This window comes from Haematobacter sp., from assembly GCF_032102465.1.
Lineage (GTDB): Bacteria > Pseudomonadota > Alphaproteobacteria > Rhodobacterales > Rhodobacteraceae > Haematobacter.
The window spans coordinates 37,623-94,082 of sequence record NZ_DAMDHB010000014.1 but is presented as its reverse complement, the minus strand read 5'-3'; the positions used below and the strand labels follow the sequence as shown (position 1 = coordinate 94,082).

The 56,460-nt window shown below is 67.9% G+C and carries 50 protein-coding genes (1 of these 50 cut by a window edge); 33 read left to right on the top strand and 17 right to left on the bottom strand.

Features of this window, described 5'->3' with window-relative positions; all coding sequences use genetic code 11:
- From RT513_RS10970 to RT513_RS10945, 6 genes are all read right to left on the bottom strand, one after another.
- Positions 1-966, bottom strand: partial view of a hydantoinase B/oxoprolinase family protein gene (locus RT513_RS10970; RefSeq protein ID WP_290687155.1) — the 5' portion only. 711 nt of this gene lie to the left of the window's left edge; only the first 966 of its 1,677 coding nucleotides appear in the window; it begins with the start codon at positions 964-966; its stop codon lies beyond the left edge, outside the window.
- Positions 967-1,063: 97 nt separating this feature from the next.
- Positions 1,064-3,148, bottom strand: a complete 2,085-nt coding sequence (locus RT513_RS10965; protein ID WP_290687034.1) for a hydantoinase/oxoprolinase family protein — start codon at positions 3,146-3,148, stop codon at positions 1,064-1,066.
- A gap of 143 nt (positions 3,149-3,291) precedes the next feature.
- A complete protein-coding gene (locus RT513_RS10960) occupies positions 3,292-4,653 on the bottom strand; it encodes an FAD/NAD(P)-binding protein (RefSeq protein WP_290687036.1) in 1,362 nt (453 codons plus the stop codon).
- 31 nt (positions 4,654-4,684) lie between these two features.
- Positions 4,685-5,158, bottom strand: a complete 474-nt coding sequence (locus tag RT513_RS10955; RefSeq protein ID WP_290687038.1) for an RrF2 family transcriptional regulator — start codon at positions 5,156-5,158, stop codon at positions 4,685-4,687.
- Between the two features lie 259 nt (positions 5,159-5,417).
- Positions 5,418-6,275, bottom strand: a complete 858-nt coding sequence (locus tag RT513_RS10950) for a bestrophin family protein (protein WP_290687040.1) — start codon at positions 6,273-6,275, stop codon at positions 5,418-5,420.
- 120 nt (positions 6,276-6,395) lie between these two features.
- The gene (locus RT513_RS10945; protein ID WP_313534025.1) at positions 6,396-7,442 is read right to left on the bottom strand and encodes a glycerophosphodiester phosphodiesterase family protein; all 1,047 of its coding nucleotides are present in this window, start codon (positions 7,440-7,442) and stop codon (positions 6,396-6,398) included.
- A gap of 214 nt (positions 7,443-7,656) precedes the next feature.
- On the opposite strand from RT513_RS10945, the gene RT513_RS10940 reads away from it, so the two are divergent.
- The 3 genes from RT513_RS10940 to RT513_RS10930 all read left to right on the top strand — a co-directional run bounded on the left by RT513_RS10940 (position 7,657) and on the right by RT513_RS10930 (position 11,795).
- Positions 7,657-8,829, top strand: a complete 1,173-nt coding sequence (locus tag RT513_RS10940; RefSeq protein WP_290687044.1) for an NAD(P)/FAD-dependent oxidoreductase — start codon at positions 7,657-7,659, stop codon at positions 8,827-8,829.
- Positions 8,830-10,111: 1,282 nt separating this feature from the next.
- Positions 10,112-11,173 carry a histidinol-phosphate transaminase gene (gene hisC, locus RT513_RS10935; protein ID WP_290687046.1) on the top strand — a complete coding sequence of 354 codons (1,062 nt, stop codon included), beginning with the start codon at positions 10,112-10,114 and terminating at the stop codon, positions 11,171-11,173.
- Between the two features lie 85 nt (positions 11,174-11,258).
- Positions 11,259-11,795, top strand: a complete 537-nt coding sequence (locus tag RT513_RS10930; RefSeq protein WP_290687048.1) for a hypothetical protein — start codon at positions 11,259-11,261, stop codon at positions 11,793-11,795.
- Positions 11,796-12,207: 412 nt separating this feature from the next.
- Here the strand turns inward: RT513_RS10930 and RT513_RS10925 are convergent, their stop codons facing one another.
- Positions 12,208-13,794: an ABC transporter substrate-binding protein gene (locus RT513_RS10925; protein WP_290687050.1), complete on the bottom strand. Its 1,587-nt coding sequence runs from the start codon at positions 13,792-13,794 to the stop codon at positions 12,208-12,210.
- Between the two features lie 306 nt (positions 13,795-14,100).
- On the opposite strand from RT513_RS10925, the gene RT513_RS10920 reads away from it, so the two are divergent.
- The 6 genes from RT513_RS10920 (at position 14,101) to RT513_RS10895 (ending at position 20,093) form a co-directional block, all read left to right on the top strand.
- Positions 14,101-14,565 carry a MaoC family dehydratase gene (locus tag RT513_RS10920; protein ID WP_256947350.1) on the top strand — a complete coding sequence of 155 codons (465 nt, stop codon included), beginning with the start codon at positions 14,101-14,103 and terminating at the stop codon, positions 14,563-14,565.
- Complete coding sequence (locus RT513_RS10915) at positions 14,565-15,566, top strand: NAD(P)H-dependent flavin oxidoreductase (RefSeq protein WP_088216051.1); 1,002 nt, start codon at positions 14,565-14,567, stop codon at positions 15,564-15,566. Before RT513_RS10920 ends, RT513_RS10915 begins: the two co-directional genes overlap by 1 nt.
- Before the next feature lies 1 nt (position 15,567).
- Complete coding sequence (locus tag RT513_RS10910) at positions 15,568-16,233, top strand: histidine phosphatase family protein (protein ID WP_290687054.1); 666 nt, start codon at positions 15,568-15,570, stop codon at positions 16,231-16,233.
- A 12-nt stretch (positions 16,234-16,245) separates the two neighbouring features.
- Complete coding sequence (locus tag RT513_RS10905; protein WP_088216049.1) at positions 16,246-16,665, top strand: PaaI family thioesterase; 420 nt, start codon at positions 16,246-16,248, stop codon at positions 16,663-16,665.
- 199 nt (positions 16,666-16,864) lie between these two features.
- On the top strand, positions 16,865-18,433 hold the full coding sequence (locus tag RT513_RS10900) for a class I adenylate-forming enzyme family protein (protein WP_290687057.1): 1,569 nt from the start codon (positions 16,865-16,867) through the stop codon (positions 18,431-18,433).
- Complete coding sequence (locus RT513_RS10895; protein ID WP_290687058.1) at positions 18,426-20,093, top strand: long-chain-fatty-acid--CoA ligase; 1,668 nt, start codon at positions 18,426-18,428, stop codon at positions 20,091-20,093. The genes RT513_RS10900 and RT513_RS10895 overlap by 8 nt, the downstream gene beginning before the upstream one ends.
- Before the next feature lie 350 nt (positions 20,094-20,443).
- On the opposite strand, the gene RT513_RS10890 is transcribed toward RT513_RS10895, so the two are convergent.
- Positions 20,444-21,238 carry an enoyl-CoA hydratase gene (locus RT513_RS10890; RefSeq protein ID WP_088216047.1) on the bottom strand — a complete coding sequence of 265 codons (795 nt, stop codon included), beginning with the start codon at positions 21,236-21,238 and terminating at the stop codon, positions 20,444-20,446.
- A gap of 170 nt (positions 21,239-21,408) precedes the next feature.
- Here RT513_RS10890 and RT513_RS10885 point away from each other — a divergent pair, with 170 nt between their 5' ends.
- On the top strand, positions 21,409-22,125 hold the full coding sequence (locus tag RT513_RS10885) for a TetR/AcrR family transcriptional regulator (RefSeq protein WP_088216046.1): 717 nt from the start codon (positions 21,409-21,411) through the stop codon (positions 22,123-22,125).
- Positions 22,126-22,165: 40 nt separating this feature from the next.
- On the opposite strand, the gene RT513_RS10880 is transcribed toward RT513_RS10885, so the two are convergent.
- Positions 22,166-23,317 (bottom strand): phosphotransferase family protein, encoded by a 1,152-nt coding sequence (locus RT513_RS10880; protein ID WP_256947349.1) that lies wholly within the window; start codon positions 23,315-23,317, stop codon positions 22,166-22,168.
- A 456-nt stretch (positions 23,318-23,773) separates the two neighbouring features.
- Here RT513_RS10880 and RT513_RS10875 point away from each other — a divergent pair, with 456 nt between their 5' ends.
- From RT513_RS10875 to RT513_RS10830, 10 genes are all read left to right on the top strand, one after another.
- Positions 23,774-25,459 carry a class I adenylate-forming enzyme family protein gene (locus RT513_RS10875; RefSeq protein WP_290687062.1) on the top strand — a complete coding sequence of 562 codons (1,686 nt, stop codon included), beginning with the start codon at positions 23,774-23,776 and terminating at the stop codon, positions 25,457-25,459.
- A gap of 13 nt (positions 25,460-25,472) precedes the next feature.
- Positions 25,473-26,777, top strand: a complete 1,305-nt coding sequence (locus tag RT513_RS10870) for a 3-hydroxyacyl-CoA dehydrogenase (RefSeq protein ID WP_290687064.1) — start codon at positions 25,473-25,475, stop codon at positions 26,775-26,777.
- Positions 26,777-27,553: an enoyl-CoA hydratase-related protein gene (locus RT513_RS10865; RefSeq protein ID WP_088216043.1), complete on the top strand. Its 777-nt coding sequence runs from the start codon at positions 26,777-26,779 to the stop codon at positions 27,551-27,553. Before RT513_RS10870 ends, RT513_RS10865 begins: the two co-directional genes overlap by 1 nt.
- Before the next feature lie 65 nt (positions 27,554-27,618).
- Positions 27,619-28,887: an acyl-CoA dehydrogenase family protein gene (locus RT513_RS10860; protein ID WP_290687157.1), complete on the top strand. Its 1,269-nt coding sequence runs from the start codon at positions 27,619-27,621 to the stop codon at positions 28,885-28,887.
- Between the two features lies 1 nt (position 28,888).
- Positions 28,889-29,680: an SDR family NAD(P)-dependent oxidoreductase gene (locus RT513_RS10855; protein ID WP_290687067.1), complete on the top strand. Its 792-nt coding sequence runs from the start codon at positions 28,889-28,891 to the stop codon at positions 29,678-29,680.
- 2 nt (positions 29,681-29,682) lie between these two features.
- The gene (locus tag RT513_RS10850; protein WP_290687069.1) at positions 29,683-30,462 is read left to right on the top strand and encodes an SDR family oxidoreductase; all 780 of its coding nucleotides are present in this window, start codon (positions 29,683-29,685) and stop codon (positions 30,460-30,462) included.
- Between the two features lie 29 nt (positions 30,463-30,491).
- Positions 30,492-31,694, top strand: coding sequence for an acetyl-CoA C-acyltransferase (locus tag RT513_RS10845; RefSeq protein WP_290687072.1), 1,203 nt, complete (start codon positions 30,492-30,494; stop codon positions 31,692-31,694).
- Between the two features lie 12 nt (positions 31,695-31,706).
- Positions 31,707-32,894 (top strand): acyl-CoA dehydrogenase family protein, encoded by a 1,188-nt coding sequence (locus RT513_RS10840; protein ID WP_290687074.1) that lies wholly within the window; start codon positions 31,707-31,709, stop codon positions 32,892-32,894.
- A gap of 3 nt (positions 32,895-32,897) precedes the next feature.
- On the top strand, positions 32,898-33,968 hold the full coding sequence (locus RT513_RS10835; protein WP_290687077.1) for an acyl-CoA dehydrogenase family protein: 1,071 nt from the start codon (positions 32,898-32,900) through the stop codon (positions 33,966-33,968).
- Positions 33,969-33,993: 25 nt separating this feature from the next.
- On the top strand, positions 33,994-35,442 hold the full coding sequence (locus RT513_RS10830; RefSeq protein ID WP_290687079.1) for a hypothetical protein: 1,449 nt from the start codon (positions 33,994-33,996) through the stop codon (positions 35,440-35,442).
- A gap of 125 nt (positions 35,443-35,567) precedes the next feature.
- On the opposite strand, the gene RT513_RS10825 is transcribed toward RT513_RS10830, so the two are convergent.
- From RT513_RS10825 to RT513_RS10815, 3 genes are all read right to left on the bottom strand, one after another.
- Entirely contained in the window at positions 35,568-36,263 is a 696-nt protein-coding gene (locus tag RT513_RS10825) for a nitroreductase (RefSeq protein WP_290687083.1), read from the bottom strand.
- Between the two features lie 58 nt (positions 36,264-36,321).
- Positions 36,322-36,450 carry a hypothetical protein gene (locus RT513_RS10820; protein WP_256947348.1) on the bottom strand — a complete coding sequence of 43 codons (129 nt, stop codon included), beginning with the start codon at positions 36,448-36,450 and terminating at the stop codon, positions 36,322-36,324.
- A 136-nt stretch (positions 36,451-36,586) separates the two neighbouring features.
- Entirely contained in the window at positions 36,587-37,444 is an 858-nt protein-coding gene (locus RT513_RS10815) for a hypothetical protein (RefSeq protein WP_290687085.1), read from the bottom strand.
- A gap of 117 nt (positions 37,445-37,561) precedes the next feature.
- Here RT513_RS10815 and RT513_RS10810 point away from each other — a divergent pair, with 117 nt between their 5' ends.
- A complete protein-coding gene (locus tag RT513_RS10810) occupies positions 37,562-38,845 on the top strand; it encodes a solute carrier family 23 protein (protein ID WP_088216035.1) in 1,284 nt (427 codons plus the stop codon).
- Here RT513_RS10810 and RT513_RS10805 read toward each other — a convergent pair.
- A complete protein-coding gene (locus tag RT513_RS10805) occupies positions 38,836-39,333 on the bottom strand; it encodes an RES family NAD+ phosphorylase (RefSeq protein WP_290687088.1) in 498 nt (165 codons plus the stop codon). The two genes, RT513_RS10810 and RT513_RS10805, sit on opposite strands and share 10 nt — an antisense overlap.
- Positions 39,330-39,800: an antitoxin Xre/MbcA/ParS toxin-binding domain-containing protein gene (locus RT513_RS10800; RefSeq protein ID WP_088216033.1), complete on the bottom strand. Its 471-nt coding sequence runs from the start codon at positions 39,798-39,800 to the stop codon at positions 39,330-39,332. Before RT513_RS10800 ends, RT513_RS10805 begins: the two co-directional genes overlap by 4 nt.
- A gap of 102 nt (positions 39,801-39,902) precedes the next feature.
- Between RT513_RS10800 and RT513_RS10795 the strand changes: the two genes are divergently transcribed.
- From RT513_RS10795 to RT513_RS10780, 4 genes are read left to right on the top strand one after another with little or no spacing between them, the layout of a single operon-like run.
- Positions 39,903-40,610 (top strand): GntR family transcriptional regulator, encoded by a 708-nt coding sequence (locus RT513_RS10795; protein WP_088216102.1) that lies wholly within the window; start codon positions 39,903-39,905, stop codon positions 40,608-40,610.
- 30 nt (positions 40,611-40,640) lie between these two features.
- Entirely contained in the window at positions 40,641-41,360 is a 720-nt protein-coding gene (locus tag RT513_RS10790) for an SDR family NAD(P)-dependent oxidoreductase (RefSeq protein ID WP_290687159.1), read from the top strand.
- The gene (locus RT513_RS10785; RefSeq protein WP_290687096.1) at positions 41,353-42,423 is read left to right on the top strand and encodes a phosphotransferase; all 1,071 of its coding nucleotides are present in this window, start codon (positions 41,353-41,355) and stop codon (positions 42,421-42,423) included. Before RT513_RS10790 ends, RT513_RS10785 begins: the two co-directional genes overlap by 8 nt.
- Positions 42,420-43,700 carry an aspartate aminotransferase family protein gene (locus tag RT513_RS10780; protein WP_290687098.1) on the top strand — a complete coding sequence of 427 codons (1,281 nt, stop codon included), beginning with the start codon at positions 42,420-42,422 and terminating at the stop codon, positions 43,698-43,700. Before RT513_RS10785 ends, RT513_RS10780 begins: the two co-directional genes overlap by 4 nt.
- Positions 43,701-43,768: 68 nt before the next feature.
- On the opposite strand, the gene RT513_RS10775 is transcribed toward RT513_RS10780, so the two are convergent.
- Together RT513_RS10775 and RT513_RS10770 are read right to left on the bottom strand one after the other, a co-directional pair.
- Positions 43,769-44,698: a LysR family transcriptional regulator gene (locus RT513_RS10775; RefSeq protein WP_290687100.1), complete on the bottom strand. Its 930-nt coding sequence runs from the start codon at positions 44,696-44,698 to the stop codon at positions 43,769-43,771.
- Positions 44,699-44,744: 46 nt separating this feature from the next.
- Entirely contained in the window at positions 44,745-45,980 is a 1,236-nt protein-coding gene (locus tag RT513_RS10770) for a flavin-containing monooxygenase (protein ID WP_290687102.1), read from the bottom strand.
- A 417-nt stretch (positions 45,981-46,397) separates the two neighbouring features.
- Between RT513_RS10770 and RT513_RS10765 the strand changes: the two genes are divergently transcribed.
- The 4 genes from RT513_RS10765 to RT513_RS10750 are packed head-to-tail and all read left to right on the top strand — an operon-like array spanning position 46,398 to position 50,099.
- Positions 46,398-47,339 carry a sulfonate ABC transporter substrate-binding protein gene (locus RT513_RS10765; RefSeq protein WP_290687104.1) on the top strand — a complete coding sequence of 314 codons (942 nt, stop codon included), beginning with the start codon at positions 46,398-46,400 and terminating at the stop codon, positions 47,337-47,339.
- A gap of 21 nt (positions 47,340-47,360) precedes the next feature.
- Positions 47,361-48,539 (top strand): FMNH2-dependent alkanesulfonate monooxygenase, encoded by a 1,179-nt coding sequence (ssuD, locus tag RT513_RS10760; RefSeq protein WP_088216027.1) that lies wholly within the window; start codon positions 47,361-47,363, stop codon positions 48,537-48,539.
- Positions 48,536-49,357 (top strand): ABC transporter permease subunit, encoded by an 822-nt coding sequence (locus tag RT513_RS10755; protein WP_290687107.1) that lies wholly within the window; start codon positions 48,536-48,538, stop codon positions 49,355-49,357. Before ssuD ends, RT513_RS10755 begins: the two co-directional genes overlap by 4 nt.
- Before the next feature lie 13 nt (positions 49,358-49,370).
- Positions 49,371-50,099: an ATP-binding cassette domain-containing protein gene (locus RT513_RS10750; RefSeq protein WP_313534020.1), complete on the top strand. Its 729-nt coding sequence runs from the start codon at positions 49,371-49,373 to the stop codon at positions 50,097-50,099.
- 342 nt (positions 50,100-50,441) lie between these two features.
- On the opposite strand, the gene phoA is transcribed toward RT513_RS10750, so the two are convergent.
- Complete coding sequence (gene phoA, locus RT513_RS10745) at positions 50,442-51,887, bottom strand: alkaline phosphatase (RefSeq protein ID WP_290687110.1); 1,446 nt, start codon at positions 51,885-51,887, stop codon at positions 50,442-50,444.
- A gap of 316 nt (positions 51,888-52,203) precedes the next feature.
- Between phoA and efeU the strand changes: the two genes are divergently transcribed.
- The 4 genes from efeU to efeO (RT513_RS10725) all read left to right on the top strand — a co-directional run bounded on the left by efeU (position 52,204) and on the right by efeO (RT513_RS10725) (position 56,380).
- Positions 52,204-53,040, top strand: coding sequence for an iron uptake transporter permease EfeU (efeU, locus tag RT513_RS10740; protein ID WP_088216024.1), 837 nt, complete (start codon positions 52,204-52,206; stop codon positions 53,038-53,040).
- A gap of 1 nt (position 53,041) precedes the next feature.
- Entirely contained in the window at positions 53,042-54,253 is a 1,212-nt protein-coding gene (gene efeO, locus RT513_RS10735; RefSeq protein WP_290687113.1) for an iron uptake system protein EfeO, read from the top strand.
- A gap of 4 nt (positions 54,254-54,257) precedes the next feature.
- Positions 54,258-55,511 (top strand): Dyp-type peroxidase, encoded by a 1,254-nt coding sequence (locus RT513_RS10730; RefSeq protein WP_290687115.1) that lies wholly within the window; start codon positions 54,258-54,260, stop codon positions 55,509-55,511.
- Between the two features lie 65 nt (positions 55,512-55,576).
- The gene (gene efeO / locus RT513_RS10725; RefSeq protein WP_290687117.1) at positions 55,577-56,380 is read left to right on the top strand and encodes an iron uptake system protein EfeO; all 804 of its coding nucleotides are present in this window, start codon (positions 55,577-55,579) and stop codon (positions 56,378-56,380) included.
- Positions 56,381-56,460: the final 80 nt, after the last annotated feature.

The following is a 56,460-nucleotide window of genomic DNA, read 5'->3' as shown; positions in this document are numbered from 1 at the left end:
CTCGGCGTTCAGGATCGACCCGGCAGGCGCCTCGATGGTGAACAGCGCGAGCGAGGCGGAGTTGTTCGGGATATCGGGCGCCACCACGCATTTCAGCGCGTAGCAGGCATAGGCCTTCGTATAGATGACCGGCACGTTGATGCCCCAGCGGCTGACCGGATCGGTGCCGGCGAAATCCACATGCACCCGGTTGTCGCCGATCGTCACCTCGCAGGCCAGCTTCACCGGTTCGTCGTAGCCATCCGTCACCAGCACGTTGGACCATGATCCCTTGGGCAAAGCGCGGATCCGCTCCAGCGTCGCCGCATGGGTGCGGGAGAAGATGAACTCGCCCAGCCGGTCCAGCGTGTCGATCCCCACCTCGCGCATCATGTCCACCAGCCGCCGGTGGCCGACTTCATTGCAGGCGGACAGCGAGTAGAAATCCCCCACCACCTGATTGGGCTCCCGCACGTTGGCGCGCAGCAGGCGGATCAGGTCGCGGTTGACCTCGCCGCGCTCCGCGAACTTCATGATCGGGATCTGGATGCCTTCCTCATAGACGGATTTCCCGTCCGCGCCGAAGCCGCGCCCGCCCACATCGACCACATGCGCGGTGCAGGCGAAGAAGCCGACCAGCCGCCCGTCAAGGAACGATGGCGAGACCATGGTGATGTCATGCAGGTGCCCCGTGCCCAGCCAGGGGTCGTTGGTCACATAGGTATCGCCCTCATACATCTCCTCCTGCGGGATCTCCGCGAGGAAGTTCAGCACCGCCTCCGCCATGGTGTTCACATGGCCGGGCGTGCCGGTGACGGCCTGCGCCAGCATCCGCCCCTCCGGGTCGAACACCCCCGCCGAGAGGTCTCCGGCCTCCCGCACGGAGGTGGAGAAGGCGGTGCGGATCAGCGTCAGCGCCTGTTCCTCCACCACGGAGATCAGCCGGTTCCACATCACCTGCATGCGGATTTCGTCAACGCCCGTCATCTCGTTCATCGGATCGTCTCCTGCGGGGTGGTCAGGGGTGCGGCTGGTGCGGCTGCCGGAGAAGGGGAGAGAGCGGCCAGGGTGAGGACGGGCCGCATCACGCCACGTCCTTGCGGGTGAGGAGGAGGGAGCCGTCGTCCTGCATCGTGACATCGAAGGGGGAGGTCACGACAGTCGATGTCTCCCGTTCTACGATGATCGCGGGCCCCGCGACGCGTGCGCCGGGGGTCAGCGCGCCGCGGTCCACGATGGCGGTCGGCAGGTGCCGCCCGGAGGCCGGATCGAACACCTCGCGCTTGGGACCGCTCACGGTCTCCGTTCCCGCGCGGATCGTCCGCGTCTCGGGCAGGGGGCGCTCGTCCTCCACCCGGACGGACCAGGTGACGATCTCAACCTCCAGCCCGCCCAGCCCGTCAATGGCCCGTCCGAAGAAACGGGCGTAGGCGGTGCGGAACGCCTCGCGCAAGGCTTGGGCATCGCCCGGCGCGAAGGGGCGGTCGGCGAGCGGCACGGGGATCTCCCAGCCCTGTCCGGCATAGCGCATGAAGGCGGTGATCTCGCGCCGGATCGGCCCCGTCGCCCCCTCCCGCACGAAATGCTCCGCCGTCTCCTTCAACTCATCCAGCATGGCGTTCACCGCCGCCACGTCGAAATCCGACAGCCGCGTCAGCTTGGAGGCCAGCGCCTCATAGCCGAAGGGCGCGCGCAGGAACCCGATGGCGGAGCCGACGCCCGCGCCCTCCGGGATCAGGCAGCGGTCCACGCCCAGCTTCTCGCACAGCCGGGCCGCGTGCAGGGGTGCCGCGCCGCCGAAGGCGATCATCACGTTCTCTCCGATGACCTTGCCATTCTCCACCGCGTGGACGCGGGCGGCATTGGCCATGTTCTCGTCCACCACCTCGGCGATGCCAAAGGCCGCGTCGAGCGGCGTGAGGTTCAGCCGCGCCGCCACTTCCCGCTCCACCGCCCGCCGGGAGGCGCCCGCATCCAGCACGATGGCGCCGCCCGCGAAATTGTCGGGGTCGATCTTGCCCAGCAGCACATCGGCATCGGTGATGGCCGGACGCTCGCCCCCGCGCCCGTAGCAGGCGGGGCCGGGTTCGGAACCCGCGCTTTCTGGGCCGGTCTGGATGCGGCCCATCGCATCCACCCAGGCCAGCGAGCCACCGCCCGCGCCGATCTCGATCATCTCGATCACCGGGATGGAGATCGGCATCCCCGATCCCTTGGCGAAGCGGGTGGTGCGGGCCACCTCAAACGTGCGGGCGGTCTTGGGCTGAAAACCCTCGATCAGGCAGATCTTCGCCGTGGTCCCGCCCATGTCATAGCTCACCACCTTTTCCAGCCCGAAACGGCGGGCGATGTCGGCGGCAAAGATCGCGCCCCCTGCGGGGCCGGACTCCACCAGCCGCACCGGGAACTCCGCCGCCGTCTCCACCGAGATCAGGCCGCCGCCCGAATGGATCATGAAGACGGGGCAATCCGCGCCCATCTCCCGCAACCGGACCTGCAGCCGGGCGAGGTAGCTGGCCATCTGCGGGCGGACATAGGCATTGGCGGCGACGGTGTTGAACCGCTCGTATTCCCGCATCTGCGGGGAGACCTCGCTGGAGAGCGAGATCGGCACATCGAGCCGCGCTGACAGGATCTCCCGCGCGCGGCGTTCATGCGCGGGGTTCATGTAGGAATGGATGAACCCCACCGCGACGGCGCCGAACCCGTCCTCCGCCAGCCGTTCCGCCAGCGCCTCCAGCGCCGGCTCGTCCAGCGATTCGAGTTCGCAGCCGTCCGCCCCGAGCCGCCCGCGAACCGGGAAGCGGTGATCGCGCGGGATGAGCGGCTGCGGCAAGCGGATGTTGAGGTCATACTGGTCGAAGCGGCTTTCCGTCCGCATCTCGATCACGTCGCGGAACCCCTCCGTGGTGATCAGCGCGGTTTTCGCCCCCCGCCGTTCGATCAGCGCGTTGGTGGCAAGCGTGGTGCCGTGGATCACCAGATCCAGATCGGCGGGCGACAGCGCCGCCTCCTTCAGAACGACGGCTATTCCGTCCAGAATCGCCTGTTCCGGTGCGGTATAGTTGGTCAGAACCTTGGTGGAGAAGATGCGCCCGTCGCGTTCCAGCGCGATGTCGGTGAAGGTGCCGCCGATATCGGCGCCAAGGCGGACGGGCGTTCGGGTCATGCTGTCTCCTGAAGGCGGCATCGGCGCGGAGCGCCGTTTTGCCTGTCAGGTTGCGCCCGCGCCCCTCTTCGCACAAGCAAGAAACGCTGTGATGAGACAAGAAATACTTGTCTCCACGATGCATGGAATCTGGGCAGCCCGCGTCAGCCGCAGGGGCGGCGGCGGGCCTGCGCACCCGTTGTATCGTCCGCAGTCAGCCGGGGCACCAGCAAGGCGGCCTGTGCCCGGATATCGACGATGGCCAGCCCCTCCCAGCTTGCCGCCCGCGCGGCGGGGCCGATGGCGTGAAGCGGCGCGGCGGCCGTTCCGGGGCGGGGAAGAACATGCCCGTCGGCCGTTACCTCCAGCCCGATGCGGAGCGCGTCGATCCGCGCCATGCCACTGTCCACGAGCGACCGGACGAGCGGTGTCGCATGGTCTTCCGGGTCGCGAAGCAGACCGCGCCCGTCGGTGATCTGCGTCACCTCCACCGTCTCCAGCTCTCCCCCTCGATGGCGCAGCGTGACGGTGTGGCGCCCCCCGCGTTCGGCGGCGGAGAGCAGCGTGCCGGTCACCAGCCGCACCTGCCCGGCAAGGCGCGCGGTATCCAGCCGCGCGGCCACGGGTGCGGGAATCCGGTGGCGATGGATCTCCCAGAACCGGCGGGCGTGGCGCAGGAAGCGACCGCGCGTTTCGGGCGGCACGCTCTGCCACCAGAGCGCGAGATGCCCGCGCGCGCCGTCCACGATGTCGCGCCAGTCGCCGCCGCGCCCCTCGTGCCAGCGCACCTGCGTGCGCAGCCAGCGGAGCGCATAGCCTGCCCCTGCACCGAGCGGCAGGTCCGCCCTGTCCAGCTCGATGGGTCGGCTCGGCCCGTTGACCCGCGGCAGCAGCCCCCGGCGGGACAGGATCACGATTTCCCCCCGGTGTCCGGCCTCCAGCAGCCGCATCACCCGGTCCACCATCGTCAGCCCGGTGCCGACGATCAGGACGCGCGCCTCCGCATCGTCGGGCAGGGGGGCGTGCCATGGGTCGAACTCGGCGCGTTCCAACATGTCCGCGCCCGCCTGAAGCAGCGGATGCCCCGTTGCCAGCACCGCCCTGTCGGCGAGGATCGTCCGCCCGTCGGCCAGATGGGCGGCGATGCGCCCGCTGCTCCCGTGGGTCAGCGCCACGCATTCCTCCTGCTCCCGGCGCAGGCGGGGCGCAGGGGAGACGAGGCCTTCCAGATAGGCGGCGTAGAGATGACGGGGCACGAAGGCATCCCGGTCGGCGGGGGTTCCCTGCCCGGCCAGCCAGTCGTGGAAATGGTCGGGCCAGTCGGCAAAGGCGCTCATCGCGCCGACGCGGGTGTTGAGCAGATGGGCGGCATGCGGCGTGTCATAGGCGATGCCCCGTCCCAGCCGCTCCCGCGGCTCGACGAGTGTGAGCCGCAGGCCGGGCGGCCCGTTGCGGAGCAGATGCGCGGCAAGGATCGTCCCGCTCGCTCCGCCGCCGATGATGAGGATGTGGCGCGGCCCGCTCATGTCACGCTCCCGGCCACGCTCCCGGCGCGCGTCAGGCCAGCGCGACCCTGAGGGCGGTGTCGTCCTCTTCCTCCGCTGGGAGAGACAGCCCTCCCATGGCCCGCAGATCGGCGATGGACTTGCTGTCCAGCACACCGACGATCGCCTCCCGCACCTCCAGCATGGTCAGCCGCACGGCGCAGCGCGTCTCGTCCGGGCAGTCGTTGCAGCGCACATAGGCCGTCCGGCTCGCGCAGGGGATGGGGGAGAGGGGGCCTTCCAGCACGCGCAGCACATGCCCGGCCATCAACTGCTCCGCCGGGCGGGCCAGCATGTAGCCGCCGTTCCGTCCCTTGCGCGTGGCGACGAAGCCCGCGTTGCGCAGCTCGCCCAGGATGGTGTCCAGGAACTTCTTGGAGACCCCCTCGGCCTCCGCGATCTCCACAGACTGCGCCAGCTCCCCCTTGGGCCGACCCGCGAGGTTGATGAGCGCCTTCAGCCCGTACTTGCCCTTCATCGTCAGCATGGGACCCCCCCGAAAGGCGGTATTCCGCCGCGTTCGTCCATAGCATTTCTATACGGAGGCCGCGCCGAAGGCGAGACGGAAACGGACGCTGCGGCGAACGACGGGTCATGCCATGCTCCCAGGGCTGCGGATGGCGCGCAGTCTAGCGCGGGCGGCCCCTCGGGCGAATTCCAAGGTTTTGCGCCCCGCAGCGATGGCGTTCTCTTTCCCGGCCGTGCGCCAGTGAAAATTCTCTGCCGGTCTCGGCGCCGCTCAGCCGTCAGGTGAGCACGTAGCCATCTGGGCGGGGGGCGGGGGGCAGTTCAGTCTCTCCCAGTTCGCGGCGGAGCGTGATCTCGATCCCCGTGGCGTAGGAGGCGATGGGCAGATCGTTGGGCATCAGGCCGAACGGTTCCTCCAGCTCATCCGCCAGCGCGTCCAGCCCGAAGAACGTATAGGCCATGAGCGCCACCGCCAGCGGCGTGGCCCAGCCAAGGCTGTCAGCGAAACCGAAGGGCAGCAGGAAGCAGAAGATATAGGCTGTCCGATGGAGGAGCAGCGCATAGGCGAAGGGCAGCGGCGTGTTGGCCAGCCGCTCGCAGCCGACCATGCCCTGCGACAACCGCCCGAGGCTTTCGTTGAGCGCGAGCGCCTCCACCGGCTCCAGCGCCCCCGCCCGGAGCAGGCCCGCCACGGTGAGCGAGGCGCGTGTCAGCAGCGCGTCCGCCGAGGGGTCGGGCGTCTCGCCCCGCAGGCCGCGCGCGCCGGCATGGGCGAAGCCGATGACCGCGTGCAGAATGTCCCTCCGCGCCTCCGGGGCGGTTTCGGTCAGGATCGCGGTCTGGCGGGCGATGTCGCGCGCCGTCTGGATGATCTGGCCCCAGAGCTTGCGGGCCTCCCACCAGCGGTCATAGCTCGCCCCGTTGCGGAAGCCGAGGAAGATGGACAGCGCGATCCCGATCAGCGCAAAGGGTGCGGGGTTCATCCCCGGCACCCAGCCTGGCAGCCATCGGTGCGCCGCGACGATGAAGGCGGAAAGCAGCGCCACGCTGAGAAGCTGCGGCCAGATACGCTGAACGATGGAGCCTTTCATCACGAAGAACAGGCGGAGCGCGCTGGGTCTGTCTCGGACGATCATCGGGCCATCGACTTTCGGCCCGCGGGGCGCGCGGGCGGCATGGGAAGGCCCCGGAGCGACTCGCCGCCGGGGCCGTCAGTGTCCTGCGCCGCCCTGCGATCCGCAAGGCGGCTTTACGGGTCAGGCCCGCTTGCGGCGTGCAACCAGCCCGAGGGCGCCGATCCCGGCCAGTACCAGCGGCAGGGCGGCCGGCAGCGGCACGGGGGCGACCTCATAGCTCGCCACAACGGCCACGGCATAGTCGGGATTGTCGGTGATGATGCCGTCGATCCCCCATTCGATGAACTGCGCCATCTGGGCAAAGGCCGCGTTCAGATCGGCGGGGCGGAACGTCCAGGCATAGACCGGCAGGCCAAGGTCATGGGCGGCGGCGATCAACTCCTCCGTGATGCTGCCGGAGGTCAGCGACAGGGCATCGGCATAGGTGGCAAGCCCGGCGAGAGTGATCTTGCCGTCGATGTAGAACTGCCCGTCCAGCCCCAGCGCCGCGCCGCCAAGCTGCGAGACCGGCAGCGTCAGGCCCATCTCCGCCAGCTTGCCCGCGGCATCGTGGACATTCTCATGGCTGAAGGATTGCAGGATCGCCTTGTCCGGCGTGTCGTAGCCATGGGCGATCAGCGTGTCGATCGCCTTCTGGTTCGACACCGGATCATAGCCGTATTTCAGCTCCGCCACGATGCCGACATTCGTGCCATAGGTGGCGTTGTATTCGGTCAGCGCGTCGAGCTGCTCTGCAAAGGTCGGCACGCGGAAGGGGTTTTCGCTGGACGGCGTGAAGCCGGGATAGTCGTGGCTCTGGGAATCCACCGTCAGCGTGCGGATTTCCTCCAGCGTGAAGTCGGCGACATTGTAGCCGCCGTTCCGGGGCGCGAACAGCGTCTCCACATTGGTGGTCCGCTCCAGCGTGCCGTCATGCATGACGACGAGGACGCCATCCTTGGTAGGCTGCACGTCGTTCTCGATCCAGTCGGCGCCCTGGCGGACGGAAAGCTCCGTTCCGGCCAGCGTGTTTTCGGAAAGATAGGCGGGTGCGCCCCGGTGGGCGATCACCGCGGGCGCGGCCCCGGTCAGCGTGTCGAACCGGGCGTCGAAGGTTGCGGCCTCGGCGGAAAGCGGCAGGGCGAACGCGAAGGTCACGCCAAGGACGGCATGGGAGAGTTTCATCATATACCTCTGGAGTTGTGCGCGCCGCGGCGTTTCCACCACGGCAGTCAACGCGGGCAAGATCACAACCGTTTGAAACGACATGGTTTACGGATGATGACGGTTCGGGGACAATTCCGGCGTGTGCCCTGTGCATCGTCATTGGCGCGCCATGACCGCCCGTGCAGGCAGCGGGAGCGCGATTGCCAGCCGCCGCCGCCGGAGATACAGGCGGGGCATGGCGGGACAGGACACCATCATCCTCGGCGCGGGCGCGGCGGGACTCTTCTCGGCGATCGAGGAGGCGCGGCGCGGGCGGCGGGTGCTGCTGATCGACCATGCCCACCGGGCGGGAGAGAAGATCCGCATCTCCGGCGGCGGGCGGTGCAATTTCACCAATCTCGGCATCGCGCCGGAACGGTTCCTGTCCAAAAACCCGCGCTTCGCGCTGTCGGCCCTCAAACGCTATACCCAGTGGGATTTCATCGACCGCATGGCGGGCTGGGGTATCCCGTGGCACGAAAAGACGCTGGGGCAGCTTTTCTGCGACGGCTCGGCCAAGGATCTCGTCGCCGCGCTGCTCCGCGATCTGGAGCAGGCGGGGGGTGACCTGTGGCTCGATACGGCAGTGGAAGGGGTCACGCCCCGCGGGCAGGACTTTGCAGTCGCCACCTCTCGCGGGGTGCTGACGGCGGGCAAGGTCGTGGTGGCGACGGGCGGCAAGTCCATCCCGAAGATGGGCGCGACCGGCATCGGCTACCGCATCGCGGAGAGCTTCGGCCTCCCGCTGGTGGAGACGCGGCCCGGCCTTGTGCCGCTGACCCTTTTGCCCCCGGATCTGGAGCGCTTCGCCCCGCTCTCCGGTACCGCCGTTCAGGGCAGCGCGCGCCACGGGCGCACCGCGTTCGACGAGGCGATCCTGTTCACCCACCGCGGCCTGTCCGGCCCTGCGATCCTCCAGATCAGCTCCTACTGGCGGGAGGGGGAGGAGCTCCGGCTCGATCTCGCCCGCGGTCAGGATGCCGGCGCACTGCTGCGGGAGGCCCGCGCCACCGCCGGGCGCATCGCGCTCCGCACGGCGCTGTCGCGGCTGATGCCGGAGAAGCTCGCGCGGCATGTGGAGGCGGTCAGCGGCCTGTCGGGCAACCTCGCCGATCAGCCGAACGCGGCGCTCGACCGGCTGGCCGCTTTGGTGCACGACTATCCGCTCCGTCCGGCCGGATCGGAAGGCTACCGCACGGCGGAGGTGACGCTGGGCGGGGTGGACACCGATGCCCTTGATGCCCGCACGATGGAGGCGAAGGCGGTCCCCGGCCTGCATTTCATCGGCGAGGTGGTGGATGTGACGGGCTGGCTTGGCGGTTATAATTTCCAATGGGCCTGGTCCTCGGGCTGGGCAGCGGCCGCATAGCCGCACGGCACCGGATCGTGCCCGCCATCCGGCGCGCCACGGGCGGGCGTTCGGCGCGGGGCTGGCGCTATGGCGTGGAAGTCTCGCGGGGAAGTCGTGCGGGGAAGTCGGCCGCCGCCTGCCATCCGGGCGCGACACTTCCGGGATGGCAGGTGACCGGCCTGCGCGGCACCCGGGCTCCGCCGCCGGTTACACGGTCTCCCGGACTGGCGCGCGTGCGGGGGGCCTCGACACGCGGCTCGAACAGGGTTTGCAGCAGGCATTGCGTGGGCCACCCGCATGCTCGCGATTCGATGGCGATGTCCGCTTGGCAGCCTGTCGAGAAACCGGGGCAGGTCACCGCTGACGCATCCCGGCCCGCGCGGACAAGGGCTTAACAGGCTGCTGAAAAGGTCCCCAGCGTCATGTTTCTATGTGCTGCAAATCGGGAAATTGGCCCACGACACGAAACGGATGGATTTCCGGCGGAGTTTCGTCAGATTTCGAACGCTTTCCGCTTTCCGCTTTCCGCTTTCCGCTTCAGCGCAGGCGTGAGCGCCTTTTTCACTAGGCTGCCCTGCCAACAGGTTGCTGAAAAGCCCGGAAGGCTCCTGCCTCTGCTCTGGAAATCGGCCCCGGTACGATCCGAAATGGCCGGATTTCGTCGGATTGCGGATGATTTCCACTCCAACACGAACCCAGAAGCCCTTTTCAGCCGTCTGCTAAAGGCCGAGGGTGTGTCAAAACACGGTTCCGACGCCGCGCAGGGGAATGATGCTCTTCACGATGACACATGTATACGTGTTGATGTGCGCAAGTGGCCCGAGGTCGGCTTGAGGGGAATTCCGTTCTATGTCCTTGTCACAAAGGCGAGTTCTGATACCCCCTCGGCCGGGGTGTCGATGCGCAGGGGTAGAAACGGCTCCGGCTCTTCTCCACCGGGGCGATCACCCTCCCGGTCGCGCCCCGGTATTTCCGCCGGGTGCTGCGCCAGAACCCCGGCCTGCCACGGGGTGCCTCTTGGCATTATAAGGGATGAAGGAGACGCATCCCGGCCGACGCGGGAGAAGGCCTGAACACCGGCCCGGGCGAGCACCCGGACAAGCACCTTGAGCGGACGCGGTCGGCCTGCGCACGGGCCTCCGGGGGGGGGCCTCCGCGTGGGCCAGGGTGTGATACCATGACCGGCGATCTTATCCACCTGCGCATCCCGGCCCGCGCGTTAGAGACCCTTTGGCCGTTCCCTGTGGCCTCTGCCCGGCGCAGGCGATAGTCTCCCGCCGATGAAATGGTGAGGATACCCGTGAGCAGGTTGTGGAGCCCCTTCGTCCAGCATCTCGTCCCCTATGTCCCCGGCGAGCAGCCAAAGGGGGAGCGGGTGGTGAAGCTGAACACCAACGAGAACCCCTACGGCCCCTCGCCTCTGGCGCTGGCGGCGATCCGGGCGGCGACGGACGATGGCCTGCGGCTCTATCCCGATCCGACGGCCTCCGCCCTCGCAGCGGCGATCGCGGAGCCGCTGGGCCTTGCGCCCGATCAGGTGTTTCTCGGCAACGGCTCGGACGAGGTGCTGGCCCATGCCTTCAACGCCTTCTTCCGGGACAAGGGGCCGGTGCTGTTTCCCGATGTGACCTACAGCTTCTATCCCACGTATTGCGGCCTGTACGACCTGCCGTTCCGGCGGCTGCCTCTGGATGCGGATTTCCGGCTGGATGCGGCCCGGTATCACGGGCCCTGCGGCGGCATCGTCATCGCCAACCCCAATGCCCCGACGGGGATCGCGGTGGGGCTGGACGTGCTGGCGGATATCCTGCGGCGGAACCCCGACGTGGTGGTTCTGGTCGATGAGGCCTATGTCGATTTCGGGGCGGAAAGTGCCGCGCACCTGATCGGGGAGCATGACAACCTTCTGGTGGTGCAGACATTCTCCAAGTCGCGAAGCCTTGCCGGGCTGCGGGTGGGCTTCGCGCTTGGCCAGCAACCGCTGATAGAGGCGCTGCGGCGGGTCCGGGACAGCTTCAATTCCTATCCGCTGGACAGGCTGGCGCTCGCCGGGGCAGAGGCCGCATGGCGCGACCGTGGCTGGTTCGACCAGACGCGCGCCCGCGTGATGGCGGACCGGGAGCGGATGACGGCGGGGCTCACGGCGCAGGGCTTCGACGTGCTGCCCTCGCAGGCGAATTTCGTCTTTGCCCGCCATCGGGATTTGTCTGGAGAGGCCGCGCTGGCGGGGTTGCGCGCGCAGGGCGTTCTTGTCCGCCGCTTCGGCCAGGAGCGGATCGCGGACTGGCTCCGCATCTCCATCGGCACGGCGGAGGAATGCGATCTGCTGCTCTCCGCAACCGCTGGGGTCCTCTCCCGCTGAAAGGCGGGAGATCGAAACAAAGACGAATGCGAATGTCGTGCTACATTCTCTTGCGCATGATTCCGATGCGTAAGGGAGAATACCCATGACTGGACTCGATGCCTTCGATCCCGCCGACCGGGACCGTATAGCCGCAATGCCGATGTTTGCGGGCATGGCGGTGACCGCCGCCGATCCGAGTGGCCTGTTCGGGGCCATCAAGGAGAGCGCGGCCATGGCGCAAGCGCTCAACAAGGCGCGCGACTCGAAGGACAATCCGTTGATCACCGCGGCGGTGGAAAGCTTTTCCTCCCCCGAGGGACGTTCCGCAGTGACCACCCTGCTCAAGGACGGGGTGAAGGGGAAGGATCCGAAAGGCATCGTGGACAGCCTGATCGGTGAGATCAGCCGGCTTTCCGGCGTCATTGCGGAGAAGGCGCCGGATGCCGCGCCGGGCTTCAACAGCTGGCTCGTCGACATTGCGCAGAGCGTGGCGGAGGCGTCGAAGGAGGGCGGGTTTCTTGGCTTCGGCGGTGTGAAGGTCAGCCCGGAGGAGACCGCGACGATCGAGCGGCTGAAAACCGCCCTGTCCGGCACCGCTACCCCCGCCGCGACGACCCAGACCCCGCCGCCGGTGGCCTGACCCGCTGGTCTGGACTGCCAGTCTGGATCGCCGGTCTGGCCTCGGGCGTGAACCGCCGATCCGCACCGTTGGTGGCGGCCCGCGTCCGAAAGAGGAGCCCGTGCTTTGCGGCGCGGGCGTCCCCTTGTGGCCCTGCAGAGGGAGCGTTGGGCGGGGGTTTGTCCTCGCCCATCTCCCGGATTTGCGACCTCCTGTTGGTTGGTGCCTGATGTAGTCTGGCGGAAGCCGTTTCAGCCGGAGGGCCTGCGGGGCATGATCCCGATGCAGGCTTTCGGGCCTTCATCGGGGTTCGACACGGTTTGGGACGAATTATCTGCCCCGGATTGTCTGTCAGCAGATCGTCTGACCCCGGATTGTCTGTCCGCGATGTGCCGGGGCGTTCCGGCCCCCGCCATCGGGGGCCGATACATATTCAGCCGCCGTTGCCGAGCAGGGTCACGTCCTGAAACTTCGGCTTGCCCAGCAGGTTCGGCGCGAAATTCGCGACCTGCTTCGTCGCGGCGTCCGTCTCGTAGCGGAAGGAGATCGGTGCGGTGAGCGCGTTCTGCATGGCCAGCTTCTGCACCTTGGCGAGAGCGGTTGCACGGGCGGCCTGATCGTCCGTGGCGCGGCTTTCGGCGATGGCTTCGTTGAAGCCCGGCAACGGCGCGACGCGGCCCGGATTGTAGTAGGACTTCTCGTCATAAAGCGTGACGTAGGTCACCGTCGGATCGGCACGCCCCGTCCATGCGGAGAGATACACGTCCCCCTCGCCCCCGCCGAAGACGCGGCTGTCGGCCTCCGCGATGGGCGCGTTCAGGAAACGCCCCCGGATCCCCACCTTGGAAAGCTGGTTGAGGATCACCTCCTGCCGCTGCACCGCCGCCTGATCGGGATAGCTGCGGAAGTCGAGCTGCAACCCGTCGGCATGGCCCGCCTCCGCCAGCAGGCGCCGGGCAAGATCGGGATCGTAGCGGGTGTATTCCTCGGCCTCAGGCGCGTAGGCCCAGTGGGATTTGGGCAGGTTCATCGCCGCGGCTTCCCCCAGCCCCTGCTGCACGGCCTGAATGAAGGAGTTCCGGTCGATGGCGTGGTTGATCGCCTGCCGCACCCGCACATCGGCCAGCGGACCTTTGGACCCGTTGAGGTAGAGCTGGTAGATATAGGCGGTGGGCCGGGTGATGCCCGTGAGCTTGGGGTTGCGTTCCACCACCGGCATGAAGCGTTCGGAGACCAGATAGGCGATGTCCACCTGCCCGGACTGCACCGCGCGAAGCCGCGTCGCCGCGTCGGGGATGATGAAGAACTCGATCTCCGCCGCACCGGGGCGATCCTGCCGCCAGTAGGCGGGGTTGGCTTCCCCGATCAGCCGCTCCGCATCGGTCCAGCTCACGTATTTCCACGCGCCGGTGCCCACCGGACTGCGGTCGATCCGGCCCTGCTCGCTGGCCTTCAGCGCGGTGGGCGAGACGACCATGCCCGGCCGGTCCGCGAGGATGAGCGGCATGGCGCTGTCCGGCACCTTGAGGCGCAGTGTCACCTGAAGCGGGCCGGTGATCTCGACCGTGTCGATCGTGGACATCTCGGCCTTGTGGTTGGACAGGGGCGAGCCGCGCATCCGGTCGAGGTTGAACTTGACCGCCTCCGCATCCATCGGCGTGCCGTCGTGGAAGGTGACGCCCTCCCGAAGGTCGAGCACGAGCGTCTGCGGATCGCTGAAGCCATAGCTTTTCGCAAGGCCGGGGCGGGGGGCGAGCGTGTCGGGATCCCAGTCCACCAGCGTATCGTAGAAATTGAACAGATAGACGTGGTCGGACCCGGACCCGCTCGTCGCCGGATCAAGGCTGGACGGATTGGCGATGCCCGCGATCCGCAGCCGACCCGTCGCCCCCGCAAAGGCGCGAATCGGCAGGCCGAGGCTTGCCACCGCGCCTGCCGTTGTCATGCCGATCAGCAGCTTCCTGCGGCTGAGAGCGGGAAAAAATCCGCGCGAAGCGGAGCCGTGGTCACCAAAGTTCACTCTGTTCCTCCCTGTCATGTCCGGTCGCCCTGCGCCGCTGGGCGGCAAGGCCCCGTCTGGTCTGTACAACCCCTCCTCCTCCGAAGGGGATCCGCCCTGACGACAGCATTCGCCGACCCGCGTGTCAACGGATTCCTTACAAATGTCAGGATACCTGACCGGCCCCGTTCCACTCTGCGAAACCCCAAGGGAACAAGGCGATCCGTCAAAACGGGCGCAAGAGAATTATCGGCGTTGTCTGTCGCAGGATTTGGATCTACGGTCGCCTTACATTTGTCAGGAAACAGGGAGGCAGGTGGGATGGAGATGTCGCCAGCAGAGCTTGCGGAGCGCGTGGGGGAGGAGATCGGCCTGTCCGATTGGAAGGTCATCGACCAGCCGCTGATCGACGCTTTCGCCAAAGTCACGGACGACTATCAGTTCATCCACGTCGATCCGGGCCGCGCCGCCGCCGAAGGGCCATATGGCACGACGGTCGCGCATGGGCTGCTCACGCTTTCGCTCCTGCCCGCTCTGGCGAAAAGCGCGCTGCCGAAGCTCACCAATGTGCGCTCCAGCGTGAACTATGGCTTCGACCGGGTGCGCTTCGTGGCGCCGGTCCCGGTCGGCGCACGCATCCGGGGGCGGTTCCGGCTGACCCGGGCTGACTGGAGGTCACCCGACGCTCTGCTTGCCGTCTGGGGGGTGACTGTGGAAATTGAGGGGGCCGACCGGCCCGCGCTCCTCGCTGACTGGCTCGGACTGCGCTATGTTGGAAAGGAGGCCGCGTGATGCGGACACTCAAGGATCTTCCCGCCCCGTTCCGCAGGCTCCGCCTGCCGCTCGTCGCATCGCCCATGTTCATCCTCTCCGGCCCCGATCTGGTCATCGCCCAGTGCAAGGCGGGGATCGTCGGCAGCTTCCCCGCGCTCAACGCGCGTGAGGGAGCGGGCGAGCCGCCGCTTCTGGAGGCATGGCTCCGCCGCATCACGGAGGAGCTGGACCGCCACAACCAGGCCAACCCCGACCGGCCCGCCGCGCCGTTTGCCGTGAACCAGATCGTCCACCGCTCCAACGCGCGGCTGGACCGGGACGTGGAGATTTGCGCCCGCTGGAAGGTGCCGATCTGGATCACCTCGCTCGGCGCGCGGCCGGAAGTGAACGCGGTGGCCCATGAGTCGGGCGCGATCGTGCTGCACGATGTCATCAACAACACCTTCGCCCGCAAGGCGGTGGAGAAGGGCGCGGACGGGCTGATCGCCGTGGCCGCCGGTGCGGGCGGCCATGCCGGGATGCAGTCGCCCTTTGCTCTGGTGCAGGAAATCCGGTCGTGGTTCTCCGGCCCGCTGCTGCTGTCGGGAAGCCTCGCCACCGGGCAGGCGCTGCTGGCGGCGCAGGTGATGGGCGCGGACATGGGCTATATGGGATCCGCCTTCATCGCCACGAAGGAAGCGCAGGCCCCCGCGGAATACAAGGATATGATCGTGGGTTCCGGGGCGGAGGATATCGTCACCTCTTCGCTTTTCACGGGTGTCTCGGGCAACTACCTCAAGCCGTCGATCCGCCGCGCGGGTCTGGACCCGGACGCGCTGCCGCAGGGCGACGTCGCCACGATGAACTTCAAGGACGGCGCCTCCAAACCCAAGGCCTGGAAGGAAATCTGGGGCGCGGGTCAGGGGATCGGCGCGGTGAAGGGCGTGGTGTCTGCCGCCGATCTGGTCGCGCGGCTGGAGCGGGAATACCGGCACGCCGTGGAGGGTGTCGTGGCGCTCGACGAACGCGTGCCTGGCTGAGATGGTGGAGATCACCCTCGTCCGTCACGGGCAGGCGTCCTTCGGGGCGGCGGATTACGACCGTCTCTCGCCGCTCGGCCACGAACAGGCCCGCCTGCTGGGGGAAAGCCTGGCCCTGCGGGGCGGGGCGCGTCCGTCACGGGTGTTCCTGGGGAACATGCGCCGCCATCGGGAGACGCTGGAGGGGCTGGCCCCCGCGCTCGGACTGGATCCCGATGCCGCCGTCGTTCACGAGGGCCTGAACGAGTTCGACGGTGGCGCGCTGCTTGCCTGCCGGTTCGGCGGCGCGCTGCCCGAGGATGTGCGGCGTGACAGGCGGCTCTACTTCCGCACCCTGCGGGAGACGGTGCTCGCCTGGCAGCGGGACGAGGTGGAAGCCCCGCCCGAACGCTGGCGCGACTTCTCCGCCCGCGTGTCCGACGCGCTGGCGGCGATGCGTGCGGCGGGGGGCGATGTGCTCGCGGTCAGCTCCGGGGGGGCGATCAGCCGGATGCTGGTGGAAGTGCTGGGCGCGCCGCCCGCGCAGATGATCCTGCTCCAGCTTCAGATGAAGAACTGCGCCGTGTCGCGTCTTGTCGGCGGGGGGCAGGGGCTGTTCCTGCATGCGTTCAACGAAGCGCCACACCTGCGGACGGAAGCGGACGACCGGCTGCTGACCTATGCCTGAAGGAGACTACCGATGGATCAACCCGTGTCCGGCACGTTCCTGACCGAAGACCCCTATCCGTTTCAGAAGCTGCTGGGCTTCCGCATGCTCGACTGGGCCCAGGACCGCGCCCGGTTCGAACTGCCGCTCGGGGAGCATCTCCAGAACCGCTACGGCATTCCGCATGGCGGGGTCTATGCGGCCCTGCTGGACACGGTGATGGGCTACAGCGGCAGCTATACCGGCGATGCCGAGAACCGCCGCAAGGCGATGACGCTGTCGCTGACCACCAATTTCCTCTCGCGGCCCGCGGGCACGGTGATCGTGGCGGAGGGCTGGCGCGTCGGCGGCGGGCAGAAGACCTTCTTCGCCGAGGGCCGGATCACCGATGCCGAGGGGACGATCGTGGCCACCGGCAGCGGCGCCTTCCGCTACACCGGCGCGGGCAAGTGACCGCGCTGGCATGACGCGACCGCGCCCGGATGTGGGCGCGGGCACAGGGCGCGGCATCTGGCACGGATGCCGCAAGACAACCGGCACGGCGCGGGAGAGGAGACACCCGCGCTGCACTGCACGAGAGGGAGGAGAGAATGGCTGAGATCGCCCTGATGTCCGGCATGGCCGGATCGCAGATGCCGCACGGGTGGCGGACATGACCGCGGCGGAAATGCGCCTCTGGCCCATCCCGGTGGAGGAGGAGGTGCTGGACATTCCGCACCGAATCCGCGCCGCCGCCGCAAAGCGGCCGGAGCATATCGCCCTGATCGACGGCGCGGGGGAGATCACGGCAGCCGCACTGGTGGACCGGATGGACAGGGTGGCTGCGGCGCTGGCCGCGCTCGGTCTGGCCGAGGGCGACGTGATCGCCACGGTGGGCGGGCTGACCTCCGACCACCTCACGCTTTATCTGGGTGCCGCGGCGCTTGGCGTCTGCGTGGCGCCGCTGCCGACCTCCGGCCATCCCGAGGCGCTGGCCCGGATGCGGGAGAATGCGGGCGCCGCGCAGGTCTTTGCCGATGCCGCCGCGCCGGAGACGCCCGGCGCCCGGGATCTGGAGCGTTTCGTGGCGGAGGCTCAGGCGCTCGCCCCCCTGCCGCCCCGCCGCATCCAGCCCGATACCCTGTTCGACATCATCTACAGTTCCGGCACCACCGGCGCGCCCAAGGGGATCGAGCACGACGTCCGGTTCCGGGACAATCAGGTGGACCGGTTCCGCCGCTTCGGGTTGAGCGAGGATTCGACGGTCCTGTTCTCGACACCCCTCTATTCCAACACCACGCTCGCGACACTGATCCCGGTGCTGGCGATGGGCGGGCGGGTGATCCTGATGCGCAAGTTCGACGCGCGGGGGTTCCTCGCGCTCGCGGAGGCGCATCGCGTCACCCACAGCATGATGGTCCCGGTGCAGATCCGGCGGGTCATCGAGCACCCCGAGTTCGACCGGTTCGACCTGTCCTCCTATCAGGCGAAACTCTCCACCAGCGCGCCGTTGAACCCCGCGGTGGTGGAGCAGGTGCTGGCCCGCTGGCCGGGGCGGATGATCAACATCTACGGCATGACGGAGGGCGGGGTGAGCGCGGTGCTCGACTGTTCCGCCTGGCCCGGCAAGCTCCACACCGTCGGCAGGCCGGGAGCGGGGGCGGAAGTCCTGATCCTCGACGAAGCCGGCCGTCCCCTGCCGCAGGGTGAGACAGGGGAGGTGGTGGGCCGCTCCACCACGATGATGCGCGGCTATCGCAATGCGCCCGAAGCCACGCGCGACCTGACATGGATCAGCCCGGAGGGCGTGCCCTATATCCGGTCGGGCGACATGGGGCGGCTGGACGAGGATGGCTTCCTGACGCTGCTCGACCGGCGGAAGGACATGATCATCTCCGGCGGCTTCAACATTTTCGCCGCGGATATCGAGGCGGTCCTCTCCACCCATCCCGATGTGACGGACTGCGCCGTGATCGGTGTGCCCAGCCCCGAGTGGGGGGAGACGCCGGTGGCCTGCGTCGTGCTCGCCCCCGGTGGGGAGGCAGAGGCGGTGCGCGAGTGGACCAACGCCCGGGTCGGCCGGTTCCAGCGGCTCGCCGGGGTCGCCGTTCTGCCCGAACTGCCCCGCAGCGTGATCGGCAAGGTGCTGAAGCGGGAGCTGCGGGACCGCTGGCCCGAACTTTCCGCCCGGCCTGATCCTTCCCGGGCCGATCCGTCCCGGAAGGAGGGTGCCGATGTCTGATCCTGTCCGCCCCTGGCCTGCGGGGGTTCCCGAACGGCTCGACGCCCCCCGGCACAACGTGGCCGAGAACCTGCGCCTGTCGGCGGAGCGGGTGCCGGAGGCGGTCGCGCTCATCTATCACGGGACGGAGATCACCTATGCCGGGCTTCAGGCGCGGGTGATGCGGCTCGCGGGCTGGCTTCAGGAGCGCGCGGGCGTGCGCCGGGGCGACAGGGTCGTTCTCTACATGCAGAACAGCCCGCAATTCGTCATCGCTTTCCATGCCATCCTGCGGGCGAATGCGGTCGTCGTACCGGTGAACCCGATGAACCGGCTGCGCGAGGTGGAACATGTCGTCACCGACAGCGGCGCGCGCGTGGCCATCGTGGGGCAGGAGCTTTTGGGCTACATCGCGCCGCTGATCGGCACGTCGGTGGCGCATGTGCTGGCCGCGGCCTATGCCGACATGGCCGATCCGGCATGCGACATCCCCCTTCCGCCGGGGCTCGAAGCCGGGGAGCGGGATGACTATCCGGCGGGCGTCACCGGCTGGCGCGCGATGGAGGCCGCGGGTCTGACCCCCGGCCCCGTCACCACGGGCGGCGATGATTTCGCGGCGATCCCCTATACCTCCGGGACGACGGGCCGGCAGAAGGGCTGCATGCACAGCCACGCGACGCTTCAGACGACACTCGTCGGCAGCGTGGTGTGGAACCCGCTGGGGGAGGGGGGCGCCACGCTTTCCGTCCTGCCGCTGTTCCATGTCACGGGGATGCAGAACTCCATGAACGGGCCGATCTATGCGGGGGAGACCATCGTGCTCATGTCCCGCTGGGACCGGCGCGTGGCGGTGGAACTGATCCGCCGCTACCGCATCGCCCGATGGCGCAGCATCTCCACCATGATCGTCGATCTGGTGAGCGACCCCGATATCCGGGCCGAGGATCTGGCGAGCCTCCAGACGCTGGGCGGCGGCGGTGCGGCCATGCCCGCGGCCATCGCCGCACGGCTTAAGGCGCTGACAGGGCTCGACTATCTCGAAGGCTACGGTATGACGGAGACGATTGCGGGCGTCCTCATCAACCCGCATGACGCGCCCCGCCCGCAATGTCTCGGTATCCCGGTGTTCGACGTGGACGCGCGGATCATCGACCCGGATACGGGCCGGGAACTCGGCCCCGAGGAGCCGGGGGAGATCATCATCAGCGCGCCGCAGGTGTTCCATGGCTACTGGAACAACGAGGAGGCGACCCGCGCCGCCTTTCTGGAACGGGACGGCAAGCGGTTCCTGCGCACGGGTGACATCGCGCGGTATGACCGGGACGGATATTTCCACATCGTCGACCGGGTGAAGCGGATGGTCAACGCCTCCGGCTTCAAGGTGTGGCCGACGGAGGTGGAGGCGTTGATGCATGCCCATCCCGGCATCGTGGAGGCCTGTATCGTCGGCTATCCCGATCCGCGCCGGGGCGAGTCGGTGCTGGCCTATGTCGTGCCCAAGGGCGAACTGCCGGAGGCCGAGCTGATCGCCTGGTGCCGGGAACAGATGGCCGCCTACAAGGTGCCGCGCCGCGTGGTCTATGTGGAGGCGCTGCCCCGCTCCGGCAGCGGCAAGGTCCAGTGGCTGGAGTTGCAGGAGCGCGCGGCACGCGACTTCGGGCAGGTGTCTGCCGCCGAATGAGGGGGCGGCGCTCCCGCAGCGCCCCCGTTTCACGGCCCTGCTTGTTCGCTCGCGCGGTTTGACGGCGCGATCCTTTGCCCCATGGGACAGGCTGCGGAAGCGTCAGGACCACGCAGGCCGACCGATCAGCAATGAGGAGGGCCTGCCCGGTGTTGATCCGAGGGTTGGCCCGATCGCAAGCACAGCAGGGGGCCGGGTATCACCCCCAAGGCGGTCGCGAAGTGGTGGCACCGACTGACGGTCGGTGAAGGCGGGGCCGACGCAGCCCCGCTCGACGGTTCCGACCGGGGCAGAAGGCGCGATGGTCGCTTCCTTCCGAACCCGGTCCGACGGATGCCGGGAGTGACCGCCTAGGCGCCCGCGAAGGCTGCCTTGCGCTTCTCCACAAAGGCTGCGGCTGCCTCCCGGTGATCTGCGGTCAGCATGGAAAGCGTGTGGTTCCGCGCCTCCTGATCCAGACAGTCCGCAAGGCTGCCCCCCGTGGCCGCGAGTGTCAGGTTCTGCTTCATCCGCCCATAGGTGAGCGTCGGCCCGGCGGCGAGATCGGCGGCAAGGCCGCGCGCCGTTTCCATGACGGCCCCCGCCGGGAGCGCGCGGGTGACAAGGCCGATCTCCGCAGCCTCCGCCCCCGACAGCAGCGGTGACAGCAGGTAAAGCTCCCGCGCCTTCGCCCCGCCAAGGATGTGGGTGAGGAAGTAGCTGCCGCCGAAATCCCCCGACAACGCCACCTTGGCGAAAGCGGTGGTGAGTTTCGCGTCTTCCGCGCAGATCCGCAGGTCGCAGGCCATCGCCAGCGACAGGCCCGCTCCGGCAGCGGAGCCTTCGATGGCGGCAATGGTCGGCTTCGGCATGGTGTGGAGGTAGAAGGCCGCGCTCATCCGGTCGCGGAGCGTGTGGAGACGCTGGCCCACCGGCCTGTCCGCGCCCGCGCCTTCGTTCATCGCCTTCACGTCGCCGCCCACGCAGAAATGCCCGCCCGCCCCTGTCAGCAGGACCGCACGGACCGCGTCATCCTCCGCCGCGGCGGCGAGCGCCTCGGTCAGTGCCGCAGTCATCGCGGGCGTCATGGCGTTGCGCCGCTCGGGCCGGTTCAAGGTGATCGTCAGCAGTCCGTCCTGCCGGTTCAGAAGAACTTGATCGGTCATGGCTTCTCCCCCTATATGGAATCCTGACAATCGTCAGTCTATTCAGGTTAGCGGTGCCGCATGCCCGAGGCAACACGGGCCTTCGACGGAGGTGCGGTTTCCGCGCGGACGGTTGAGGCGCCGCACGCCACCGCATAGATTGGCACCACCCTGAGTGACGGAGCCGTAGCGTGACATCGACCCCCCCGACTGGAAAACCGCAAAAGCCCAAGACCGGCTTCCTTGACGAAGCTGATGTGGATGTCGTGCGCAACGAGGATCTCGTCCGGCGGCGGCGGGAGCAGATCTGTGACGCCGCGCTCGACCTGTTTCTTGAGAAGGGGTTCGCCTCCACCACGATCCGCGACATCTGCGCGCGCTCCGGTGTCAATCACGCCAGCATCTATGACTATGTGGCCAACAAGAACGACGCGCTCCGGCGGCTGCTGAACCAGCTCTGGTTCCGCACCGACGTGCCGCTGCTGACGGACCTTCTGTCGCAGGAGGGCCGGTCGCTGGAGGATGCTCTGGCGGAATATCTGCGGGAGACATGGGACAAGAAGCGCAAGGGCACGCTGCTCATCTACCGCTCCATCCCGCATATGCTGCCCGAGGACCGGGCCGCCATGCGGGAGCGGGAGGAGAAGCTGATGGCCGAAGGGGGGGCGCTGCTGTCGCGCCGGGCCGGGCTGTCGCCCGATGATCCGCGCGGGATCACGGCGGCGAACCTGCTGGTGTTCCTGTCCGCTTTCGCGCCGATGCGGGACTGGCTGCAACCACGCGCAACCCGGGGTGACCCTCTGGTGGCCGCAGTGGCGCGTGGCTCGGCGGTGATGGTGACGGCCATTCTGGAAGGGCCGGAGATGATCCTGGACGAGCCGGAGGTCACCGAGGATCCCGCCGGTTGAGCTGGGGGGGCGCGGGCGACAGCCGGCGCCCGCGCTACGGTCAGGCCTTGCCTGCCTCATAAGCCCGCGCGATTTCCGCGCCGCGCTCGGCCACCAGGCGGGCACGCTCGCCATCCCTGACCGGATCGGCACTGGCGCTGCTGGCGGTGCCCTGCGCCGCCCGCGCCGCCACACCCTGCACGATGGCCGCATAGCGGAAGCAGTTGAAGGCAAGGAACACCGGCCAGTCGGGAATGTCCTTCCGCCCCGTCCGCTCGACATAGCGGGCGAGCATCTCCGCCTCCTGCGGCAAGCCCGCTGCGGGCAGATCGGGCGCCCCCGCCAGCGCGCCCGTCAACCGGTAGGGCAGGCAGAGATAGGCCAGATCGGAAAGCGGATGGCCGATGGTAGAAAGCTCCCAGTCCAGAACAGCCACCACCTGCGGTTTCTCCGGATGCAGGATCGTGTTGCCCACGCGGAAGTCGCCATGCGTGATCGCGCTTTCCTCCTGCACGGAGGAATGGGCGAGCAGCCAGTCCCGCAGCCAGTCCATGCCCTTATAGTCGAAATCCGCGGGCAGCGCCGATTTGGACGCCTCATATTGCCCCGACCACCGCGCCGTCTGCCGCGCGAGATAGCCCTCCGGGCGGCCGTAGCCTTGAAGCCCGCAGGCCTGCCAGTCGAGCTTGTGCAGTTCCGCCAGCGTATCGACCAGCGAAAATGCCACCCGCCGCCTGTCTTCCCGCGCGACCGGCGCCATGGCCGGATCGGAGATGATGCGCCCCTCCACGAATTCCATCAGGAAGAATTCCACCCCGATCACCGAAGCGTCGTCGCAATAGGCGATCATCTGGGGCGTGGGGACGGCTGTCGGGCCGAGCGCGTGCATGATCCGGTATTCCCGGTCCACCGCGTGCGCCTTCGGCAGCAGGTCTCCCGGCGGCTTCTTGCGCAGGACGAATCGCCGCCCGTCCGCCAGCCGGACGAGGAAGGTCGGGTTGGACATGCCGCCCTGGAACTGCAGCAGCCGGATGGGTCTCTCCGGTTCGTTCAGCGCCTGCGCGATCCATGCCGAAAGTGCCGCTTCGTCAAAACGATGCTTCGCGAGCGGCTCGATGAGCATGATGTCCGAGGGCTGTGGCGTCTGGGCCGCGAGCCGATCCGTGGTGCCGCGCAATGGCGTCGCGCGTGCTGTGCTGTCCTGCGCCGTCATGTCCTGTGCCTCTGATGGCAGGCCCGCCGTCGGGCCTGTGAGTGGGAGTCAGATCGCCTTGCGGGCGGTATGCGTGAAAGGTCCGGTCGTCATGCCCTATGCCTTGATGTGGCCGGGGTCGAAAGCCCGCGCCGCAGCTTTGCGCGCTGTCGGTGACATGTTGCTTCCTCCCCTTCGCCGCGCATTGTATGCGGCGGCCTCGCGCCTGTTCCGGCGGCCCCTGCGTGACTGACAAATGTCAGGAAGTACTGTAGGGGAGCAGTTGACAGCCGTCAATCCGCTTCTCGCAACAGGTCAATTTTGCCGAAATCACGGTGAGGCAAAGTTTTCTCTTGTCCGGTACGGGGTGGCTGTCGTAACCCTGACATGTGTCAGGAACTTGTCCCGCATCCATGCGCTCCGGGGAGGGAGCGGATGCCGGATCAGGTTCCTGGGCCACTGCCCTGGGAGGATGAGATGACCGAAGCCTTGCCGAGCCATGCCTCTGTCGCCGCCCGTCTGATCCGCGAGGACAGCCGTTTCGCGGTGGAGCGGAAACAGATCAATGGCACGGATTACACGGTCTTTGCCAATGCTCCCCCGAATGTCCGCGCGCTGTTCGAACAGGCGGAGGATGCCTATGCGGGGCGCGAGATGCTGGTCGCGGGCAACCGCCGCTGGACCTATGGAGAAGTCCGCCGCGATGTCGCAGCTCTCGCCCATGCTCTGATCAGCCACCACGGGATAGGGTCGGGCGACCGGGTTGCCATCGGTTCGCGCAACCATGCGGAGATGATTCTGCTGGTCCTTGCGATTACCGCGACGGGGGCCAGCGTCGTGCCGCTGAATGCGTGGGGCAGCGGGGCGGAACTGCTCCGCGCCCTCAACGACTGCGGAGCGCGGCTTGTCTTTGCGGATGCCGACCGCTTCGCGCGGCTTGCCCCGGTGCTTCCCGAGGGGCTGACGCTCATCGGTATCCACGATGCGCCCGACACCTCCCGCTATGAACAGATGCGTGCCTGCGATCCGGTCTGGCCGGAGGTGGAGATCGCGCCGGAGGCGGAGTTCGCGGTGATGTATTCCTCCGGCTCCTCTGGTGTGCCGAAGGGCGTGATCCAGACGCATCGCAACGTCATCTCGGCCATCTGGAGCTGGTATCTGCTTCGGGTCATGGCGCCGGAGCTTGCCGTTCCCGCCCGTGCCCCGGCGATGCCCGCCTGGCTCATCATCTCGCCGCTGTTCCATGTCACCGCGCTTTACGCGAACTTTTTTCAGGGGTTGCAGATGGGGGCGAAGATCGTGCTCATGCCCCGCTGGAATGCCGATGAGGCCGTGGAGCTGATCCGGGCCGAGGGCATCACCCGCATCAGCGGCGTGCCCACGCAATCCGCCGATCTGGCCGAGACCGTGGAGCGGCGCGGGCTGACGCTGCCGTCGCTCGAGAACATCACCGGCGGGGGGGACAAGCGGCCTGCCGCGCAGGTGGAGGATCTGCACCGCGTCTTTCCGGCGACGACCATCGCCATCGGCTGGGGCATGACGGAAACCTGCGCGCTGGGGATCAACCTTTCCGGTCCGGAATATCTCGAATACCCGGATGCGGCGGGGAGGCTGGCCCCCCCCGTTCAGGAGATGCGGATCGTCGATGACGCCGGACAGGACGTGGCCCCGGGCGAGATGGGAGAGCTGCTGATCCGCAGCCCCGCCGTGACCCCCGGCTATCTGAACGATGCCGCTGCCACGGCGGCCGCGCTCCGCGACGGCTGGCTGCTCACCGGAGATCTCGCGCGCGTGGGGCCGGAGGGGTTCATCCAGTTCTGTGGCCGCAAGAAGAACATGATCGTGCGGGGCGGCGAGAATATCGCCTGCGCCGAGGTGGAAAACGCGATCTACGAACACCCCGCGGTGGAGGATGCCTGCGTCTTTGCCGTCCCCCATCCCAGGCTGGGAGAGACGGTGGGCGCAGCGGTGCATCTGCTGCCCGGCACCACGCTGACGGTGGAGGAGCTGGCCGGGTTTCTCGGCCCGCTCGTCGCACGGTTCAAACAGCCCGAACGGCTCTGGGTGCTGGATGCGCCCCTGCCGCGCGGCGCCACGGAAAAGATCGATCGCAAGGTAATCCAGCGCCACTGCCTGTCGTTGCAGGCCGACGGCGCTCGCTGAGAAAGGCAGGACAATGGACAGACCCACCCTGACGGATGTCGAAAGCTACGTGGCCCGCGCCACCCGCGAGGCAGCGGTGGTCGAAGGGCTGGACCCGGCAACCCCCCTCCGGCCGATCCGCCGCGTGGGTATCATCGGGGCGGGCACGATGGGCGGCGGCATCGCGATGAACTTCGCCACCGCCGGCATCCCCGTCACCATCGTGGAAACGGCGCAGGAGGCGCTGGACCGGGGCATCGCGCTGGTCCGCAAGAACTACCAGAACAGCGCCGACAAGGGCCGCTTCCCGCAAGCGGAAGTCGAGGCGCGGATGGCGCGCATCACCCCGGCGCTGGACCTTGAGGCGCTGGCCGACTGCGACCTCATCATCGAGGCCGTGTTCGAGAACATGGACCTGAAGAAGCAGATCTTCGCCCGTCTGGATGCCATTGCCAGGCCGGGCGCGATTCTCGCCACCAATACCTCCGCGCTGGATGTCGATGAGATCGCCTCCGCCACGTCCCGGCCCCGGGATGTGATCGGGCTGCACTTCTTCTCCCCCGCCAACGTCATGAAACTGCTGGAGATCGTCAGGGCGGATCAGACGGCGGACGATGTTGTCGCGACCTCCATGGATCTGGCGGGCCGTATCGGCAAGGTGCCGGTGCTTGTCGGCGTGTGCTACGGCTTCGTGGGGAACCGGATGCTGGCGGCGCGGCGGGAGCAGGCCAACAAGCTGCTCTACCGGGGCCTGATGCCTTGGGACATCGACGCGGCCATCACCGGCTTCGGCTTCAAGATGGGGCCCTACCAGATGTCGGACCTTGCCGGGCTGGACATCGGCTGGTCCAAGGGCGCCAAGACCGCGAACCCCATCCGCGACGCGCTGTGCGAAAAGGGGCGGCGCGGGCAGAAGACGGGCGGCGGCTTCTACGATTATGACGCCGCGCGCAACGGGAGCCCGTCGGAGGAGGCCGCGGCCATCATCCACGAGATCACCGGCGCCGCGCCGGCCACGCTTCCGCCGGAGGAGATCGTGGAGATGCTGATGGCTCCGATGGTCAACGAGGCGGTGAAGATTCTTGAGGAAAACAAGGCGCAACGTCCGTCCGACGTCGATGTGGTCTGGCTGAACGGCTACGGCTTCCCGGCGTCGAAGGGCGGGCCGATGTACTGGGCCGATCAGGTGGGCGCGGCGCGGATCCTCGCCCGGATGGAGGCACTGGGCGCCGACGATCCGGCCTTTGCCCCGGCGGAATCGCTGCGGCGGCTGGCGGCGGAGGGCGGGCGTTTCCTGGACCTCGACCTCGGCGGTCTCAAAACGGGGGGGAGGGGCTGATGGACCTCGAATTCACGACAACACGGCGGGAAGGGAATATTCTCGTCGTCACGATGAACCGGCCGGACGTGTACAACGCCGTCCATGCGCCGATGCACCATGAGATGTCGCGCATCTGGGATGCGTTCGAGGCGGACCCGGAGCTTTGGGTCGCCGTGCTGACCGGGGCGGGCGACAAGGCCTTCTGCGCGGGCAATGACCTGAAATACACCGCGCAGGGCGGCAACATGAAGGGGCCGGAGACCGGTTTCTCGGGCCTCTCCTCCCGCATCGACCGGCTGAAACCCATCGTCGCGGCGGTAAACGGCTTTGCCATGGGCGGCGGGTTCGAAACGGCGCTGGCCTGCGATGTGATCATCGCGTCCGAGAAGGCCCGTTTCGCGCTGCCGGAGGTGAAGGTGGGCTTCTTCGCCGCCGCGGGCGGCATCCAGCGGCTGAGCCGCGAGATCCCGCGCAAGCAGGCGGTGGAGATGTTCCTGACCGGCCGTCAGGTCGGTGCCGAAGAAGGCGCGCGCATGGGCTTCGTCAACGAGGTCGTGGCCCCCGAACGCCTGATGGATCGCGCGATGGAAGTGGCGGGAGAGATCGCCGCCGTTTCCCCCTCGTCCATCCGGGCCTCGCTCCGCGTGCTCCGGGCGATGGACGACATGGACAACCTTCAGACCAGCCTCCGTTACAGCCGTCAGGTGATGTCCGACCTGCGCGAAACCGAAGACTTCCGTGAAGGCGTCACCGCCTTCGTCGAGAAACGCAAACCGAATTGGGTGAACAGATGAACGCGATCGACACGAAGAAAAAGGCTGCCGGCGCTGCATCGGAAGACATGCTGAACAACCTCGGCATGTCGGAAGGCGCGCGCCCCCTGCTGGCCCGCGTGGTGGAGCATATCCGCACCAACTGCGATCCGGCCTATGAGGAATACGAGCGTCTGGGCCGGACCCGCGCGGAGCGGTTCTCCTACGCGCCGGGGCAGCTCGAGATCCTCGCCGATCTGAAGGCGAAGGCGAAGACGGCGGGCCTGTGGAACTTCTTCCTGCCGGATGCCGAGACGGGCGAGGGCCTGTCGAACCTCGACTACGCCTATATCGCCTTCGAACTGGGCAAGAACCCGCTCGCCTCCCAGTCGCTGAACTGCTCGGCGCCCGATACCGGCAACATGGAGGTGCTGGAGCGTGTAGGCACGCCCGCGCAGAAGGAACGCTGGCTGAAGCCGCTTCTGGCCGGCGAGATCCGCTCCGCCTTTGCCATGACCGAGCCCGATGTCGCCTCGTCGGACGCCCGCAACGTGTCCATGCGCGCCGTGCTGGAAAACGGCGAATGGGTGATGAACGGCGAGAAATACTATATCTCCGGCGCCGGCGATCCGCGGTGCAAGATCATGATCGTCATGGTCAAGACCTCTCCCGGCGCCGAAACCTTCCGCCAGCAGAGCCAGATCCTCGTTCCCATGGACACGCCCGGCGTGGAAATCCTCGGGCCGATGAATGTCTTTGGTCACGATGACGCGCCGCATGGCCACATGCATCTGCGCTTCACCGATGTGCGGGTGCCGGAGGAGAACATCCTCTGGGGCGAGGGGCGCGGCTTCGAGATCAGCCAGCTTCGCCTCGGGCCGGGCCGTATCCACCACTGCATGCGCTCCATCGGTGCCGCGGAAAAGGCGCTCGACCTGATGATCGCGCGCGGCCTCTCGCGGGAGGCGTTCGGCAAGCGGATCATCGACCTCGGCAAGAACATGGAAACGATCAGCCGCTCCCGCATCGAAATCGAGGCCATGCGGCTCATGGTGCTGAAGGCGGCCCGCGCGATGGATGTGCTGGGCAACAAGGAGGCGCGCATCTGGGTCTCCATGGCCAAGGCGATGGTGCCGGAACGCTGCTGCAAGATCATCGACGATGCGATGCAGGTTCATGGCGCGACCGGCGTGAGCCAGTGGACCGACCTGCCGGAGATGTACATGAAGCAGCGCACGCTCCGCCTCGCGGATGGGCCGGACGAGGTGCACCATGCCGTCGTCGCCCGCGCCGAGCGCAAGGCGTTCGAGGAGTCCAATGCGCGCCGCGCCGCCGCTGCCAGCCGCCGCGCCGGTGGCATGTTCGAAGGGCCGTGAGATGAAGGACCAGCAGATGGAACGGGGCCTGTTCGACCTGACCGGCAAGGTGGCGCTGCTGACCGGCGCCTCCCGCGGGATGGGGCGGCAGATGGCGGAGGCGCTGGCGCGGCAGGGGGCGACGGTCGTCATCTCCGCCCGCAAGCAGGAGCAACTGGATGAGGCGGCGGCGGAGATCAACGCCGCCATCGGCGAGACGCGGGTTTACGCCGTGGCCGCCAATGCCGGGCGCAAGGAGGATCTGGAGCGGCTGGTGGAGGAAACCCACCGGCTCGCCGGACCGATCGACATCGTGATCGGCAATGCCGGGGTGAACCCGCATTACGGCCCGATCGGAGAAATCCCCGACGAGGCCTACAACAAGATCATGCAGACCAACGTCCAGTCGAACCTGTGGCTGGCGCGGCTCGTGGCGCCCGATATGGCCGCCAAGGGGTCCGGCTCCATGATCTTCACGGCCAGCGTGGGAGCGTTGAAGCCATCGCCGACCCTTGGCACCTACGGGATGTCCAAGCTGGCGCTGATCGGGCTGGTGCGGAACCTCGCGCTCGAATACGGGCCGCAGGGCATCCGCGCGAACGCGATCTGTCCCGGCGTGGTCAAGACGGAGTTCGCCCGCGCCCTCTGGGACAGCGAGGCGGGGGAGGAGCGCGCACGCACGCAGGTGCCGCTCCGCCGCTTCGGCCAGCCGGAAGATTTCGCGGGGGTGGCGGTGTTCCTCGCCTCCGACGCCAGCAGCTACATGACCGGGCAGGCGCTGACGCTCTGCGGCGGCACCAACATGTGGAGTTGAGCATGGACGTTCAGGGTAAGGTCGTCGTCGTCACCGGCGCGGCGGGGGGGATCGGCCGGGCGCTGGCCCTCGCGCTGGCCGAGGCCGGGGCAACCCATGTCGTCTGCGCCGATATCGACGCGGAGGGCGCGCGCCAGACGGCGCAGGCCATCGGCGGAACCGCGATGACGGTGGACATGGCCAGCGATGCCGATATCCGCCGCCTCGTCACGGAGACGGAGCGCGACATCGGCCCCATCGCGCTGTTCTGCGGCAATGCAGGCATCATGGCGCGCGGCGGCGAGGAGCTGCCCGACGAGGTCTGGCAGCGCATGTGGGACGTGAACGTCATGGCCCATGTCCGCACGGCCCGCGTTCTCCTGCCGCTGATGCGGGCGCGGGGGGCGGGACATTTCCTCATCACCGCTTCCGCCGCGGGGCTGCTCAACCAGGTGGGCTCGATGCCCTACGGGGTGACGAAACACGCGGCGGTCGGCCTCGCCGAGTGGCTGGCGCTCACCTATGGCGACGACGGGATCGGCGTCACCATCCTGTGCCCGCAGGCCGTTCGCACGGCGATGACGGCGGGGCGGGAAATGGGCGTGGCCAGCATCGACGGCATGCTGGAGCCCGCGGAGGCTGCCGCAGTCGCGCTCAAGGCCGTGGCGGAGGGGCATTTCCTCGCCCTGCCGCACCCGGAGGTGCTGGGCTACATGCGCAGCAAGACCGAAGATTACGACCGCTGGATCGGCGGTATGCGCAAACTCAACCGTCAGTTCAGTCCGCGCGCGAAAAGCGCCTGACGGCATCACAGGATACAGGGGAGAAGACAATGCGCGAGGCGCTCATCGTTTCCACGGCACGCACGCCGATCGGCAAGGCCTTCCGGGGCGCGTTCAACAACACCCAGGCGCAGGAGCTGATCGGCCATGCGGTGAAGAACGCGGTTTCTCGCGCGGGGCTGGAAGGCGGCGAGATTCAGGACAGCGTGATCGGCTGCGCCATCCAGCAGGGCTCCACCGGCGGCAACATCGGCCGTCAGGCGGTGATCCGCGCAGGGCTTCCGACCTCCATCGCGGGGATGTCGATGGACCGGCAATGCGCGAGCGGCATGATGGCCATCGCCACCGCCGCCAAGCAGGTCGTCCATGACGGGATGGAGATCGTCATCGGCGGGGGCGTGGAATCCATCAGCCTCGTGCAGAACCAGAACATGCGGCAGGACCGGCGCACCGATCCGTGGATCGTGGAACATGTGCCGGAACTCTACATGTCCATGCTGGAGACGGCGGAGATCGTCGCTGACCGCTACGGCATCAGCCGCGACGATCAGGACGCCTACGCGCTCCGCTCCCAGCAGCGGACGGCGGCGGCGCAGCAGGCGGGCCGGTTCGACGACGAGATCGTGCCCCTGACCTCCACCATGGCCGTGGTGGACAAGGAGACGAAGGAGGTTTCCTACCGTGAGGTGACGCTGGAGCGGGATGAGGGCAACCGCCCCTCCACCACGCTGGACGACCTCACCTCTCTGAAGCCGGTGTTCAAGGACGGGCTGAAGGTCAAGGAAGGCCACCACATCACCGCAGGCAATGCCTCGCAGCTCTCGGACGGGGCATCCGCCGTCGTCATCATGGAGGGCAAGGAGGCGGAGAAGCGTGGCGCGCAACCGCTGGGCCGCTATGTCGGCGTGATGGCGGCCGGGCTGAACCCCGACGAGATGGGCATCGGCCCGGTCTATGCGGTGCCGCGCCTGCTGGAAGCGCATGGCCTGACCATGGACGATATCGGCCTGTGGGAGCTGAACGAGGCCTTCGCCTGCCAGGTGCTCTACTCCGCCCGGAAGCTCGGCATCCCGGAGGATCTGCTCAACGTCAACGGCGGCGCGATCTCCGTCGGCCATCCCTATGGCATGTCGGGGGCGCGGATGGTCGGCCATGCGCTGATCGAGGGCAAGCGGCGCGGCGCGAAATACGTCGTCTGCACCATGTGCGTCGGGGGCGGCATGGGCGCGGCCGGCCTCTTTGAAGTGCTGTAGGGGAGCGATCGCATGGACCTGTCTTTCAGCCCCGAGGAGCTCGCCTTCCAGCAGGAAGTGCGCGATTTCCTTGCCTCCCATCTGCCGGAGCATATCTCTGCCGCCGTCCGCTCGGGCGTGGAACTGCCGCGCGAGATCTATCAGGAGTGGCACGAGATCCTCGGCCGCAAGGGCTGGCTCTGCACGAGCTGGCCCAAGGAATACGGCGGCCCCGGCTGGACGCCTGTCGAGCGCTACCTGTTCGACGTGGAATGCAGCCGCGCCCATACGCCGCGGATCGTCGCCTTCGGCCCGCACATGCTCGGCCCGGTGATCCAGGAGTTCGGCAACGACCGGCAGAAGGCGGAGATCCTGCCCTCCATCGCCTCGGGCGAAGTCTGGTGGGCGCAGGGCTATTCCGAACCCGGCGCCGGGTCGGACCTTGCCAGCCTCAAGACCCGCGCGGTCAGGGAGGGCGATCACTACGTCGTCAACGGCCAGAAGACATGGACCACGCTCGGCCAGCATGCCGACAAGATCTTCTGCCTCGTGCGCACCTCGACGGAGGGCAAGCCCCAGCAGGGGATCAGCTTCCTGCTCATGGACATCGACACCCCCGGTATCGAGGTGCGCCCGATCCGGCTGATCGAAGGCGGCCATGAGGTCAACGAGGTGTTCTTCGACAACGTCCGCGTGCCGGTGGAGAACCTCGTGGGAGACGAGAACAAGGGCTGGACCATCGCCAAGTTCCTGCTGACCCATGAGCGGACCAACATCGCCGGCGTCGGCACCTCCATGCAGGCGCTGGTGGAGGTGAAGGACCTTGCCCGGCAGATGAAGCGCAACGGGCGCCCCCTGATCGAGGATCCGCTGTTCGCCGCCCGCATCGCGCGGGTGGAGGTCGATCTGGAAGCGATGAAGATCACCAACCTCCGCATGCTCTTCCAGGCCCAGAAGCAGGGCCATCCGGGGCCGGAGACCTCCATCCTCAAGATCAAGGGGACGCAGGTGAACCAGGAACTGCGCGACCTCGCACGCCGTGCGCTCGGTCCGGTGGCCGCGCCCTTCCCGGGCCAGATGACGGAGACGAACCTGCTCTTCGGCCCGGCGGACACGGAACACAATGCGGCCATCTACTTCAACAACCGCAAGACCTCCATCTTCGGTGGATCGAACGAGATCCAGCGGAACATCCTGACCAAGACCATGCTGGGGCTGTGAGCGATGAATTTCGATCTGACCGAAGACAGGCAGATGCTGTCGGAAAGCCTGAACCGCTATCTGGCCGACCGCTACAGCCTGAAGGACCGCAACCGCATCGCCTATGAGGCGCCGTTCAGCGACCCCAAACGCTGGGGGGAGATGGCGGAGCTCGGCATTCCCGGCGCGCTCGCGACGGAGAAGGATGGCGGCTTCGGCGGCGCGGGCTTCGACATCACCGTGGTGTTCGAGGCGCTCGGCCGCCACCTCTGCCCCGAGCCGCTCCTCGGCACCCTGCTGGCGAGCCGCCTGCTCTCGGCTGCCGGAGCGGATCAGTCCGGGCTGGTGGACGGTTCCATCCGCTACGCCGTCGGCCTGTCGGAGATCGACGCGCCCTATGGCCTTGCCGGAACCGCCACCACCGCGCGGAAGCAGGGGGAGGGGCATCGCCTGTCGGGCCGCAAGTCCGCCGTCTATGGCGGACAGGTGGCGGACGTGCTGCTGATCGTTGCGCTGCTTGACGGGAAGCCTGCGGTGTTCAGCGCCGCGGCGGCGGACGTGAACGTCATCTCCTACGGGATGATGGATGGCGGCGGTGCGGCGGAACTGCTGCTCGACGATACCCCGGCCACGCTCCTGCTGGCGGATGCCGGGGCCGCGCTGACATCGGCGGTGGCCGCGGGGCAGGTCGCGCTCTGCGCCGAGGCGGTAGGCGCGATGACCGCCGCCTATGAGTTGCTGCTCGACTATCTCAAGACCCGCCGTCAGTTCGGCACCACCATCGGCAGCTTCCAGGTGCTTCAACACCGCACCGTGGACCTGCTGGCGGAGATCGAGCAGGCGCGCTCCATCACCATTGCCGCAGCGGCGGCGCTGGACGGGCCGGAGGCGCGGCTCAAATCCGCCATGGCCAAGAACCTGATCGGGCGCGCGGCAAGGCTGGTGGCGGAGGAAACCGTGCAGATGCATGGCGGCATCGCCATGACATGGGAATATGCCGCCTCCCACTACGCCAAGCGGCTCGTCATGCTGGACCATCAGCTTGGCGATACCGATTACTGCCTTGAGATCGTGATGCAATCCTACGCCGCCTGAGCGCGGTTCCTGCCGGGGGAGAGAGATGGCGGTCGCAAGCAGGCTCTTTGCGGGCCCGGCCAGCAGGCCGATATCGCTCGACCCCGGCAGGATCAGCGCGATTGTCCTCATCGCGCTGATCTTTGCCGTGCTGGGAGAGGCGGTGTTCCGATCGGACCTGCTGCGGCAGGCCGCGCGGGTGCTGCTGATTGCCTATCTCGCGCTCGAATGGCGGGGCATTCAGCGCACCGGACGGGCGATGATCGCCGTCGCCGGGGCGCTTACCGTTGCGGGGGGCGTGCTCACCGCCGATCCCGGAGCGGCCATCGGGCGGGCGCTGGATCAGGCGGCCTTCTTCGCGACCTTCTTTGCCAACCAGTTCTTCCTGCGGGAGCCGGCGCGCACCTCGCCGCTCGTCCGCCGCTCCGCCTCCTTCTTCATCGACCAGCCGCCCGCGCGGCGCTACGGCCTTTTGACGCTGGGCGGGTTCCTGTTCGGCATCATCCTGAACATCGGGGTGCTGAGCCTGCTGGGGCTGATGATCCGCCGCTGGCTTTCCGCGGCAGGCGGAAGTGCTGCGATCCGCGCGGTGAGGGAGCGGCGGATGGTGCTGGCCGTGCTGCGCGGCTTTGCCGTGGCGCCGCTCGGCTCGCCCATCTCCATGGTGATGGCCGTGGTGCTTTCCGTCATGCCGGGGCTGTCGTGGACCACGGTCTTTCCCCTCGGGCTGATGACGGCGGCGCTGCTCCTCACGCTCGGTTGCGTGCAGGACCGGCTGGAGGCGCCGCGCCAGACCGTGCCGGTCGTCGTCACCAGCGGCGTGCGGGATCCGATGGCGCTGCTGGGCATCGTCGGCATCGTGCTCGGCGTCTTCGTGCTGGCGGTGGGTATCGAATTCGCCGCCGACATCCCGCTGGCCCGCGCCGTGCTGGTTGCCGTGCCGCTTGCGGGGCTGATCTGGCTTGGCTGGCAGCATCGCCGCTTCGGCCCGGTGAGGGGGGCGCGGCTTGTTTCCCGCCGGCTGGTGCGCGAAGGGGCGCGGCTTTTTCCACGCTACAGGACGGAAATCGCAGTGCTCTCCTCTGCCGGGTTCATCGGGACGCTGTTCTCCCTCCTCATCCCGCAGGGGCGGCTGGCGATGCTTCTTCTGCACCTGCCGGTGCCGCTGATGTTCCTACCGGGACTGCTCACCGTGCTGGTCGTGGGGCTTTCGCTGATCGGCGTGAACCCGATCGTGAGCGTGACGATCTTTGCCTCCGCCTTTCAGGGCGTGCCGGATGCAGGGATTCCCGCCGCCGTGCTGGCGCTCGCGCTGATGGCGGGCTGGGCGCTCGGGGTGAATGCCTCTCCGCTGACCGCCTCCGCCATGATCATCGCGGATATGGTGGACCGCACCGCGCGGGAAGTGACGCGGGACTGGAACGGGCGCTACGTGGGGCGGGCGCTGCTGCTGATCGCGGTCTGGCTGGCGGGGCTGACGGTCTGGCTCGGCTGATCTGGGGACTGCTGGAGAAGGCTTTCAGGTCGTTTGAGCGGAAATCTCTCGCAACCTCACGAAATTCGACCGGAAATCTGCATTCCCGGTCATTCCGCGCCCATTTTCCGAAGACATGATACTTCTCAGCGGTCAGCCAGGGTGGTGACGAAGCGGGTGAAGGACGGGACAGCCACACGGGGCACCGGAAAGCGGTTTTCCGGTGCGGCGGTATCGGCGACGCCGAGCGCCATGCCGCAGATCACCTGCCGCTCCGCCGGGATCGACAGCAGGTCTGCGATGAGGCCCGGATAGCGCGCGAATGCTGCCTGAGGGCAGGTGTCCAGCCCGAAGGCCCTGGCTGCGATCATGATGTTTTGCAGGAACATGCCCAGATCGAGCCAGCTCCCGATCTCCATGTCGCGATCAAGCGTAAAGATAAGCCCGACGGGAGCGCCGAAGAACCGCAGGTTGCGGGCGTTCTGGCAGGCCATTGCCTGCTTCTGCCCCCGCTCTATGCCCAGCGAGGCGTAGAGCGCCCAACCTACCTCGCGCCGCCGCGCCAGATAGGGCTCACGCCACTCGCGGGGGTAATAGTGATATTCGGGATCACCGGCACCGCCGGAAAGCTCATGCGCCTCAAGCGTCGCGCCGAACGTCTGGAGCGCCTCGCCCTTCAGGACGATCACCTGCCAGGGCTGAATATTCGACCCTGATGGCGCGCGGGCAGCAGCGGTCAGGATGCGCGCGATCGTCTCATCGTTAACTTCGGTCGGGCAGAAGGCGCGAATCGAGCGCCTGCCTTCGATTGCCTCAAGAACGGCTTCATTCACTTCGTGCATCACTTCCCCACCCAATCGGGGGAAGGCTAACCCATTCAGAAGCGGTCAGGCAATCGCTTCAGATTTCATAATCCAAATCGCCGATGCAGGCCATTTCCGGCTCATCCGGAACAACCTTGCGGCGGGATTTTACAGGTTTCGGGGCGACGGGCTTACCCTTGAGCGACTTCTTCAGGACAACGGTCATGGCGATTCCTCCATTCCTCACCACGATCTTACGACCGTTTGTCTGTTAGCGCAAACATTTAATGCTAGCGGTAACGGATGCCTGTGGGCTGGGCAGGCGGCCGAACCTGAAGCCCTGCCGCCAGAGGAGCCTCCGCTTACGGGCCGACCTTCACTTCCATGATGAAACCGTCGTCAGAAGGGGTCAGGTCGATGGAGATCGGCCCGATCGCCCGCGGATCAAGCGTGTGGACGCCGCCGCAGGGGATATCGACCGTCCCGTCATCCAGCGTCGCCCGCCATGTCCGCCGGCCGGAGAGCGCGTCCTCCCCCGGAAGCACCTCGAGCCGCCGGATCCTGCCCAGCATGGCATTGGCCTCCGTCGCGATGGCATTGGCGAGACCGGCGCTCTCCTCCCGGAAACGCTCGGCGTCAAACCCCGCCTTCCGGGCGCTCTTGCCGATCCGGTAGGTCTCCCGGCTGCCATAGGGCCCGATGCGCGACGCGGCGATGAGCTTCTGGTCGGTGTTGGGGTGACCCTGCCCATCTTCCGCAATCGTCTTTTTCCAATAGGGCGCGAGCACCCGGTTGAGGGCCAGCGCGGCGATGTGGGCGGCGGTATGGCCGGTGGCCAGCGCGTCGCGGCTTGCCGGATCGACACGGAGAGTGACCTCCATCCCCTCCACCAGCGCCGAGGTGTCGCCGACGACATGGCCCACCTGAAGCGCCACCCCCTCTGCCCCGCGCGGTGTGGAGGCGGGATCGACGACAGCACCATCGGCCAGCACGATTGCCTCGGGCACCTCGAGCGTCACGCCGCCTGCAAGCATCACGCCGCGGTCCGACGGCTGGTCGGGCCACCACGGATCGACAGGGTGGAAGGGTGTGCGGTCGGTGACGACCGCGCTCTGGCCATCGGCCAGCGGCAGGATGCGGAGGATGGTCGCGGTCTCCTCCAGCCGGCCTGCGGGAAAGGTGACATGTGTGTCCATGCCGCCGATATAGCGCAGCGTCATGAGGCGTCAGCCCCCCATCCCCCTTTGCACCTGACATCAGGCTCTTTATCTGCATCGCGCCGACGTGATCAGAATCGCCGGGGCCGCCGCGCGACCCTCGCCCGAACGGAGTCCGCGATGAGCTACTTTCCGAAATGGCCCCTGACCCGCAATACCGTTGTGCTGCCGGATGAGCGCCTGTCCTGGGGCGCGACGGTGCCGATGGGGGTGCAGCACCTGCTGGCGATGTCCGGCTCCACCATCCTCGCGCCGCTGCTGATGGGGTTTGACCCGAACCTCGCGGTGCTGTTCTCGGGCATCGGCACGCTGATCTTCTTCGTGCTGACGGCGGGGCGGCTGCCGAGCTATCTCGGCTCCTCCTTCGCCTTCATCGCGGTGGTGATCGCGGTGACGGGCTATGCCGGGACGGGGCCGAACCCGAATGTCGGCCCGGCCCTTGGCGGGATCATCGCGGCGGGGGCGCTCTATGCGCTGATCGGGCTGATCGTCATGGCGGTGGGCACCGGCTGGATCGAGCGGCTGATGCCGCCCGCGGTGACCGGGGCCATCGGCGCCGCCATTGGCCTGAACCTCGCACCCGTGGGGGTGAGCAGCCTTCAGGGCAGCGGGCCGCATATGGTGGCCGCGCTGCTGACGCTGGTCTCCGTGGCGCTGTTTTCGACCTATGGCTCCATCGTGACGCGCCGGGTCTCCATCCTGCTCGGGATCACGGTGGGCTATCTCGCGGTGCTCATCATGGGGAACGGCCTCGGCTGGCTGCCGCCGGTCGATTTTTCCGAGCTGGCGGCCGCGCCCTGGGTGGGCGTGCCGACCTTCCACAGCCCGACGTTCAGCCTCTCCGCCATGAGCCTCATCGCGCCGGTCGCGCTGATCCTCGTCGCGGAGAACCTTGGCCATATCAAGGCGATCGCGGCGATGACGGGGCAGAACATGGACCGCTACATCGGGCGTGGCTTTCTGGGCGACGGAATCGCCACGATGGTGTCCGGCTCCGGCGGGGGAACGGGCGTGACCACCTATGTGGAGAACATGGGCGTCATGGCGGTGACCAAGGTGTTCTCCACCCTGATCTTCGTCGTGGCGGCGGTGGTGGCCATCGCGCTCGGCTTCTCACCGAAATTCGGGGCGCTTCTGCGGACCATTCCCGCGCCGGTGCTGGCGGGGCTGGGCGTCGCGGTGTTCGGGCTGATCGCGGCCGCGATGATCCGGCTCTGGGTGGACAACCGTGTCGATTTCTCGGACCCGCGCAACCTGTTCACGGTGGGGATCACGCTGATCTTCGGAGCGGGGGATTTCTCCTTCTCCATCGGCTCCTTCACGGTGGGCGGGATCGGCACCGCGACCCTGGCGGCGCTCATCATGTATCAGCTTCTGGGCATCGGCCGGCGCGATCAGGGCTGAAGCCGCGGATCCCGCGCAAAGCGTTCCTGCGTGATGTCCGTCAGTATCTCCCCCGCCACCGCTCCGGCGGTGAAGATCACGTTCCAGCTGTGGCGGGAGACCGCGCTCGGGATCAGGACGAGGCCATGCGCGGCCAGCAGGGCGTCGCCAAAGGTCTGCTGATTGCGGTTCGGCGTGACGGGGGAGAGCCAGTTGGGGTTCGGCACATCCTGCGGCCGGACCACGTGGAGCACGGCCGGGTCGATCCGGGCGGAGGTGAGCACATGCGGCTCCGTGTCCAGCACGCGGAACCCCTTGTGCACCGCCACTTCCAGCACCGCCGTGGCAGGGTCGAGCGAGGCATAGACCGCCCTTACGCCGGGGGAGTTCCATCGCCCGCCCACGCGAAAACTGCCCTCGCCGGTCGCCCAGCCGGGCGCGTGGATCGCACGGTCCAGCCGCCAGAGCCGTATTTCCCCCGTCCCGAGAGGCGGGGGGAGTGGCGTCACGTATAGACCCCGTAGTCGATGCGGGTCAGGTAGTCCTCGACCGCCTCCACGCCCACGGCGGTGGCCAGCAGGTCGATGGGGCGGCGGTTGTCCAGCCCGAGGGCGGGGGCGCTCATCCATTCCTCCGCCGCCGCGCGGGAGCCGAAGATCTCCGCCGCACGGCCGAGGATTTCAGCGAATTTCCACGTCCGGCTGCTTTGCTCCGTGTTCAGGACGCGCTCCCCTTCCTCCCGCTTGCGGCGCTGGAGGGTGCGCGTGCTGATGCCGATGGCCTTTTCCAGCGCTGCGTCGGAGCCGAGAAAGCTGACCTCCCGCGTCAGGTGGACGAGGGCGGAGGAGGGCAGTCCCCGCATCAGCAGATCATGGGCCTCAAGGCTCGTGCGGACGGGCCGGCGTATGGTGCGCTGCCCGCCGAGCAGGGCATAGGTCCGCTCGATGTCGTGTTCGATGGGGGCCAGTTCGTTCATGCGAGTCTCCCCATGGTGACAGGTGTCGCTCATGATATGACAGTTGACGCTCCCCGTTTCAAGCCTCTCGACGGGGATGGAAATATGATGCATCATAACTGGATGACGTTGCTTCCCACTCCCGATCACGACAGCCTTGGCGGCGCGGTATACGCGATGCTCTGCGACGGGCTGATGAAGGGCCGGTTCCAGCCGGGTGACCGCCTTCGCATCCGGGAACTGGCGGAGCAGCTTGGCACCTCCGTCACCCCGGTGCGGGATGCGATCCTTCGGCTTGCGCATGACGATGCGGTGGTGTTCCGCTCGCCCCGTGATATCCGCATCCCGGCCATCACCGCGGCCCGCTACCGGGAAATCCGTGACATGCGGCTGCGGCTGGAGGCGCTGGCGGCGGAAGCCGCGGCGCTGGCGGCGACGCCGGACGATATCCGCCGTCTCGAGAAAACCTTGCAGGACAATGAGAACGCGCTCCTTTCGCATGACAGGAGGGCGGCCACCGCGCTCAACCAGTCCTTCCATTTCCTGTTGCCGGAGATCGCGGGGATGCCGGTTCTGCACGGCGTACTGCGCCGGCTCTGGCTCCAGATGGGGCCGCTGATCGCCGATAGCTATGACGCGGGCGGGCGGGCGATGATCGACTACCATTATCCCGTCGTCGAGGCGATCCGGCGGCGGGATCCGGCGGGGGCCGCGGTGGCGATCATGAGCGATATCACCCTCGGCGGCGCGGCCATCGCTGCGCGTGTGGGGCAGGCGACGGAATCATTGCCCCCGCCCGGCGCTGCAAATATGATGCATCAAAATTCCTGAGGTGCCACCGTGACCGCTGAACGCCCCATCATGCTGCTGACCGGTGCAAGCCGGGGGATCGGCCATGCCACCGTAAAACTTTTCCAGCAGCGGGGATGGCGCATCCTCACCGTCTCGCGGCAGGCTTTTTCGGCGGAATGCGCCTGGCCGGAGGCGCGGGAGAGCCATATTCAGGCCGACCTCGCCGATCTGGACAGTATCGAACGGCTGGCGGAGGATGTCCGCACGCGTCTGCCGGATGGCAAGCTCCATGCGCTGGTCAACAACGCCGGTATCTCGCCCAAGGGGCCGGAGCGGGCGCGGCTTGGCGTGATCGGCACCGATGCCCATGCCTGGACGCAGGTGCTCAACGTCAACCTCGTCTCCACCGCGCTTCTGGCGCGCGCGCTTCTGCCGGAGATGGAACGGGCGAAAGGCTCCATCGTCAACGTCACCTCCATCGCGGGCTCACGGGTGCATCCCTTTGCCGGTGTGGCCTATGCGGCGTCCAAGGCGGGGCTGGCGGCGCTGACGCGCGAGATGGCGCATGAATTCGGCGGGCGGGGCGTGCGCGCGAACGCCATCGCGCCGGGAGAGATCGAGACCTCCATCCTCTCGCCCGGCACCGATGCCCTCGTCGCGGCAGAGGTGCCGATGGGGCGGCTGGGCAACCCGGCGGAGGTCGCCTCCACCATCTACTTCCTGTGCTCGGACGCCTCCTCCTACATCAATGGCGCGGAAATCCACATCAACGGCGGCCAGCATGTCTGACCGGCTGCAGGAGGCCGCCCGGCTGCTGCTGGTCCCGCCCCCCAGCGTATCGGAAGCGGAGGCGGAAGCCTTTGCGCGCCGGCATTATGGCCCGGCCGCGTGGGATGGCCCGGCTGCGTGGGATGGCCAGAGTGCATCGGATGGTCAAGGGGCAGGGGATGGCCGAGGCGCGGGGGCGCAGGCGCTCAATGGTGAGCGGGACAGGAACTTCCGTCTGGGCGGCGCGGTGCTGAAATTCTACAACCCGGCGGAGGAGGCGAGCACCCGCGCGCTTCAGCATGGCGCGCTCCGCCATCTTGCGGCCGAGGGGCTGCCCACGCCCCGCCTGATCCCGACACTTGCCGGGGCAGAGGAGGCGGTAGCGGAGATCGGCGGACAGGCCGTGGCGGCGGTCATGCTGACCTGCCTTCCGGGCCGGATGCCTGCGACGGTGACACCCGCGCTCCGCCGCAACGTGGGCGCGGTCGCGGGGCGCCTGATGGCGGCGCTGGCGGGCTACACCCATCCGGCGGCGGAACGGGTGATCCTGTGGGACATGATGCGTCTGCCCCTCCTGCGGCCGCTGGCGGAGACGGAACCCCGCCTGCTTGCGTGGTTCGAGCGGTTCGGAGCCGAGGTCTGTCCCGCCGCAGCCCGTCTGCCGCATCAGGCGATCCACAACGATCTGAGCTTGTCGAACCTGCTGGTGGGGCCGGGCGGAACCGTCACGGGCGTGATCGACTTCGGCGATCTGGTCCTTGCCCCGCGCGTGAACGAACTGGCCATCGCCGCGAGCTATTTCATCACCCCTGAGGACGATCCCGTCGCCGCGGTGGCGGAGATGCTGGCGCAGGCCGCCCCCTTCGTGCGGCTCACGCAGGCGGAACTCCTGCTGCTGCCCGACCTGATCCGGGCGCGCCTTGCCACACGTATCCTGCTCTCCGCCTGGCGCGCGCGGCTGTTCCCGGAGAACGCGGCCTATATCCTGCGGAGCAACACTGCCGCCTGGGCGCTATGGGCCCGGCTGGAGGGAGAGGACGACATGGCCCATCGCATCGCCGCGCTGGCGGGAGAGACGGCATGAGGGATGAGACCCTGATCGCACGCCGGGAAAGGGTGCTCGGCCCCGCCTACCGGCTGTTCTACGACCGGCCCCTGCATCTTGTCCGCGGGCGGGGCGCGCGCGTCTGGGATGCGGAGGGGCGCGCCTATCTGGATGCCTACAACAACGTGCCCTCCGTCGGTCACTGCCACCCGAAGGTGGTGGCCGCGCTGGCGGAGCAGGCGGCGGTGCTGAACACCCATACGCGTTACCTGCACGACGGCGTGGTGGACTATGCCGAACGGCTGGTCGCGACCTTTCCCGCGCCGCTGTCGCAGGTGATGTTCACCTGCACGGGGAGCGAGGCGAATGACCTCGCCCTCCGCATTGCCCGGTCGGTCACGGGCGCGCGGGGGATCATCGTCACGGCCAATGCCTATCACGGGGTAACGGCGGCGCTGGCGGAGATCTCGCCCTCCCTTGGGGCGGCCAATCCCCTCGGCGCGCATGTCCGCGTGGTACCCGCGCCCGACAGCTACCGGCTGGGGGCGGAGGGTGCGGAGCGCGCGCTGACACTGGGCGTGGAGGAGGCGGTGCGGAGCCTTCAGGCCGCCGGGCATGGCGTGGCGGCCTTTCTCTGCGACACGGTGTTTGCCAGCGACGGGGTGTTCACCGATCCCGTCGGCCTGCCTGCCGGGGCGGTGGCGGCCGTCCGGGCGGCGGGCGGGCTGTTCATCGCCGATGAGGTGCAGTCCGGCCTCGCCCGCCCCGGCGCTGCCATGTGGGCGTTCGAACGGCACCGGCTGATCCCCGACCTTGTGACGCTGGGCAAGCCCCTGGGCGACGGGCATCCGATCGCGGCCCTTGTGGCCCAGCCGCACTATCTGGAGGAGTTCGGCAGGAAGACCCGCTATTTCAATACGTTCGGCGGCAATCCTGTCTCCGCTGCCGTGGGCCGCGCGGTGCTGGATGTCATCGCGGAGGAGGCGTTGCAGGAGAATGCCCACCGTGTCGGCGCCACTCTGCGCATGGCGCTTGAGGATCTCGCCGCGCGGCATGAGGCGGTGGGAGACGTCCGGGGGGCCGGTCTTTACGCGGCGGTGGAACTCGTGTCCGACCGCGCCGCGAAAACGCCGGACGGTGCGCGGGCGCTGCGGATGGTCGGTGCGCTGCGGGAGGCGGGCGTGCTCGTCGGCTCCTGCGGGGCGGCGGCGAACTGCCTGAAGATCCGCCCGCCGCTCTGCTTTTCGGAGGATGATGTGGCGGAGCTGGTCGCGGCGCTTGACCGCTGCCTGACGCAGGTCGCGGAGCCCGTCTGACCTCCTGCGCACCTGATCCCTTCCGCACCTGATCCGCCTGCCACCCTGACCGCCTGCGCCCCTGACGCTCAGCCGGGTGGCCGCAGCCCCGCCACCCCGCCCCGATGGGTGAGGTCGATGCAGAATGCGGCAAACCTCTCGATCACCAGCGGCGGGTTCAGGCCCCGCATCGTCAGGATGCCGATACGGATGGGGCGGCTCTCATCGGTGATGGGCACGAAGGCCAGCCGTCCGCCATCCAGCGCCAGGTTGGAATCGGGCCGGATATTCGCGATGGAGTAGCCAAAGCCATTGGCCATCATCGCCCGCATGACAGACATGTCCCGCGTCCGCTCCGCGATCCGGGGGGCAAGGCCGCGCTCCCGAAAGAGCGACAGGAAGTAGCCCGTGCTGTGCGGCAGGTCGAGCAGGATCATCGGCTCGCCCGCAAGCTCCGCCACGCTGATCCCCGCACGGGATGCGAGCGGGTGCGCTTCCGGCAGGACGACGTGCGGCGGGAGCGTGGCGAGCGGTTGAAAGGCCACGTCGGGCGGGATGTCCATGTCATAGCTGAGCGCCACGTCGAACCGGCCGGAGCGCAGCCCTTCCAGAAGTTCCGCGTGGTCCCGCTCGAACTGGGCGAACTCCACCTCCGGGTAGGCGTCGCAGAAGGCGCGACGGAGGGCCGGGATCACGATCTGCGCGAAAGTGACGAGACAGCCGACATTGAGCGGCCCCCTGACCTGCCCGGTGAGCGCGTTGGACAAGGCGTTGAGCTTGCCCGCCTCTGCCAGAATGTGCCGCGCCTGCTCGACAAAGCGCCGCCCGGCCTCCGTCATCGCCAGCCCCTGTGCATGACGGCGCACAAAAAGCGTCAGCCCGAACTCCCGCTCGAGCTGGGAAATCGCGGTGGAGACGGAGGGAGCAGAGACATTCACCCGCTCCGCCGCCTCCGTGACGGAGCCAAGCTCGCCGACGGCGACAAGGTATTCGAGCTGGCGGAGCGTGAACCTGAGCACCGGCGTCCTCTCTGCCCGCTGCAGGGGGCGGAAGGGGAAAAGCGGGTCAGGCCGCGCTTTCCGCCCGTTCCTCCGCGATATGATCGGCCAGATAGGACGCGTCGTGCCACACCCCCCAGACGAAGGAGGATGCGCGGCGGGAGAGCCACGGCAGGCCGAGGAAGTAGAGCCCCGGCACTTCCGACACGCCCCGGTCATGCCGGGGGCGGCCCTTGTCATCGAAGATGTCGAACCCGACCCACCCGTAATCGGGCACATAGCCGGTGGCCCACAGGATTGTGGTCACACCCGCTTGGGCAAGATCAAGCTGGGTGAGCGGATGGGTTACGCACTCCGGGTCCGGCAGCAGGCGGCGGGCCTCCGGCTCTTCGGGAAGGTCGAGCCCTTCCCTTGCCACATGCGCATCCGCCTGATCCATGAGCGAGAAGTGGTTGGCATCGCCAAGCGCGATGTTGCCCGCCAGATCGGGGGCAAAACGCACCACGCCGCCCTCGAACGCCTCCGCGCGGCCAACCAGCGTCATCCCTTCGGCGGCAAGGCGGCGGAAATCCACCGTGCGCCCGCCGTTTGCACCGCTGACGGCAATGGTCACATGTTCCGTGCCGGGGGCGGGCACCTTCTTGTCCCAGATGCCGAGCACGCCGAGCCACCACACGAAATCCTTCCCGCGATAGCTGCGGAACGGCCGGTCATGCGGCCCGACGGACAAATAGACCCGCCGCCCGGAGGCCAGAAGCTCCTCGGCGATCTGCGTGCCCGAGGATCCCGCGCCGACGACCAGCACCGCCCCCTCCGGCAGTTGCGCCGGGTTGCGGTAGCTGTGGGAGTGGAGCTGGTGCAGGCCCGCGCTTTCGGGAACAAGGGCCGGGATCACCGGCCGCTGGAAAGCGCCCGTCGCCACGACCACGTTGCGCGCCTCAACCATGCCGTCGGAGGTCGTCGCGCGGAAACCACCGCCCGGCGCGGCTGTGAGCCCCGTCACCGTCACCCCGGTGCGGATCGGCGCGTTGATCCGGTCGGCGTAGCTCACGAAGTAATCGGCGACCGTCTCCTTTGGCGGGAAGGCATCGGGGCTGCCTGCGAAGTCCAGCCCCGGAAACCGGTCATGCCAGGCGGGACCGTTGGCGACGAGCGAATCCCAGCGTGCCGTGCGCCAGCTTTCCGCGATGCGGCTTCTTTCGAGCACGAGATGCGGGATGCCCTGCCGCCCAAGGTGTTCGCTCATCGCAACCCCGGCCTGTCCGGCCCCGATCACGAGCGTATCGACTTTCTCGACGGCCATAGCGGCATTCCTTTCACGGGCGAATGACTGTGAACGCAGATCTACCGCAGCCCTTCGGGGCCGCACATGATCGTTTCGCTCACCTCTGCTTAGGGCGGGGCTAACCAGCGGCGCTTCGGGCGGCTTCGCGGTAAAAACAGGCAGAAATGCGCGTCGCTTTCTTTCCCCCGCCGGGAGAGAATCCTTCTCCTGCAGTGAGGATGAGGAGCGAAGGAATTCTCGCTGTCACCGGGCGTCACGGTCAGATTTCAAGAACAATATTACAAAATAAACAATGGATTATAATAATAAGTTGATGTGAATTTCCATCTGGCGACCGCTCGCGAAGCGCGCCCGTTCCGTCTATTGACGTAGAGGATTTTTACTGTCGTTTCTGCTCCCCACATCCCAAACCCGCAGACCGGGCAGGAGCAGGAAATGAAGATCATGAAACGGACCCTCGGCCTCGGCACGGCGCTGCTCGGTGCCACGCTGGCCATGGGGGCGCAGGCGGACGTGCTGAAGATCGGCTATCAGAAGGCGGGGCTTCCCGTCATCGCCCGGCAGCAGCACCTGATCGAGGACGCGTTGAAACCCGCGGGCGTCGATGTGCAATGGGTGGAGTTCTCCGCCGGGCCGCCGCTGGTGGAGGCGCTCAATACCGGCGCGATTCAGGTGGGCTGGACGGGCGACGCGCCGCCGATCTTCGGGCAGTCCGCGGGCGCGGCCATCGTCTATGTCGCGGCGCTTCCCTCCAACGGCAAGGGCGAGGCGATCATCGCGCGGGCCGATTCCGGTATCGCGACGCTCGCCGACCTGAAGGGCAAACGCGTGGCGGTGGGCAAGGGAACCAGCGCACACAACCTGCTCGTCGCCGCGCTGGAGAATGCGGGCCTCGCCTTCACCGATATCGAGCCGGTCTATCTCAGCCCGGCGGATGCCGCCGCCGCGTTCGCGTCCGGCAAGGTCGACGCGTGGTCGATCTGGGATCCCTTCCTTGCCATTGCAGAGACGCGGCAGAAGCCGGTGGTGCTGGCGAAATCAAGCGATGTGCTGAACGTCAACACCTACTTCCTCGCCAACCGGGATTTCGCGGCCGCGCATGGGTCGGAGATCTCCGGGGTGATAGGCGCGCTGGAAAAGGCGGCCGCATGGGCGGACCAGAACCGCGACAAGGTGGCGGAGGCGCTGCACGAAGTGACGGGCGTGCCGATGGAGGCGCAGACGCTCGCCGCCAATCGGGCCGTCTTCGGGGTGTTCCCGATCACGCCCGAGATCATTGCCCATCAGCAGGAAACGGCGGACCGCTTCTACGCGCTCGGCCTCATCCCCAACAAGATCACGGTTTCCGAGGCGGTCTGGACCGCCCCGAGAAGCTGAACCCCACCAAGGACGGCAGCCATGACCCTCATCGCCCCCCTCCGCGACAGCGCGGACCCACTGAACTTCTTCTGGTTCATCCCGACCCATGGCGACGGCAGCTATCTCGGCTCCGAAAGTCAGCAGAGGCCGCAGGACCCCGGCTATTTCCGGCAGGTGGCGCAGGCCGCCGACCGGCTGGGCTATCAGGGTGTGCTGCTGCCCACCGGGCAGAACTGCGAGGACAGCTGGATCACCGCCGCGGGGCTTGCGACGGCGACGGAGCGGTTGAAGTTCCTCGTGGCGCTGCGCCCGGGCGTCACGCTGCCGAGCTTTGCCGCGCGGCAGACGGCGGCGCTGGACCGGCTTTCGGGCGGCCGGCTGCTGCTCAACGTCGTGGTGGGCGGTAACCCGGTGGAGCTGGCGGGCGATGGCGTGTTCCTTGCCCATGACGAGCGCTACGATCAGGCGCGGGAATTCCTGACCATCTGGCGCGACCTGCTGGACGGGCGAACGGTCGATTTCGACGGCAAATACTACCGGATGGAGGCGGGGCGTCTGGACCTGCCGACGGTGGAGGGCAAGGCCCCCCCGCTGTGGTTCGGCGGATCGTCGGAGGCGGGGCAGGACCTCGCCGGGGAACTGGTGGAGACCTATCTCACCTGGGGCGAGCCGCCCGCGCAGGTGGCCGAGAAAGTCGCCGCCGCCCGTGCCAAGGCCGCCCGTCATGGCCGCAGGCTCCGCTTCGGGATCCGTCTGCACTTCATCGTGCGGGAGACGGAGGAGGAGGCCTGGGCCGCCGCCGACAAGCTCATCAGCCGCGTGACGGACGAGCAGATCGAAAAGGCGCAGGCCCGCTTTCTGAAGGAGATGGACAGCGTGGGCCAGCGCCGCATGTCGGAGCTGCATGGCGGGCGGCGGGACAGGCTTGTCGTTGCGCCGAACCTCTGGGCGGGGGTGGGTCTCGTCCGGGGCGGTGCCGGCACCGCGCTGGTCGGCACGCCCGCGCAGGTGGCCGAACGGCTGCGGGAATATCAGGCGGTCGGCGTCGATACGGTGATCGGCTCGGGCTATCCGCATCTGGAGGAAGCCTACCGCGTGGCCGAACTGCTGTTCCCGGAACTGGGCATCGGCCGCGACGGCTCCCGCGTGTCCCGCGCCATCGCCAACGAATTCTCCGTGGGAGACCATGGCCGCCGCCTTGCCGGGGCCGTGTCATGAGCGCGGTCGCCGATCTTCCGGCGGAGGCGGCGCGCCGCCCCGCGCCGCCGCTGCGGATGCTCCGCGCCTGGGTGGGCTGGCTGCTGCCGCTCGCGATCGTGCTGCTGTGGGAGGGCTCTGCGCGTCTTGGCCTGATCGACGGAACGGTGCTGCCCGCGCCCTCCGACGTGATCGCGGCCTTCTGGAAGCTGCTGCTTTCCGGGGAGCTTTTGCAGAACATCTGGGCCAGCACCTATCGCGCGCTGGCGGGCTTCGTCATCGGCGGCTCCATCGGCTTTGCCTTCGGGCTGGCGAACGGGCTGTCGCGCCTGTCGCGGGACGTGACGGATACGACGCTCCAGATGGTGCGCAACATCCCGCATCTCGCGCTCATCCCCCTTGTCATCCTGTGGTTCGGCATCGGGGAGGAGGCGAAGCTGTTCCTTGTCGCGCTTGGCGTGTTCTTCCCGATCTATGTCAACACCCTGCTGGGTATTCAGGGGGTGGATCCGCAACTGGTGGAAATGGGACGCACCTACGGGATGGATCGGGGCGAGCTGTTCCGCAAGGTCATCCTGCCCGGGGCGCTGCCCTCCATCTTTGCCGGGCTGCGCTATGCGCTCGGCATCATGTGGCTGACGCTGATCGTGGCGGAGACGATCGCCGCGTCCTCCGGCATCGGCTACATGGCGATGCAGGCGCGGGAGTTCCTGCAGATCGACGTGGTGGTGCTGTCCATCCTGATCTACGCGGTGCTGGGCAAGCTGGCCGATACGCTGGCCCGCGGGCTGGAGCGGCTGACGCTGCAATGGCACCCCGCCTTCCAGACGAAAGGGTGATCCGATGACCGGAATGGCAGTCCGCTTTCGCGGCGTGAGCAAGCGGTTCGGCGCAAAGCGCGTGCTGGACGGGCTGGACCTCGACGTGCCCGAGGGGCAGTTCGTGGCCATCGTCGGCAAGTCCGGCTGCGGGAAGTCCACCCTGCTGCGGCTGCTGGCGGGGCTGGAGACGCCCGACGCGGGCCGGATCGAGCATGGCGCCGTGGGCGCGGGGCAGACCGACACCCGCATCATGTTTCAGGAGCCCCGCCTGCTCCCCTGGGCGCGGGTGGAGGAGAACGTGGCCGTCGGCCTGACCGGCATCGCCGGCGGGCTGACCACCCGTGTCAGAAGCGCGCAACTGCTGGAGGAGGTGGGCCTTGCCGACCGGGGCGGGGACTGGCCCTCCGTTCTTTCCGGCGGGCAGCGGCAGCGGGTGGCTCTGGCCCGCGCGCTGATCGGACAGCCGCGGATCCTCGCGCTGGACGAACCGCTGGGCGCGCTGGATGCGCTGACCCGGATCGACATGCAGCGGCTGCTGGAGCGGATATGGCGGCGGCAGGGGTTCACCGCCGTCCTCGTCACCCATGACGTGGCGGAGGCCGTGCTGCTCGCCGACCGGATCGTGGTGCTGGAGGAGGGGCGGATCACGCTCGACCTTCCGGTCACGCTGCCGCGCCCCCGGCGTCACGGCGCGGCCGAGGTGGCAGAGGTGGAGCGGCGTGTCCTGTCCCGCCTGCTTGGCTCGGTGGAAGCCGCCTGATGATGTTGCCTGTCAGCATCGCCGCGTAATTCATTCAGTCAGAACAAGTATAGTCGCAGGCTATGCAATGGGAACGGCCCCGCCAACCGGGCGGGGCCGTATGTCATAGTAGGGGCATCTGCCCTCTGGTTCATCGCGCGGCTTGTGCCCCGGCCCCATCGTGCGGCTTCTGCCGACCGGCCCGTTGCAGCATGTGCCGTATTGCCCGATTGCGGCATGCGCCGTATGGCCGATTGCGCGGCAGCCGCCGTCTGGTTCATCGCGCGGCGTGTGTCGCCTGACCCCTAGCACCCGCTGTCCGGCCCATTGCGGCATCTGCCGTCTGACCTGCGCCGCCCGGCCTCAGTGCGTGAGCAGGCCGAGCGCGCCGCCGATGGTGAAGAACAGGTCCGTCTGGTCGGTCAGGCCCGAGATATTCGCCGACCCCGGACCGAAGGCCGCGATCCTGACCTGCGCGCCGGTATGTTCCTGATCGTTCTCGTCCTCGGAGTTGCCGTAGGTGACGGACATCACCGCGCCGTCCGCCGTCGTCACCGCCTGCGACAGGCCGGGGGCGGTCACGTCATTGCCGATGATCTGGCTCGCATGGGCGTGGTCGGCGGTCACGATGACGAGCGTGTCGCCCTGCTTGCGCGCGAAGTCGAGCGCGACCTGAACCGCCTCGTCCAGATCCACCGTCTCGCCGATCTGGCCGCAGGGATTGGCGGCGTGATCCTGCTTGTCGATGGAGGCCCCCTCCACCTGAAGGAAGAAGCCCGTGTTCCGCGCGTCGAGCAGCTGGATGGCCTTCTCTGTCATCTGGGCGAGGGTCGGCACCTCCGCCCCGCGCGCCGCGTTGGTTTCGCAGGTCACGGGCGGCTGCTCGGTATTGCCGTGACGCGTGGCCTTCGGCCCTTGCCAGCGGACCGGCATGTTGCCCGGAGCGAACAGGCCCAGCAGCGGCGCGCTGTCATCGGCCGTGTTGACGCCGTTCATGTCGGCCAGCGTCTCTACGATCCGGTAGCCGCGGGTCCTGGCCTGCTCCAGAAGGGTCTTGTCCTTCCACTCGCCGGCATGGGCGGTCTCGTCGAAGTATTTGCGCCCGCCGCCCAGCGTCACATCGGCCCGCGCGTTGATGAGCTGTTCGGTGATGGAGCCGGGGCCGCCATTCTCCAGCGCGTCGGAGGCACATTTCTCGGCGGTGGAATCGGGTGTGTAGCACTTCCGGCCCGTCACATGCGCGATCTGCACGGCGGGCGTCGCGTCCTGCAGCTCGGCGGTGGAGACGTTGCCGGTGGCCAGCCCCGCGGCCTTTGCCATCTCAAGGAGCGTGGCCTGCGGTTTGCCGTGAATATCGACGGAGATCGCGCCGTTATAGGTCTTGGTTCCCGTCGCCCAGGCGGAGCCGGAGGCGGCGGAATCCGTCACGTAGGTCGGCTTGCCGTCCTTGCCCAGCGAATAGTGCGTGTACTGGCCGGTGACGGGCAGCGCGTCGATCCCGGCAAAGAAGCCGCCCGCGCCCCGCGCCACGTTCCGCGCGATGGTGATCTCGGAATCCCCCATGCCGTCGCCGATCAGCAGGATCACATTCCGCGCCGGACCCGGCTTCATGACGGAGGCCAGCGGTTCGGTCATATCGCCGTTCAGCCGCCGTGCGCCGCCGTGCTGGCTGACATCCCCCCGGTGGCCGCGATCAAAGAGAGCTTCCCCGGTGGCCAGAGGCGTCTGCTGCGCGGCAAGCGGCCCCGCCATCAGCCCGGTGGCAAGCACGAGCGCGGTGGAAAGCAGGAGCGGGTGGTGATGGGTCATGGGGTCTTCCCGTGGCTATGGCGTCCTTGCCCGCCGTGTGGTGCGGCGGTTGCGGTTGCTTCTAGGGCGGGGACGTGACGGCAGCATGACAGGCGGGCCGTGTCTGCGACTTTTGCCCCCGGAGACGATATGCCGCATTCCACCCGACAGCACTTCCCGAAGATGTGAGCGGTGCAGACACAGAATACCGTTGTTTCATTGGCCATTCAGCAAGGCGCCACGGCCACCTTACCGCTTGTCTAAAGCCGGTCGGCGGGTGTAGCGCTAATTCCGACAGGATTCGTCGGAAGCCATTTTGCTCCGGCAGGAGTGCACCATGCTGCCAACATTTCTGATCATGCTGCGAGAGGGGCTGGAAGCCGCGCTCATCGTCGGCATCATCGCGGGCTATCTGGGCCGGACCGGCCGCGCGGAGTGGCTGCCTGCCGTCTGGGTGGGGGTGCTGCTGGCGGTGGCGCTGTCGCTTTTCGTCGGCGCAGGGGTGCTCGCGCTCGGCGCGCAGTTTCCGCAGAAGACACAGGAGCTGTTCGAGGCGCTGGTCGGGCTGCTCGCCGTCGTCGTGCTGCTGTCCATGGTGTTGTGGATGCGCAAGGCCGCGAAATCCCTCAGCCGTACCATGGAGCATGACATCGACATCGCGCTTTCGCATGGGCGCGGCGCGACATGGGCGCTGATCGGCATGACCTTCTTCGCCGTGGCGCGGGAGGGGCTGGAGTCGGTGTTCTTCCTGCTGGCGTTGTTTCAGCAAAGCCCCGGCCCTGCCGCGCCGCTTGGCGCGCTTCTGGGCGTCGCGGTGGCGGTGATGATCGGCTACGGCATCTATCGCGGCGGGGTGAGGATCAACCTCGGGCGATTTTTCCGCTGGACGGGGGTGTTTATCATCCTCGTCGCGGCGGGGCTGGCGGCTTCGGTGCTGCGCAATCTGCACGAGGCGGGCCTTTGGAACCACCTGCAGCAGCCGATCTGGGACATGACGCGCACCCTGCCGGTGCAGTCGGTGCTGGGCACGGTGCTGAGCGGGCTTTTCGGCTATCACGATGCGCCGGTGCTGGGGGAAGTCATCGTCTGGGCGCTGGTCCTTGCAGGCGGGCTGTGGCTCTTCCTGCGGCCCCACGCGGAAACGCCGGGCCAGACCGTGCGGCGGGGGGCCTGAGATGGCGCGGAAGATACAGCGGACGGGCGGGACGCCGGATCATCGGCAGCCGCTGGTTGCAAAGTCCGCCGCAGGACAATCCGGCGCCACCCCGCCCTCCGGCCGGGGGCTGACATTCGCGCTGGCGGGGGCGGGGATGCTCGTCCTGCTGGGCGTCGGCGCCTTCTGGCTCGCGGCGCGGAGCGCGGTGCCCGATGCCGCTGCCGACGAAATCACCGTGACGGTGACGGATGGCACCTGCGATCCCGCCGACCTTACCGTTCCGGCGGGGCGGCGGACCTTCCGTATCCACAACGCTTCCGATCGGGCGCTGGAGTGGGAAATCCTCGACGGCGTGATGGTCGTGGCGGAGCGGGAGAACATCGCGCCCGGCCTCAATGCAACGCTGACCGAACGGCTCGTCCCCGGCACCTATGCCATCACCTGCGGGCTGCTCTCCAATCCGCGGGGAACGCTGACCGTCGTGCGGACGGAAGCGTCCGAGGCCGCGCGGGTGCAGCCGGAGACACGTGCCTTCATCGGCCCGCTTTCCGAATACCGCGTCTATCTGAGCCGCCGCGCCTCTCAGCTGGTGGAGGCGACAGCGGCGCTCAAGGACAGGATCGCGGCGGGTGATCTGGAGGGTGCGCGGAGCGCATGGCGCGCCGCGCGGGAGCCGTGGCGGCAGATGGCCCCCGTCTCCGCCCGGATCGCCGATCTGGCCAACAGCATGGATCCGCTGGCCGAATACCTGGCGGAGCGGGAGCAGGACGCGGCGTTCACCGGCTTTCACCGCATCGAATACGGCCTGTGGTCGCAGAACACGACAGAGGGGCTTGCCCCCGTGGCGGACCGGCTTGCCGCCGATGCCCTGATCCTGAAGGACCGGCTCCGCAACCTCGACGTGGCCCCGGCCGATCTGGCCGCGAACTCGGCGGCCTTTGCAGGCCGCCTTGCGGATCAGGCGGGGGCGCAGACCCCCTATGCGGGCGACGACCGGGCGGAGTTCGCGGCGGCGCTGGACGGGATCCGCAAATCCGCGCTGCTCGTCGATCCGCTGGTCGCTGCCGCGCAGCCGGAGGCTTCTGCCACCCTTCACGCCGCGCTGGACGGCGCAGAGGCGGCCATCGGCAGCTATACCCCGGATGCCGCAGGCCGGGAGCGGGTGGCGGCGGCCTTCCGCCGTGTCGCGGATGCGGCCGGGGCGCTCAACCCGGCGATCGGGCTGGAGTAGCGGGATGGCGGAGTTCTGTGCCAGCAGGCGGGGGCTACTGACCGGCGCGGCGGCGCTCGCGGCGGGGCTGCCGCTTGCCCTTCGCGCGGAAACCTCGAACGTGGCGACCGCGCCGGTCGCGGGTGTGGCCGCGGAGGCGGATCGCGTCTCCCCCTATGGCGCGTATCAGGCGGGCATCGTAACGCCCCGGCCCGCGAATGGCATGGTGGCCGCCTTCCACGCGATCGCCGCGACGCCGGACGATCTGGAGCGGCTGTTCCGGCGGCTCACGGAGCGGATCGTCTTCCTCGCCCATGGGGGGCCGGTGCCGGAGCTGGATCCGAAGCTTCCCCCCGCCGACAGCGGCCTGCTTGGCCCGGTGATCCGCCCGGATGCCACGACGATCACGGTATCGCTGGGCGCGTCGCTTTTCGACGACAGGGAGTGGCTCGCGCCCCATAAGCCCCGCGTGTTGAGCAGGATGGTGCAGTTCCGCAATGACGCGCTGCAGCCGGACCTCTGCCATGGCGATATCACGCTCCAGATCTGCGCCAATGCGCAGGACACGGTGATCCACGCCCTCCGCGACATCGTGAAGTCCATCCCCGATCAGCTGGTGCTGAAATGGGCGCAGGCGGGCAGCGTGCCCGTGATCCCGCCCAAGCCGGTGGGCGCGGCCGAAAGCGCGCGGAACCTGCTTGGTTTTCGCGACGGATCCGCCAATCCCGACAGCGGCGACAGCGGGCTGATGCGGCGGGTCGTCTGGGCGGATGAGGGAGAGCCCGACTGGGCGCGCGGCGGCAGCTACCAAGCCGTCCGCATCGTGCGGAACCTCGTGGAACGCTGGGACCGGACCCCGCTTGGCGAGCAGGAGCGGATCATCGGCCGTGCCAAGATGACCGGCGCGCCGCTCGACCGCCCGGACGGGGCGGAAACCGACCTGCCCGATTACGCGGCGGATGCGGAAGGAACCCGAACCGCGCTGAACAGCCATATCCGCCTTGCCAATCCGCGCGACGCGGCCTCGGCGGATCAGCTCATGCTCCGCCGTCCGTTCAACTACGTCAACGGCGTGCTGAAGAACGGGCAGCTCGATCAGGGGCTTCTGTTCATCGCATGGCAGGCGGATCTCGAACGGGCCTTCGTTGCCGTGCAGCACCGGCTCGATGGGGAGCCGCTCGAAGAATACATCAAACCCGTGGGGGGCGGCTATTTCTTCGCGCTTCCGGGCTTCGGCGAGGGCGATTATCTCGGCCGTTCGCTGATCGACGCCATTTGAAACCCGACACGCCAGCAGCCAGTCGGACTGTCCTGCCCTGAAGGGGCATCAAGAAAGGAAGTTCCATGCGTCTTGTCACCCTCGCCTTCGTTGGCGCGCTCATGGCCGGGCAGTTGGCCCATGCCGCGGCGCCGCTCGACCTTGTCGGCCCGATCAGCGACTACAAGATCTATGTCTCCGAGCAGACGGATATCCTCGTCAAGAACACACAGACCTTCGTGGATGCCGTGAAGGCGGGTGATGTGGAGAAGGCCAAGGCCCTCTATGCGCCGACACGCGTGAATTACGAGGCGATCGAACCGATCGCGGAGCTGTTCTCGGACCTCGACGTTTCCATCGACAGCCGCGCGGACGACTATGAAAAGGGAGAGGCCGATCCCGCCTTTCCGGGCTTCCACCGCATCGAATACGGCCTGTGGGAGAAGAACTCCACCGAGGGGCTGGCGCCCGTGGCCGACAAGCTGCTCGCGGATGTGAAGGAATTGCGCACCCGGATCGACGGGCTGACCTTCCCGCCTGAAGTGGTCGTCGGAGGTGCCGCCGCGCTGATGGAGGAGGTCGCCGCCACCAAGATCTCCGGCGAGGAGGACCGTTATTCCCACACCGACCTGTGGGATTTCCGCGGCAACTTCGACGGGGCGGAGAAGATCGTCGAGCTGGTGCGTCCGCTGGTCACCGACAAGGAGTTCATGGCGAAGGTGGACGCCAACTTCGCCACCATCGACACGACGCTGGAGAAATACCGGGAGGGCGAAGGCTATGTCAGCTATGACAAGCTCACCGAAGCCGACCGCGTGACGATGGCGGCCGCCGTGAACGTGCTCGCGGAAGACCTTTCCACCCTGCGCGCGAAACTCGGGCTGGACTGAGGCCGCAAAAGGTGCTGGCGGGTCTGCGGGTCTGCGGGTCTGCGGGTCTGCGGGTCTGCGGGTCTGCGGGTCTGCGGGTC

What these genes read in the sequence shown, in the direction of transcription:
- RT513_RS10965 (WP_290687034.1), bottom strand. Translation starts at nt 3,148, where the DNA reads ATGACCCGAACGCCCGTCCGCCTTGGCGCCGATATCGGCGGCACCTTC.
- RT513_RS10960 (WP_290687036.1), bottom strand. Translation starts at nt 4,653, where the DNA reads ATGAGCGGGCCGCGCCACATCCTCATCATCGGCGGCGGAGCGAGCGGG.
- RT513_RS10955 (WP_290687038.1), bottom strand. Translation starts at nt 5,158, where the DNA reads ATGCTGACGATGAAGGGCAAGTACGGGCTGAAGGCGCTCATCAACCTC.
- RT513_RS10950 (WP_290687040.1), bottom strand. Translation starts at nt 6,275, where the DNA reads ATGATCGTCCGAGACAGACCCAGCGCGCTCCGCCTGTTCTTCGTGATG.
- RT513_RS10945 (WP_313534025.1), bottom strand. Translation starts at nt 7,442, where the DNA reads ATGATGAAACTCTCCCATGCCGTCCTTGGCGTGACCTTCGCGTTCGCC.
- RT513_RS10940 (WP_290687044.1), top strand. Translation starts at nt 7,657, where the DNA reads ATGGCGGGACAGGACACCATCATCCTCGGCGCGGGCGCGGCGGGACTC.
- RT513_RS10930 (WP_290687048.1), top strand. Translation starts at nt 11,259, where the DNA reads ATGACTGGACTCGATGCCTTCGATCCCGCCGACCGGGACCGTATAGCC.
- RT513_RS10920 (WP_256947350.1), top strand. Translation starts at nt 14,101, where the DNA reads ATGTCGCCAGCAGAGCTTGCGGAGCGCGTGGGGGAGGAGATCGGCCTG.
- RT513_RS10915 (WP_088216051.1), top strand. Translation starts at nt 14,565, where the DNA reads ATGCGGACACTCAAGGATCTTCCCGCCCCGTTCCGCAGGCTCCGCCTG.
- RT513_RS10910 (WP_290687054.1), top strand. Translation starts at nt 15,568, where the DNA reads ATGGTGGAGATCACCCTCGTCCGTCACGGGCAGGCGTCCTTCGGGGCG.
- RT513_RS10905 (WP_088216049.1), top strand. Translation starts at nt 16,246, where the DNA reads ATGGATCAACCCGTGTCCGGCACGTTCCTGACCGAAGACCCCTATCCG.
- RT513_RS10900 (WP_290687057.1), top strand. Translation starts at nt 16,865, where the DNA reads ATGACCGCGGCGGAAATGCGCCTCTGGCCCATCCCGGTGGAGGAGGAG.
- RT513_RS10895 (WP_290687058.1), top strand. Translation starts at nt 18,426, where the DNA reads ATGTCTGATCCTGTCCGCCCCTGGCCTGCGGGGGTTCCCGAACGGCTC.
- RT513_RS10890 (WP_088216047.1), bottom strand. Translation starts at nt 21,238, where the DNA reads ATGACCGATCAAGTTCTTCTGAACCGGCAGGACGGACTGCTGACGATC.
- RT513_RS10880 (WP_256947349.1), bottom strand. Translation starts at nt 23,317, where the DNA reads ATGACGGCGCAGGACAGCACAGCACGCGCGACGCCATTGCGCGGCACC.
- RT513_RS10875 (WP_290687062.1), top strand. Translation starts at nt 23,774, where the DNA reads ATGACCGAAGCCTTGCCGAGCCATGCCTCTGTCGCCGCCCGTCTGATC.
- RT513_RS10870 (WP_290687064.1), top strand. Translation starts at nt 25,473, where the DNA reads ATGGACAGACCCACCCTGACGGATGTCGAAAGCTACGTGGCCCGCGCC.
- RT513_RS10865 (WP_088216043.1), top strand. Translation starts at nt 26,777, where the DNA reads ATGGACCTCGAATTCACGACAACACGGCGGGAAGGGAATATTCTCGTC.
- RT513_RS10860 (WP_290687157.1), top strand. Translation starts at nt 27,619, where the DNA reads ATGTCGGAAGGCGCGCGCCCCCTGCTGGCCCGCGTGGTGGAGCATATC.
- RT513_RS10855 (WP_290687067.1), top strand. Translation starts at nt 28,889, where the DNA reads ATGAAGGACCAGCAGATGGAACGGGGCCTGTTCGACCTGACCGGCAAG.
- RT513_RS10850 (WP_290687069.1), top strand. Translation starts at nt 29,683, where the DNA reads ATGGACGTTCAGGGTAAGGTCGTCGTCGTCACCGGCGCGGCGGGGGGG.
- RT513_RS10845 (WP_290687072.1), top strand. Translation starts at nt 30,492, where the DNA reads ATGCGCGAGGCGCTCATCGTTTCCACGGCACGCACGCCGATCGGCAAG.
- RT513_RS10840 (WP_290687074.1), top strand. Translation starts at nt 31,707, where the DNA reads ATGGACCTGTCTTTCAGCCCCGAGGAGCTCGCCTTCCAGCAGGAAGTG.
- RT513_RS10835 (WP_290687077.1), top strand. Translation starts at nt 32,898, where the DNA reads ATGAATTTCGATCTGACCGAAGACAGGCAGATGCTGTCGGAAAGCCTG.
- RT513_RS10830 (WP_290687079.1), top strand. Translation starts at nt 33,994, where the DNA reads ATGGCGGTCGCAAGCAGGCTCTTTGCGGGCCCGGCCAGCAGGCCGATA.
- RT513_RS10825 (WP_290687083.1), bottom strand. Translation starts at nt 36,263, where the DNA reads ATGCACGAAGTGAATGAAGCCGTTCTTGAGGCAATCGAAGGCAGGCGC.
- RT513_RS10820 (WP_256947348.1), bottom strand. Translation starts at nt 36,450, where the DNA reads ATGACCGTTGTCCTGAAGAAGTCGCTCAAGGGTAAGCCCGTCGCCCCG.
- RT513_RS10815 (WP_290687085.1), bottom strand. Translation starts at nt 37,444, where the DNA reads ATGACGCTGCGCTATATCGGCGGCATGGACACACATGTCACCTTTCCC.
- RT513_RS10810 (WP_088216035.1), top strand. Translation starts at nt 37,562, where the DNA reads ATGAGCTACTTTCCGAAATGGCCCCTGACCCGCAATACCGTTGTGCTG.
- RT513_RS10800 (WP_088216033.1), bottom strand. Translation starts at nt 39,800, where the DNA reads ATGAACGAACTGGCCCCCATCGAACACGACATCGAGCGGACCTATGCC.
- RT513_RS10795 (WP_088216102.1), top strand. Translation starts at nt 39,903, where the DNA reads ATGACGTTGCTTCCCACTCCCGATCACGACAGCCTTGGCGGCGCGGTA.
- RT513_RS10790 (WP_290687159.1), top strand. Translation starts at nt 40,641, where the DNA reads ATGCTGCTGACCGGTGCAAGCCGGGGGATCGGCCATGCCACCGTAAAA.
- RT513_RS10785 (WP_290687096.1), top strand. Translation starts at nt 41,353, where the DNA reads ATGTCTGACCGGCTGCAGGAGGCCGCCCGGCTGCTGCTGGTCCCGCCC.
- RT513_RS10780 (WP_290687098.1), top strand. Translation starts at nt 42,420, where the DNA reads ATGAGGGATGAGACCCTGATCGCACGCCGGGAAAGGGTGCTCGGCCCC.
- RT513_RS10770 (WP_290687102.1), bottom strand. Translation starts at nt 45,980, where the DNA reads ATGGCCGTCGAGAAAGTCGATACGCTCGTGATCGGGGCCGGACAGGCC.
- RT513_RS10765 (WP_290687104.1), top strand. Translation starts at nt 46,398, where the DNA reads ATGAAGATCATGAAACGGACCCTCGGCCTCGGCACGGCGCTGCTCGGT.
- ssuD (WP_088216027.1), top strand. Translation starts at nt 47,361, where the DNA reads ATGACCCTCATCGCCCCCCTCCGCGACAGCGCGGACCCACTGAACTTC.
- RT513_RS10755 (WP_290687107.1), top strand. Translation starts at nt 48,536, where the DNA reads ATGAGCGCGGTCGCCGATCTTCCGGCGGAGGCGGCGCGCCGCCCCGCG.
- RT513_RS10750 (WP_313534020.1), top strand. Translation starts at nt 49,371, where the DNA reads ATGGCAGTCCGCTTTCGCGGCGTGAGCAAGCGGTTCGGCGCAAAGCGC.
- phoA (WP_290687110.1), bottom strand. Translation starts at nt 51,887, where the DNA reads ATGACCCATCACCACCCGCTCCTGCTTTCCACCGCGCTCGTGCTTGCC.
- efeU (WP_088216024.1), top strand. Translation starts at nt 52,204, where the DNA reads ATGCTGCCAACATTTCTGATCATGCTGCGAGAGGGGCTGGAAGCCGCG.
- efeO (WP_290687113.1), top strand. Translation starts at nt 53,042, where the DNA reads ATGGCGCGGAAGATACAGCGGACGGGCGGGACGCCGGATCATCGGCAG.
- RT513_RS10730 (WP_290687115.1), top strand. Translation starts at nt 54,258, where the DNA reads ATGGCGGAGTTCTGTGCCAGCAGGCGGGGGCTACTGACCGGCGCGGCG.
- efeO (WP_290687117.1), top strand. Translation starts at nt 55,577, where the DNA reads ATGCGTCTTGTCACCCTCGCCTTCGTTGGCGCGCTCATGGCCGGGCAG.